At 61.7% G+C, this 50,996-nt stretch carries 48 protein-coding genes, 1 pseudogene and 1 riboswitch (1 of these 50 cut by a window edge); of the genes and pseudogenes, 19 read left to right on the top strand and 30 right to left on the bottom strand.

The features are described from left to right. From MTX36_RS10455 to MTX36_RS10435, 5 genes and pseudogenes are all read right to left on the bottom strand, one after another. Positions 1-382: pseudogene (locus MTX36_RS10455) on the bottom strand (HNH endonuclease); the annotation flags it as partial. Positions 383-559: 177 nt separating this feature from the next. Continuing rightward, positions 560-1,552, bottom strand: a complete 993-nt coding sequence (locus MTX36_RS10450) for an alpha/beta hydrolase family protein (RefSeq protein WP_243619675.1) — start codon at positions 1,550-1,552, stop codon at positions 560-562. A 154-nt stretch (positions 1,553-1,706) separates the two neighbouring features. After that, a complete protein-coding gene (locus tag MTX36_RS10445; RefSeq protein WP_243619695.1) occupies positions 1,707-2,045 on the bottom strand; it encodes a DUF3349 domain-containing protein in 339 nt (112 codons plus the stop codon). Between the two features lie 46 nt (positions 2,046-2,091). Next, a complete protein-coding gene (locus MTX36_RS10440; protein ID WP_243619674.1) occupies positions 2,092-2,367 on the bottom strand; it encodes a hypothetical protein in 276 nt (91 codons plus the stop codon). 13 nt (positions 2,368-2,380) lie between these two features. Beyond that, a complete protein-coding gene (locus MTX36_RS10435; RefSeq protein ID WP_243619673.1) occupies positions 2,381-3,568 on the bottom strand; it encodes an inorganic phosphate transporter in 1,188 nt (395 codons plus the stop codon). A gap of 105 nt (positions 3,569-3,673) precedes the next feature. Here MTX36_RS10435 and MTX36_RS10430 point away from each other — a divergent pair, with 105 nt between their 5' ends. The 3 genes from MTX36_RS10430 to katG all read left to right on the top strand — a co-directional run bounded on the left by MTX36_RS10430 (position 3,674) and on the right by katG (position 7,322). Further along, positions 3,674-4,069, top strand: a complete 396-nt coding sequence (locus MTX36_RS10430; RefSeq protein ID WP_243619672.1) for a PPOX class F420-dependent oxidoreductase — start codon at positions 3,674-3,676, stop codon at positions 4,067-4,069. Positions 4,070-4,183: 114 nt separating this feature from the next. Next, positions 4,184-4,642, top strand: coding sequence for a DUF5994 family protein (locus MTX36_RS10425; protein ID WP_243619671.1), 459 nt, complete (start codon positions 4,184-4,186; stop codon positions 4,640-4,642). 559 nt (positions 4,643-5,201) lie between these two features. Continuing rightward, on the top strand, positions 5,202-7,322 hold the full coding sequence (gene katG / locus MTX36_RS10420) for a catalase/peroxidase HPI (protein WP_279394465.1): 2,121 nt from the start codon (positions 5,202-5,204) through the stop codon (positions 7,320-7,322). A 74-nt stretch (positions 7,323-7,396) separates the two neighbouring features. On the opposite strand, the gene MTX36_RS10415 is transcribed toward katG, so the two are convergent. Next, a complete protein-coding gene (locus MTX36_RS10415; protein WP_243619669.1) occupies positions 7,397-8,890 on the bottom strand; it encodes a GMC family oxidoreductase in 1,494 nt (497 codons plus the stop codon). Positions 8,891-9,018: 128 nt separating this feature from the next. Then, positions 9,019-10,965, bottom strand: coding sequence for an acyl-CoA dehydrogenase family protein (locus MTX36_RS10410; RefSeq protein WP_243619668.1), 1,947 nt, complete (start codon positions 10,963-10,965; stop codon positions 9,019-9,021). A 473-nt stretch (positions 10,966-11,438) separates the two neighbouring features. On the opposite strand from MTX36_RS10410, the gene ubiG reads away from it, so the two are divergent. Next, complete coding sequence (gene ubiG, locus MTX36_RS10405) at positions 11,439-12,224, top strand: bifunctional 2-polyprenyl-6-hydroxyphenol methylase/3-demethylubiquinol 3-O-methyltransferase UbiG (RefSeq protein WP_243619667.1); 786 nt, start codon at positions 11,439-11,441, stop codon at positions 12,222-12,224. 31 nt (positions 12,225-12,255) lie between these two features. Here the strand turns inward: ubiG and MTX36_RS10400 are convergent, their stop codons facing one another. From MTX36_RS10400 to glnA, 5 genes are all read right to left on the bottom strand, one after another. Beyond that, positions 12,256-13,638 carry an FAD-binding oxidoreductase gene (locus tag MTX36_RS10400; protein ID WP_243619666.1) on the bottom strand — a complete coding sequence of 461 codons (1,383 nt, stop codon included), beginning with the start codon at positions 13,636-13,638 and terminating at the stop codon, positions 12,256-12,258. Then, complete coding sequence (locus tag MTX36_RS10395) at positions 13,635-15,131, bottom strand: APC family permease (protein WP_243619665.1); 1,497 nt, start codon at positions 15,129-15,131, stop codon at positions 13,635-13,637. The genes MTX36_RS10400 and MTX36_RS10395 overlap by 4 nt, the downstream gene beginning before the upstream one ends. Positions 15,132-15,266: 135 nt before the next feature. Continuing rightward, positions 15,267-16,010, bottom strand: a complete 744-nt coding sequence (locus tag MTX36_RS10390) for an Ltp family lipoprotein (RefSeq protein WP_243619664.1) — start codon at positions 16,008-16,010, stop codon at positions 15,267-15,269. A 280-nt stretch (positions 16,011-16,290) separates the two neighbouring features. After that, positions 16,291-17,130: a CPBP family intramembrane glutamic endopeptidase gene (locus MTX36_RS10385; RefSeq protein ID WP_243619663.1), complete on the bottom strand. Its 840-nt coding sequence runs from the start codon at positions 17,128-17,130 to the stop codon at positions 16,291-16,293. 170 nt (positions 17,131-17,300) lie between these two features. Then, a complete protein-coding gene (gene glnA, locus MTX36_RS10380) occupies positions 17,301-18,737 on the bottom strand; it encodes a type I glutamate--ammonia ligase (protein ID WP_243619662.1) in 1,437 nt (478 codons plus the stop codon). Positions 18,738-18,951: 214 nt separating this feature from the next. On the opposite strand from glnA, the gene MTX36_RS10375 reads away from it, so the two are divergent. Continuing rightward, a complete protein-coding gene (locus tag MTX36_RS10375) occupies positions 18,952-19,425 on the top strand; it encodes an RDD family protein (RefSeq protein ID WP_243619661.1) in 474 nt (157 codons plus the stop codon). A gap of 67 nt (positions 19,426-19,492) precedes the next feature. Here the strand turns inward: MTX36_RS10375 and MTX36_RS10370 are convergent, their stop codons facing one another. The 5 genes from MTX36_RS10370 to sucB all read right to left on the bottom strand — a co-directional run bounded on the left by MTX36_RS10370 (position 19,493) and on the right by sucB (position 24,984). After that, on the bottom strand, positions 19,493-20,263 hold the full coding sequence (locus tag MTX36_RS10370; RefSeq protein ID WP_094273741.1) for a DUF4191 domain-containing protein: 771 nt from the start codon (positions 20,261-20,263) through the stop codon (positions 19,493-19,495). Between the two features lie 76 nt (positions 20,264-20,339). After that, the gene (gene lipA, locus MTX36_RS10365) at positions 20,340-21,350 is read right to left on the bottom strand and encodes a lipoyl synthase (RefSeq protein ID WP_243619660.1); all 1,011 of its coding nucleotides are present in this window, start codon (positions 21,348-21,350) and stop codon (positions 20,340-20,342) included. Between the two features lie 51 nt (positions 21,351-21,401). Further along, complete coding sequence (gene lipB, locus MTX36_RS10360) at positions 21,402-22,163, bottom strand: lipoyl(octanoyl) transferase LipB (protein WP_243619659.1); 762 nt, start codon at positions 22,161-22,163, stop codon at positions 21,402-21,404. Between the two features lie 29 nt (positions 22,164-22,192). Beyond that, positions 22,193-23,080 carry a TIGR01777 family oxidoreductase gene (locus tag MTX36_RS10355; protein WP_243619658.1) on the bottom strand — a complete coding sequence of 296 codons (888 nt, stop codon included), beginning with the start codon at positions 23,078-23,080 and terminating at the stop codon, positions 22,193-22,195. Positions 23,081-23,226: 146 nt separating this feature from the next. Next, entirely contained in the window at positions 23,227-24,984 is a 1,758-nt protein-coding gene (gene sucB, locus MTX36_RS10350) for a 2-oxoglutarate dehydrogenase, E2 component, dihydrolipoamide succinyltransferase (RefSeq protein ID WP_243619657.1), read from the bottom strand. Positions 24,985-25,346: 362 nt separating this feature from the next. Here sucB and MTX36_RS10345 point away from each other — a divergent pair, with 362 nt between their 5' ends. Then, positions 25,347-25,697 (top strand): oxidoreductase, encoded by a 351-nt coding sequence (locus MTX36_RS10345; protein ID WP_243619656.1) that lies wholly within the window; start codon positions 25,347-25,349, stop codon positions 25,695-25,697. Between the two features lie 57 nt (positions 25,698-25,754). On the opposite strand, the gene MTX36_RS10340 is transcribed toward MTX36_RS10345, so the two are convergent. Further along, entirely contained in the window at positions 25,755-27,272 is a 1,518-nt protein-coding gene (locus MTX36_RS10340; RefSeq protein ID WP_243619655.1) for a leucyl aminopeptidase, read from the bottom strand. Positions 27,273-27,417: 145 nt separating this feature from the next. Here MTX36_RS10340 and gcvT point away from each other — a divergent pair, with 145 nt between their 5' ends. Then, a complete protein-coding gene (gene gcvT, locus MTX36_RS10335) occupies positions 27,418-28,518 on the top strand; it encodes a glycine cleavage system aminomethyltransferase GcvT (RefSeq protein ID WP_243619654.1) in 1,101 nt (366 codons plus the stop codon). 32 nt (positions 28,519-28,550) lie between these two features. After that, a complete protein-coding gene (locus tag MTX36_RS10330) occupies positions 28,551-29,654 on the top strand; it encodes a branched-chain amino acid aminotransferase (RefSeq protein WP_243619653.1) in 1,104 nt (367 codons plus the stop codon). 48 nt (positions 29,655-29,702) lie between these two features. Here MTX36_RS10330 and MTX36_RS10325 read toward each other — a convergent pair whose 3' ends face one another. The 4 genes from MTX36_RS10325 to MTX36_RS10310 all read right to left on the bottom strand — a co-directional run bounded on the left by MTX36_RS10325 (position 29,703) and on the right by MTX36_RS10310 (position 32,855). Then, positions 29,703-30,470, bottom strand: a complete 768-nt coding sequence (locus MTX36_RS10325) for an adenosylcobinamide-GDP ribazoletransferase (protein ID WP_243619652.1) — start codon at positions 30,468-30,470, stop codon at positions 29,703-29,705. A gap of 2 nt (positions 30,471-30,472) precedes the next feature. Next, on the bottom strand, positions 30,473-31,537 hold the full coding sequence (gene cobT / locus MTX36_RS10320) for a nicotinate-nucleotide--dimethylbenzimidazole phosphoribosyltransferase (protein WP_243619694.1): 1,065 nt from the start codon (positions 31,535-31,537) through the stop codon (positions 30,473-30,475). A gap of 92 nt (positions 31,538-31,629) precedes the next feature. Then, on the bottom strand, positions 31,630-32,199 hold the full coding sequence (gene cobU / locus MTX36_RS10315; RefSeq protein WP_243619651.1) for a bifunctional adenosylcobinamide kinase/adenosylcobinamide-phosphate guanylyltransferase: 570 nt from the start codon (positions 32,197-32,199) through the stop codon (positions 31,630-31,632). 2 nt (positions 32,200-32,201) lie between these two features. Next, entirely contained in the window at positions 32,202-32,855 is a 654-nt protein-coding gene (locus MTX36_RS10310) for a DUF3043 domain-containing protein (RefSeq protein WP_243619650.1), read from the bottom strand. A gap of 102 nt (positions 32,856-32,957) precedes the next feature. On the opposite strand from MTX36_RS10310, the gene MTX36_RS10305 reads away from it, so the two are divergent. From MTX36_RS10305 to MTX36_RS10295, 3 genes are all read left to right on the top strand, one after another. Continuing rightward, positions 32,958-34,019: a glycerate kinase gene (locus MTX36_RS10305; RefSeq protein ID WP_243619649.1), complete on the top strand. Its 1,062-nt coding sequence runs from the start codon at positions 32,958-32,960 to the stop codon at positions 34,017-34,019. A 141-nt stretch (positions 34,020-34,160) separates the two neighbouring features. Further along, entirely contained in the window at positions 34,161-34,511 is a 351-nt protein-coding gene (locus tag MTX36_RS10300; protein ID WP_094273728.1) for an iron-sulfur cluster assembly accessory protein, read from the top strand. Between the two features lie 143 nt (positions 34,512-34,654). Then, the gene (locus MTX36_RS10295) at positions 34,655-35,629 is read left to right on the top strand and encodes a carbohydrate kinase family protein (protein ID WP_243619648.1); all 975 of its coding nucleotides are present in this window, start codon (positions 34,655-34,657) and stop codon (positions 35,627-35,629) included. Between the two features lie 69 nt (positions 35,630-35,698). Here MTX36_RS10295 and asnB read toward each other — a convergent pair whose 3' ends face one another. Further along, positions 35,699-37,624 carry an asparagine synthase (glutamine-hydrolyzing) gene (gene asnB / locus MTX36_RS10290; RefSeq protein ID WP_243619647.1) on the bottom strand — a complete coding sequence of 642 codons (1,926 nt, stop codon included), beginning with the start codon at positions 37,622-37,624 and terminating at the stop codon, positions 35,699-35,701. 321 nt (positions 37,625-37,945) lie between these two features. On the opposite strand from asnB, the gene MTX36_RS10285 reads away from it, so the two are divergent. Beyond that, positions 37,946-39,010, top strand: coding sequence for a cytochrome c oxidase subunit II (locus MTX36_RS10285; protein WP_243619646.1), 1,065 nt, complete (start codon positions 37,946-37,948; stop codon positions 39,008-39,010). A gap of 39 nt (positions 39,011-39,049) precedes the next feature. Next, complete coding sequence (locus MTX36_RS10280) at positions 39,050-39,466, top strand: cytochrome c oxidase subunit 4 (protein ID WP_243619645.1); 417 nt, start codon at positions 39,050-39,052, stop codon at positions 39,464-39,466. Positions 39,467-39,597: 131 nt separating this feature from the next. Here the strand turns inward: MTX36_RS10280 and MTX36_RS10275 are convergent, their stop codons facing one another. After that, complete coding sequence (locus MTX36_RS10275; RefSeq protein ID WP_243619644.1) at positions 39,598-39,939, bottom strand: metalloregulator ArsR/SmtB family transcription factor; 342 nt, start codon at positions 39,937-39,939, stop codon at positions 39,598-39,600. A 130-nt stretch (positions 39,940-40,069) separates the two neighbouring features. Here MTX36_RS10275 and MTX36_RS10270 point away from each other — a divergent pair, with 130 nt between their 5' ends. After that, positions 40,070-40,366, top strand: coding sequence for an antibiotic biosynthesis monooxygenase (locus tag MTX36_RS10270; RefSeq protein WP_243619643.1), 297 nt, complete (start codon positions 40,070-40,072; stop codon positions 40,364-40,366). 145 nt (positions 40,367-40,511) lie between these two features. After that, complete coding sequence (locus MTX36_RS10265; RefSeq protein ID WP_243619642.1) at positions 40,512-40,880, top strand: hypothetical protein; 369 nt, start codon at positions 40,512-40,514, stop codon at positions 40,878-40,880. A 71-nt stretch (positions 40,881-40,951) separates the two neighbouring features. On the opposite strand, the gene MTX36_RS10260 is transcribed toward MTX36_RS10265, so the two are convergent. From MTX36_RS10260 to MTX36_RS10245, 4 genes are all read right to left on the bottom strand, one after another. Continuing rightward, positions 40,952-42,634 (bottom strand): cytochrome bc complex cytochrome b subunit, encoded by a 1,683-nt coding sequence (locus MTX36_RS10260; protein WP_279394425.1) that lies wholly within the window; start codon positions 42,632-42,634, stop codon positions 40,952-40,954. Continuing rightward, positions 42,616-43,758 carry a ubiquinol-cytochrome c reductase iron-sulfur subunit gene (locus tag MTX36_RS10255; RefSeq protein ID WP_243619641.1) on the bottom strand — a complete coding sequence of 381 codons (1,143 nt, stop codon included), beginning with the start codon at positions 43,756-43,758 and terminating at the stop codon, positions 42,616-42,618. Before MTX36_RS10255 ends, MTX36_RS10260 begins: the two co-directional genes overlap by 19 nt. Beyond that, positions 43,755-44,606, bottom strand: a complete 852-nt coding sequence (locus MTX36_RS10250) for a cytochrome c (protein WP_243619640.1) — start codon at positions 44,604-44,606, stop codon at positions 43,755-43,757. The genes MTX36_RS10255 and MTX36_RS10250 overlap by 4 nt, the downstream gene beginning before the upstream one ends. Positions 44,607-44,669: 63 nt before the next feature. Then, entirely contained in the window at positions 44,670-45,284 is a 615-nt protein-coding gene (locus MTX36_RS10245) for a heme-copper oxidase subunit III (RefSeq protein WP_243619639.1), read from the bottom strand. A 128-nt stretch (positions 45,285-45,412) separates the two neighbouring features. Between MTX36_RS10245 and MTX36_RS10240 the strand changes: the two genes are divergently transcribed. Both MTX36_RS10240 and trpD read left to right on the top strand, forming a co-directional pair. Further along, on the top strand, positions 45,413-45,868 hold the full coding sequence (locus tag MTX36_RS10240; RefSeq protein ID WP_243619638.1) for a hypothetical protein: 456 nt from the start codon (positions 45,413-45,415) through the stop codon (positions 45,866-45,868). 117 nt (positions 45,869-45,985) lie between these two features. Further along, the gene (gene trpD, locus MTX36_RS10235; protein WP_243619637.1) at positions 45,986-47,077 is read left to right on the top strand and encodes an anthranilate phosphoribosyltransferase; all 1,092 of its coding nucleotides are present in this window, start codon (positions 45,986-45,988) and stop codon (positions 47,075-47,077) included. A 20-nt stretch (positions 47,078-47,097) separates the two neighbouring features. On the opposite strand, the gene MTX36_RS10230 is transcribed toward trpD, so the two are convergent. After that, on the bottom strand, positions 47,098-47,373 hold the full coding sequence (locus MTX36_RS10230) for an Lrp/AsnC family transcriptional regulator (protein ID WP_094273717.1): 276 nt from the start codon (positions 47,371-47,373) through the stop codon (positions 47,098-47,100). Positions 47,374-47,464: 91 nt separating this feature from the next. Then, a complete protein-coding gene (locus MTX36_RS10225; RefSeq protein WP_243619692.1) occupies positions 47,465-49,177 on the bottom strand; it encodes a DEDD exonuclease domain-containing protein in 1,713 nt (570 codons plus the stop codon). A gap of 597 nt (positions 49,178-49,774) precedes the next feature. Next, positions 49,775-49,954, top strand: a riboswitch (cyclic di-AMP (ydaO/yuaA leader). A 15-nt stretch (positions 49,955-49,969) separates the two neighbouring features. Between MTX36_RS10225 and MTX36_RS10220 the strand changes: the two genes are divergently transcribed. Beyond that, positions 49,970-50,545, top strand: a complete 576-nt coding sequence (locus MTX36_RS10220; protein ID WP_243619636.1) for a C40 family peptidase — start codon at positions 49,970-49,972, stop codon at positions 50,543-50,545. A 309-nt stretch (positions 50,546-50,854) separates the two neighbouring features. After that, positions 50,855-50,996, top strand: partial view of a C40 family peptidase gene (locus MTX36_RS10215; RefSeq protein WP_243619635.1) — the 5' end (the start) only. The gene runs 911 nt beyond the window's last position; 142 of the gene's 1,053 nt are visible here — the first part of the coding sequence; its start codon is at positions 50,855-50,857; its stop codon lies beyond the right edge, outside the window.

The raw sequence follows: 50,996 nt of genomic DNA, 5'->3' as shown, positions 1-50,996 counted from the left end.
TCCCTTTGGGTGGAGACTCGCAGAATGCGGTGATCAGCGCGGCATGGTCGACGGTGAGGTCACTGGCATCGAACTGCGCCGCAATGGCGGGGAACGCTCGCAGGGCCACCCCGAGGGCAGCGATCTTGTTTCCGGCGGCATTCTGCAGCATCGTGTTCGCGGCCAGCCAGCGGCCGACGCCGCGGTAACACAGCACTTGCTCGTCCGGATGAAGGGCTAACGCATCGACCGCGGCAACCCGGATGGCTTCCAGCCGTAGGATTTCCGCTGATGCCGTGATGGCGACTTCCCGCACGTCGCACGGCCGCAGTTGCCACAGCATGCCACGCACATTAATTGCAGAACCAGCTACAACATCGGCAACTACGGTATCGACGCTCATCGGATCCCCCATCCTTGCCCCCAATTCTACTCGAACATCTATTCGAGTCAAGAGAAGGTTTGGGCGGAGATTCAGCTGTCCGGGGTGAAGATTGTTGCAGTACAAATGCATGTGCCGACGGCCGCGACAGTAACTGTCACGGCCGTCGGCATCGGATTCTGCAGATGTGGAAGCGGTCTACCAGGCGTTCAATGCCTCGAGGATTTGTCCCCGTGATTTCCCGAGTTCCGATCCCCAGTACGGCCACGAATGCGTTCCGTTTGACGGAAAGCTGTAGGTCGCCGGGATTCCGAGGGAGTTCAATCGAAACTGGAATGCGCGCGTATTCATCAGGGCTAGCGCTTCGAGACCGATGGCGCTGCCCGTGTTCACGAAGTCGACGGGTCGTCGAGGTTTGTCGAATTCTCCCGGCAAGCCACTTGCTGCGGAGACGTACAGAGAAAGCCCTCGCAGTTCAGGTGCAAAAACGAGAGGATCGTTGCGCAACCAAGCCGGGCTCCAGGGCGGTCCCCACATAGCGTCGACGTTGAATGATCCGGCGCTGATCATCGCGACACGGATTGCTTCACGCATTCCGGGTGCAGAGATGTTGAGGTATCCGGAGAACGATCCCGCGAACTTGAACTGATCACGGTGATAGGCGGCCAACGTCAATGCTGCGCTCCCGCCCATCGACAGGCCCAGGACACCGTTGTTGGTTCGGGAGACTCCGCGGGTCTCGAGATACGCGGGCAATTCTTCGGTGAGGAAGGTTTCCCACTTGTACGTAGTCGGTTGTCGGTTGAGGCTACTGGTGGAGTACCAATCGGAGTAGAAGCTCGATTGGCCACCGACGGGCATCACCAGGGTGATGTTGTTCTCGCGGAACAGATCGAAGGCGTTGGTCTCGAAACTCCAGGCGTTGCGATCGTCTCGGGCACGCAGGCCGTCGAGCAGATACAGTGCGGCATTACCGCCACGTGACGCCCATTGAATTTGCACCTTGATCGGACCCATCGTGGAGTCGACGAAAACCTCTTCATATCCGCCTGATGGAGCGGTTCGCAAAGGTGTTGCGGTGGCAATGGACGGGCCGACGAGACCGATGGCCAGGGGGAACGCCAAGGCGGCCACCGCTGTTCCGAACCATCGTCGCCTGGCAGGTCTACTTCCGTGTCGGACAAATCGCATATTCGTCACTCCGCCCCTTGGTGATCGATTGCAGAATTCCTGTCCGTGCCCCCCGAGGCGCGGAATTCTTCAAAACACTAAGTGGTGCGCAACCTCGCCGACCGATCCGTTACGGCTTCGTTACTGAAGGAGTGGGGCGGTGTTGGGTGAGGTATCAGGAAGCGGAACCTCGGGGGGAGTCGAAATCAGCGAGCGGCCATCCAGCCGCAGTCAGTACTGCGGCGACACGTGCGATGTCACTGTCCGAGGCGCTCTCGCTCGTCACATCGGCGATCTGAGCACTGATTTCTTCAGTCGAGATAACTTGATCGCTGGTCTCGTCACTCAGTTCTGCCAGCGCTGCGCCGATCGCGATTTCACGTACCTGTGCCTCGGTAAGTTTTCTGCGAAGTAATGCGACCAGAGGGATTCGATCTTTTGGGGGGATTCCCTCGGGGTAGCCCGCTTGCAGCCATTCGAGGATCGACTGGGCCAACGACGTCGATGGTGCCATCACTGTTTGTGGTTCCTTTCTTTGTGGGAAGGGCGGATACGGCCGCTCAGAAGAGTTCGATACCGAACGTGTGGCTCAAGAATCCCTGCATGATGAAAAGAATTCCGGTGACGATCGCGATGACGACCACGGCAAAGCAGGTAACAGCAGCCGCGATGGCGAGGTGACTGCGGGCCTCGACAGTCGAACCGTCCGCGCTGTGAGATCTCGAATCAAGGGCCCTGAGTCCGAAGGCGAAGATCGCCGGAAGTCCGGCGCCGAGCAGCAGGCCGACAAGCACGATCTGCCAGAGCGAGTCGGCTGTGTTCTTCAGAATATCCATGCGGATTCCTCTTTCAGGCTTTGGTGTCGGTGGTGATACGAGCGTCAGGTCCGGGAACCTCCGTGGGGACCAAGCTGCCGTCCCAATCGGCGTTGACGTTGCCTGGATCGACGGGATCCTTGCGCGAACGCAGATACATCCCGATGGACAGGGCGATGAGGACAGCGAAGACCACCAGCACGCCCGGCAGTCCGCCGACGATGTTCGCCAGACCCCAGCACGAGGCGCCGACGAGTGCGGCCGACGGCAGTGTGATCAGCCAGGCGAGTGCCATGCGCCGGGCGACGCTCCAACGAACGGCGGCACCCTTACGTCCGAGGCCGCTACCCATGATGGAACCCGTCGCCACCTGGGTGGTGGAGAGAGGGAGTCCGAGGTGGCTGGAGGTGAGAATTATTGCGGCTGAGGATGCTTCGGCTGCCATTCCTTGTGGTGAGGCAATTTCGACGAGCCCCTTTCCGAGTGTGCGGATGACGCGCCAACCGCCCAGATAAGTACCGGCTGCGATGGCCAGAGCGCAGGCCAGCTTGACCCAGAACGGCATGTCGGCATCCGGTGAAATCGTGCCGTGGGCGACGAGGGCCAAGAAGATGACGCCCATTGTCTTCTGGGCGTCGTTGGTGCCGTGTGCGAGGGAAACGAGTGACGCAGAGCCGATCTGGCCGAAGCGGAAGCCTTTTTCCTTGGTTTCTTCGTGAATATTCGAGGTGATGCGATAGATCAACCAGGTTCCGGCCGTCGCAACAAAGCCGGCGACGATGGGGGCGAGTAGCGCGGGGATGACGACCTTGCTGAGGACTCCGCTCCAGACGACGCCGCTCATGCCCAAAGATGCGATGGCGGCGCCGATCAGGCCGCCGAACAAGGCATGCGAGGAGCTTGACGGTATGCCCAGCAACCACGTTGCCAGATTCCAGATGATTCCGCCGACCAGGCCGGCAAAGACGATGGTGAGCAGTGCTTGACCGCCCACGTTTCCAAGATTTACGACGCCTTTGGCCACAGTGGCGGCCACTTCGACAGATAGGAATGCTCCGACCAGATTCAAAGAAGCGGACAGTGCTACCGCGACTTTGGGGCGCAGTGCACCTGTCGCAATCGATGTGGCCATGGCGTTACCGGTGTCATGGAAACCGTTGGTGAAGTCGAATCCGAGTGCGGTTACGACGACGACGAGTAGAACGATCAGTTCCGCATTCACGATTACTGACTGTCCCTCATGGACGGCCGGTAAACCGAGCTCAAGCAGGCTTGTTTCGAGAACATTGGCGTCGCCACTTCGGGTGTGAAGGAATACGCTCAGTCCATGTCCCTCGGCGAAGAGAAAACCATCTCGGTCAGCACCTTCCGGAAGAGCGGTGACGGCGTCGCGACACCCACCTGGGTCGTGCCGTTGTCCGACGGCCGCATCGGATTCTGGACCTCGTCGAGGTCCGGCAAGACCAAGCGGTTGCGGAACGATCCTCGCGTGACGATTGCCGCGTGCAACAACCGCGGAAAAGTGGTTCCCGGCGCACCGACCGTCACCGGCACCGCGCAATTGGTTGCCGCGGGCCCGGAATTCGACGAGATTCAGAGAAAGGTCAAAGCGAAATATGGCGTGATGGTCCCGATCTCGAGATTCTTCAACACGCTGGGGCACATCGGCAAAGGTTCATTTCCCTACGGCGACACCGGAGTGGTCGTCACGGTTGAATCCTGAGCCGCAGGGATCGCATCCGGGCGGACCATAACGGCGTAGCGTTGACGTATGGGTCTCACGATCCGGCGTATTTGCCTGACGGTCCCACGAACACTTCACTGAGGAACGTCTGTCATGGCGCACGCAATCACACTCGACTTCGCGAGGGAGACGCCGCCACCGCACGTGGGGCAACCCTTCCCATCTCCCACCAGAACCCCACGGTTCCTTCTTCGTGGTCAGGGCGCGGTGCCATCACCGGTTGACGGTGCCTGGTTTCCGTGGACTTCCAATGTCACGTCGGAGCTACACGATTTGATATCCGCGCTCTCGTTGCGGCTAGGGCCGATAGCACGCGTTGCATTCGACTGGAACACGATCAGCAGCGAGCAACGGCGTATCGATGAGGGCGACGGGCTCGAAGTTCGGGGACCATACCCTGGCCAACCGTCGGATTTGATGATCTTCGAAGATGTCCTCGGTTGCCGACTTGCCTTGAAGATGGTTCCGCCCACCACCGATCCGGACCACGCCTACACAATGATGCGCAGTCTGGTTGATCCTGCGCGTAGCGACACTTATCGGGCGGAGTGACGGAAGGGGTCCCTGTGGATCCCGACGGTTCCCTCGATACCTGCCTCGTCGAGCCGGGTCAGGTGTACTTCGTTCCCCGGGCGTACCGCACCACTTCAAGGTTCTCGGCGACGACGACATCAACTTTCTGATCTTCTTCGAACAACCGACTACCGGCGATATCGGCTGCTGGGCAACAGCTTCCGCGTTTTCGCGGGGGGTGCTCGCGGCGGCGTTCGGCGTTCGGGAACAGGAATTGCCGCGATTTCCCTTGACGCCGATCGATCCGCTGATCGTCTCGCGGAACAATCCGGTCGACCCGACAGGATAGAGCAGGCAAGAGCTTCTTTTGCAAGGGTCTTGGATCAGTGCGGAAAAGTGAGTAATAGTAGAGAAGCACCCTGCCCTACGCTGCGCGAGGTGCGCCGGCTTTCAGTCGCAATCGGAGCCGGCGCCGCTTTCTTCTGGAAGGAATGCCGTGTCCGATAACAGACCGCCCGTGCCAGAGGAAGAGTCTCGGGCCGGCGGCGACAGTGAAAACCCGGCGATCCCGTCTCCGACGCCTACGGCGCATCGCCCGATGACAAACCGCGACTGGTGGCCGAACCAGCCGGATCTGTCGGTCCTGCATGGTAATTCAGCCAAATCCAATCCGATGGGCGCGAACTTCGACTACGCAGAAGAGTTTGCGAAACTCGATGTCGAGGCGCTCAAGCATGATGTCTTCGAGTTGATGACAACCTCTCAGGATTGGTGGCCAGCCGATTACGGCCATTACGGTGGCCTGTTCATCCGGATGAGTTGGCACGCTGCCGGGACCTACCGAATTGGTGACGGTCGGGGTGGTGGTGGCCAAGGCGCTCAGCGTTTCGCGCCGATCAACAGTTGGCCTGACAATGCGAGCCTCGACAAAGCCCGGCGACTGTTGTGGCCCGTCAAGCAGAAGTACGGCAGGAAGATTTCCTGGGCAGACCTCATTATCTTCGCGGGTAACTGCGCGTTGGAATCGATGGGGTTCAAGACCTTTGGTTTCGGCTTCGGGCGTGAGGACATCTGGGAACCTGACGAGATTTTCTGGGGTCCGGAAGACGCGTGGCTCGGCGACGAGCGTTACAGCGGCGAACGTCAACTGGAAGGTTCACTCGGTGCCGTGCAAATGGGTTTGATCTACGTGAACCCGGAGGGCCCCAATGGTCAGCCGGACCCGGTAGCCGCTGCCATCGACATTCGCGAGACTTTTGCTCGGATGGCGATGAACGACGTCGAGACAGCTGCGCTGATCGCCGGTGGCCACACCTTCGGCAAGACTCACGGTGCCGGCCCCGCCGACCTCGTCGGGCCGGAGCCGGAAGCTGCTCCGATCGAACAGCAAGGGTTGGGCTGGAAGAGTTCCTTCGGCACAGGTAAGGGCAAGGACGCGATCACCAGCGGCATCGAGGTTGTCTGGACGCCGACTCCGACGTCGTGGGACAACAGCTTCCTGGAAATCCTCTACGGCTACGACTGGGAGCTGACCAAGAGCCCCGCCGGTGCCTGGCAATGGGTGGCGAAAGACGGCGGTGGGGCGGGCACGATTCCCGATCCGTTCGACGCGTCGGCGCACCGCGCGCCGACGATGCTGACCACGGACCTCTCGTTGCGGCTGGACCCGATCTATGAACCGATCACGAGGCGCTGGCTCGATCACCCGGATGAACTCGCCGAGGCGTTCTCCAAGGCCTGGTACAAATTGCTGCACCGCGACATGGGTCCCGTCACGCGGTATCTCGGCCCCTGGGTTCCTCAGCCCCAGCTCTGGCAGGACCCCGTCCCGAAAGTGGAACCCCCGTTGATCGGAGACGAGGAGATCGCTGCCCTCAAACGCATGATTCTCGAATCCGGTCTGTCCATAGCGCAATTGGTATCCACAGCGTGGGCGTCGGCGGCCAGTTTCCGTGGCACCGACAAGCGCGGTGGCGCCAACGGGGCACGGATCCGGCTCGAACCTCAGAAGGACTGGGAGGTCAACAACCCCGCAGTTCTGTCGGTAGTGCTGGCGACTCTCGCGGAGATTCAGAAGCAGTTCAATTCCGCTGGTGGAGCGAAGGTTTCACTGGCTGATCTGATCGTCCTGGCCGGAACTGCGGCTGTCGAGCAGGCAGCAAAGCGAGGCGGTCTCGAAGTCTCGGTCAGGTTCACGCCGGGGCGGACGGACGCGTCGCAGGAGCAGACGGACGTGGATTCGTTTGCCGTGCTTGAACCTCGGGCTGACGGGTTCCGCAACTATCTGCGACCAGGGGAGAAGGTGCCGGCGGAAAATTTGCTGGTCGACCGGGCCTACATGCTGACGTTGACAGCTCCCGAAATGACTGTCCTGGTTGGTGGTTTGCGCGCCCTGAACGTCAACTTCGGAAACACGGATCACGGAGTCTTCACCGATCGACCGGAAACGTTGACCAACGATTTCTTTGTCAATCTCCTGGACATGCGTACGGAGTGGAAGCCGTCGGCATCGTCGGAGAACCTCTACGAGGGACGCGATCGCGTCACGGGTGATGCCAAGTACACCGCTACGGCTGTCGACCTCGTCTTCGGATCGAACTCGCAACTGCGTGCTCTCGCAGAGGTTTACGGCAGTGAGGATGCACAGCAGAAATTTGTCGAGGACTTCGCCGCCGCCTGGACGAAGGTGATGAATCTCGATCGGTTCGATATCGCCTGAGCGTCTGCAATTCTGCCTAGAAGTTGTACACATTCCGATCACGGAGTGCGTACTGCAAGTAGCAGCCACCCGCCTCAGATCAGTTTCGCGGCGCGTTCTGCCATCATCACGCAGCCGAGGTAGGTGTTTCCCGCCGGCAACACCGGCATCGCGGAGGCGTCCACGACCCTCAGACCTTCGACCCCGCGTACCCGGCAGCGCTCGTCCAGGACGGCATTCGGGTCGCCATCTGAGCCCATTGCGCAGGTGCCACCCAAGTGCGCGTAGCTGATCTGGCCGCTGTTGATCAATCCGGTAGCGGCACCTTCGGAGGTCAGGTCCGTTGTGGGTTGGATTCTGGTGGCGCCGAGTTGGGCGAACGGGCCTGTTGATTCGAAAGCGGCGATGCGGCCTAGGACCCAGTCGAGGCGTTCGACGTCTCGCGGCGTCAGTTCAGGCATCGACACATCAGGTTCGGCGTCGGGTTCGGTCGAGGAGATTCGGACGTGTCCGCGCCCGCCGACATCGAAGAGGAACGGGACGATCGAGAAATGCGCGCCGTCGGCCGTCGGTTCTCCGATCGGCAGGTTCAGGACATGGAAGTCGATAGTGTCTGATTGCGGGGAACGGCCGACCCACACCGGTTGGACGGGGCCACCGCGCAGCGGACTGCCGCCCGGATGGTGATAAACCAAGGGGACGCCGAGGTGGTCCTGAAGGTTCGCCCCGACCCCGGGGATGTCGGCGACGACCGGGATGTCGAGGCTATCCAGCAGGTCCTTCGGGCCGATTCCCGACCTCTGCAGCAGCGCTGGTGAACCGGTGGCTCCACAGCTGACGATGATCTCGCGGGCGGAGAGCCTCCGGCCGTCGGCGGTGATGACGTGCGTCGCCCGTCCGTCCTCGACGACCACCCGGTTCACCGTGACACCGGTCTCGACGGTGAGGTTCGGGCGCGACCGAACCTCTTCGGTCAGGTACGCCCGACTCACCGTCAGCCGCTCCGCGCCGTCCGCGGACACCGTTAACGGGAAGATTCCGACGCCCGGGAGCTGCTCAGGGTCATTGACGTCGTCAACCCAGGGCACGTCGATTTCGCGTAGTCCGGAGAGGAAGGCCCGCTGGGATTCGGTCTGTTGGTCGGCAGTGGAGCGTCGTACGACGAGCGGACCCTCCGAGCCGTGCAGGTCCGACGCGCCGCAGTCCAAGTCATTCTCCATCGCTCGGAATGTCGCGAGGATGTCCGTCCAGCTCCAACCGTCGAGTCCACTGGCGGCCCACGCGTCGTAGTCGGCAGGCTGGCCGCGCATCGTTGCGAGATAGTTCACGGCTGAAGTCCCGCCCAAGACGCGCCCGCGCACCATGGGGACTGTCGCTTCGCCCTTCGCCCGCATCGGGAACCCTCGAGTGAAAGGGGTTCCGGCCCAGACGTTTCCTGCCGCAGACGGTTGTAGGACGGTGCCGTCGTAATATGCGTCGTCCGGGCCCTGCTCGAGTAGCAGTACACGTCGACCCGGGTCTTCAGAGAGTCGTGCGGCCAATACTGCGCCGCTTGTACCGCCGCCAACGACGATCACATCCATCTGCATTGCCACTCCTGTTCGACCCCGCGAGTATCAGCTGCCTTTGCTTGACGAGGTAACAGTACGAAGCGAATCGGTCGCGCGGGTCAGTTTGAGGTGATGCCGTCATCGGACACAGTTCCCGGACCCCGCCGTCACATGACACGTCTGGTGGAGGGCAAGAATGGCTTCGATACGTTTTCTTCGGTCGACGCACCGGGTTGCCATTGTGCGATCCAGGGTCCGGTGTTCTCACTCTGGTCGAGTACTCCGCCCTCCATCCAGGTGTACTTCCCGTCGAGCAGGCCGGCAGCGATCCTGCCGTCGGTATCGTCGGTGTTGCGCCACAGTGCGGCGAACAGTTTTTCCACTCGCAGCGTTGCTTGCTCGCAGAAGGCCTCGGCCAGCTGGTAGGCCGCCTCACCGTTGACGGCGTCCTCGGCGCGCTGACTTTCAGCGCGAACGATCACCGCGGACATGGCGAACAACTCGGCGCCGACGTCCACGATTCGGCCGAGGAATCCTTGCCGGTATTCCAGCTTGGCCTGCCAGCGGGCCATCCCGTACAGCATCGAGCGGGCCAGTTTGCGGGAACTGCGCTCGATGAAGCGCAGATGTGTTGCCAGCGAACCGAACTCGTTGTACGACGTCGGCAACTGTCCCTTGCCTGCGACGAGTTGCGGCATCCACTTGGCGTAGAAGCCGCTGGCCTTGACCGCAGCCTTGGCCTTCGCGCTCGGCGCAGCCTTGGGGTTCACCAGATCGCCGGCCGCGACGACGTGCGCGTCGGACGCCTCACGCGCGACCAGCAGTCGCATGATTTCACTCGATCCTTCGAAAATGCGGTTGATCCGCATATCGCGCAGCAGTTGTTCTGCGGGGACAGCCCGCTCGCCGCGGGCTTTGAGCGAGTCGGCCGTCTCATAACCACGTCCGCCACGGATCTGAACCAACTCGTCGACGACGAGCCACGACATCTCGCTGGCCCACAGCTTCGCGAGCGCCGCTTCGATTCGGATGTCGTTGCGACCCTCGTCGGCCATCTGCCCCGACAGGTCGAGGACAGCTTCGAGTGCGTAGTTGGTCGCCGCAATGAACGAAAGTTTGCTCGCCACAGCGGCGTGTTCACCGACGGGCCGGCCCCACTGGACACGCTCTGCTGACCACTGCCGTGCGATCTTCTGGCTCCACTTTCCGGCACCCGAGCACATCGCAGGAATCGCCAGCCGCCCGGCGTTCAGCGTGGTCAGGGCGATCTTGAGGCCGTCACCCTCACGCCCGATCAAGTTTTCCCTCGGCACCCGGACCTTGTGCATTCGGGTGACACCGTTTTCGATGCCGCGCAATCCCATGAATCTGTTTCGCCGTTCGACGGTGATTCCCAGTGAATCCGCTTCGACGACAAACGCTGAGATTCCGCCGCGATGACCGTCGATCTGTGGCACTCGCGCCATCACTACCAACAACTCCGCGACGACACCGTTGGTAGTCCACAACTTCACACCGTCGAGTTCGTAGGCTTCGCCGTTCTCGATCGGGACTGCGCAACTCGCCATTCGGGCGGGATCGGATCCGACGTCTGGTTCTGTGAGGAGGAAAGCGGAAATGGCACCCCTCGCGCAGCGAGGCAGGAACCGTGCCTTCTGCTCCGGCGTACCGGCAAGTTTGAGCGGCTCGGGCACACCGATCGACTGATGGGCGGACAGGAGGGCGCCGAGGGAGGCGTGCACCGAGCTGACGAGCATCAGTGCCTGGTTGTAGGCGACCTGCGTAAGACCGACTCCGCCGAACTCTTCGGAGATTTTCAGACCGAAGCACCCCAGTTCCGCGAAACCTTTGACGAATTCATCGGGAATGCGTTCTTCGCGCTCAATTACCGAGCCGTCCAGCGTGGCGCAGTACGCGGCCAGCTTTTCCAGAAAGTGGTCGACGTTCGCTGAGCCTTCGGGCGCCGGTTTCGGATAAGGGTGGACCAGATCGAGACGAAACCTTCCGAGGAACAACTCCTGGCAGAATGAAGGTTTGTCCCATCCTTCGGCTCTTGATTCTTCGATGAGAGCTCTCGACTGTTCCGCGGTCGCTTCCAACTTCTGAGTGGCCATCGTTTCGACTCCTCCCGGGCGATCAGCGATGTACTTCCAGTCTTCTCCTTCGACGGGGCTGTGGACTACTCCGGCGGCTGTCTATCCGTCGGCAGAGGCGTGATCACAGGTCATCCCACCGCATCCAGTGGGGACGCTGGGAACCAAGAATCGCGCTCGATGCCCGGCGAGCACGGCGTCGGTTTCGCACTGAATCTGGCGTTGGTGACGAGCGATGCCAGATCTGATGGCGGAGCTGCGTTGATCTACTCGAGTAGCGTGGGCGGCTGCCGACGGGTCATCGAGTATGGCGGCCACGATTCGGTCGCACTCGATTCCCGTATGCAGTCCTATATCCGGTCAATGTGCCAGAGGACCTGATCCGGAACATCTTTCAGGGCTTGTCGGACAGAGATCGGGGCGTCATAGTCAAGATTGGGCTCGGAACTCGGCGCACATGTCAGACGTTGGCGTGTGCACTCGACGGTGGAGAGGTGATTCGATTGGTTATCGACAACGACGTCTACAATCGCGCGGGAGAGTCGTGGTGGGAAGAGGATAACCCGCTCAATCTGCTGCACGGGAGTCTCACGCCTGGACGATTCGCCTATTTTCGTCGGGTACTAGCCGAGCATCGCGGCTCCGACTACCGCGGACTGCGCGCCCTCGACATCGGTTCGGGCGGTGGGTTTCTCGCGGAGGAGTTCACCCGCATCGGGTTCGGGGTAGTGGGAGTCGATCCGTCCACCGTGTCGGTCGATACCGCGCGCCGTCATGCTGCCGTCGGGGATCTCGACATCGACTATCGAATTGGGGTGGGAGAACGATTGCCTGTCTCCGATGCCTCGTTCGATGTCGCGTATTGCTGCGATGTCCTCGAGCATGTGACCGACCTCGACGGAGTGATCGCCGAGACTGCTCGGGTGTTGAAGCCGGGCGGTCTCTATCTGTTCGACACCATCAATCGCACCTTCGTCAGCAAGCTTGTCGCGATCAAGATCATGCAGGAATGGCGGATGACCAGGATGTTCGACACTCCCATCCACGACTGGTCGATGTGCGTCCGACCGGAGGAGCTGGACTTAGTGATGCAGCGGCACGGTCTGCGACTTGGCGAGTTTGTCGGGCTCGGGCCGAGATCGAAGAATCCGCTTCGCTTGCTGGATCTGGTGAGAGCCGGGGGAGGCAGGTTGAATTACGGAGAGTTAAGCCGCCGCTTGGACTTCGGGCAGATTCGGACTACTGCCATCTCGTATATGGGGTATGCGGTCAAGCAGTGATGGTCGCGCGGGTGAGTTCGGAGTGATGCCGTCATCGAGACGGTGTCGGTGGAATGCTCTGCTCGAAGTGAAATACGTTGTCGTGGTCGTACTTCGCCTTGATCGGGCGTAGTCGGTCGACGTTGGACCCCCAGTAGGCGGTCTGCCAGTCAGCCATGTCGGCATTGGGCACGTTGGTGTAGGCGCCATCGGCGTAGGGCGCCAGCGCTTGGCTGAATTCGGCAATCCAAGCCTGGCACTTCGCGGTGAGTGGATCTTCCGGTGCCAGTGTCCCACCCCGGGTGCCCCAGCCCGCTCCCGGTTCGGCGTAGAACAGTGCGTTGCGATGGGCAAAAGCTGAGCCGCCGGAAGGCTCACTGCCGATGACGGCTCCGCCGAGCGCATTGGTGAAGTAGTTGCAATCCGGCGAGGGGGCCGTCGACATGAACCCGCAGATCAGATTGATCGCTTCAACGGGGAATTGGCGGGAGACGAACTGCGAGAAGAACTTCCAATTCGCAGGTTCGTCGGGGGTCGGAATCTGGAATCCCGCGTAGGTGTCAGCCCAACTCGCGTTGGTCGTCGAGACATCGGGATTTCCGATTGACAGGATCGGCTCCAGCATCCGGATCGCCTCGGCTTCCGCCCCGGATGCGAGGACACCGACCAGCAGGATCTCGTCGTGGTGTATCTCGAGTTGGCTGGTCAGGCGGTTGTCGGCGAAGGGGGCGCAGTGCTGCCAAGCGTCGAAGACCCACGGGAGGTTGCCCAGACCTGGCCACCTTGCCGTCACGTAGACGGTCTGAGTCAGGGGGTGAATCGTATAGGTCAACGAAGTGACGATTCCGAAGTTGCCGTTGCCGGCCCCGCGAAGCGCCCAGAGCAGGTCTGAGTGGTTCTCCTCATCGACGACGATTGTCTTGGCCCCGTCGGTGTTCGACGTGACGACGACCTCGGCCGCCACCAAATTGTCACAGGCCATGCCGAAGTTGCGGGTGAGGAGTCCGAAGCCGCCGCCCAGTGTCGCGCCACCCAAGCTGACGGTTCCTTCGGTGCCGGTCGGCGCGGCGAAGCCGACGTTGCCGAGCAGGGCCACGGCTTCCGATTGGTTGAGTCCTGCGCCGACGGTAGCGGTATTCGATTCCATGTCGATGGTTGCCGACTTCATTTCGCTGACGTCGATCACGATCCCGTCATCGACAGACGACCAGCCCTCGAGGCAATGGCCACCGCTGCGTACCCGAATCTGGATCTGATTCTGCCGCGCCCAGCTCACCGCGTTGACCACGTCCTGGGTTTCCTGCGCGAACACGATCACCCTCGGAGCGTGATTGAAGAGCAGATTCCAGCAGTTGCGTGCATCGGGGTAGTCGGGATCGCCCGGACGGACGACGCGGCCGGTCAACTCGGCCGGTCTGTCAGTGGGAGAGCTCATTCCGTCTTCTCGGGAATCGCCGGTGCAGCCGCGAATTCATCGACATCACCCGGTTCAGTGTCAAGCACCTTGCGATTGAAGATCATCATGTACGCGAAATAGATTCCGCCGGCGAGGATCAGACCGACGACGATCAAGACAGGTACGGACGCGTCCCCGGGTGTCACAAGCACAAACATTACGAACGCCACCCACATCAATGCGGCAACGGCGACCGGCAGTTCGAAGCGGCCCAGGCTGAAGCCACCCTCTTTGTGTTCCAATCGTTTTCGTACCGCCAAGTAGAGGATCACTATCGCCCCGTAGATGAGTGCCGGCAAGATCGTTGAGCCGATGATCAATTGCAGCAGCGCTGAACCGGGTAGTGCGATCATCAGGACAACCCCGACGGCGAGGATCAGGATCGTCGCCGGAACTGGGGTCTGTGTCTTGGGATTAACTCGTCGCATCAACCGGTGCGCGGGAAATCTCTCGTCACGCGCCATTGCGAAGACCTGCCGCGAGCACGCCGCCATCACCACCATCCCGGCGCCGAACATCGCGAATGCCAGGCCCGCCAACAGGATTCGTTCTACCGCCGGCCCGAGCTGGCTGCGGATGATCGCGGCTACTGGTGAGCCGCTGTTGCTCACTGCTGGGACATCTTTGATCGCGATAGTAAGCGCGATCAAGAAAATCAGCCCCAAAACTCCGGCCGCGACGACCGAGGCCACAATCGCACGGGGGACGCTGCGAAATGGATCCTTGGCTTCCTCTGCTAGATTCGCCGCAGAGTCGAAGCCCACCAGCGTTGTGAGGCCCATGATCATGCCGGCCATCAACCCGCCGCCGATGGCAAAATAGTTCGGGGAATCGACGGTGATCCCGCGCGAAGTGAGGTTGCCGAGATCGCCGCTGCCCGTGAACACCATGACAACGGCCAATGCAATGACCAGCACCACCACGATGGCCAACTCGATACCCACTGCGCTGGAGGTGATCAGGCCGAGTAGTCGCGTCGAGGCGATCACCAGCACTGCCTGAACAATGAGAATGACCACCGTAATCAGTCGAGCGGTGCTCTCATTTTCCTGCATCCCCACCAGCGGCATGAATGCCTGGCTGGCCAACGCGTTATCCAACGCGACGACCGCGATTGCCAGATACCAGAAGGTCAGCCAGCCGAACAGCCAGCCGATCTTCGGGCTCGCCAGCCGCGACGCCCATTGGTACGAGGACCCGCTGAGCGCGATGCGGGCTGCGAACTGAGCGACCACCAGCGCCACCAGTGCCTGACCGACCGCCGCCAGCATCCAGAGCCAGATGCCCACGGGGCCGGCACTGGTCAGCACATCGTCATACGTGGCGAAGATGCCGACCGCCACGGAGATGAATGCAAAAGAAACTGCGAACACCTGGAAAGAACCAAGTGTTCGCTTCAGTTCCGGTTCGTAGCCACAGTCCACGCACTCTTCATCGGCAGAATCGGTGTCCGGCACGTTCTCAGCGGTCATGTCCGACCTTCCGTGGCTGGGCTATACCTTGAACACTTGCGGATGCAGGAACGAGAGTGAACGTGCGACACCGACATTGGTGACCAACGCTCTGGGAATAGCCATTTCGAATGGGCCCGAAACAGACGCGGGACGCTAGATGCCGGTCTGTTCGACTCCGTACTGCGCCTGTGCGGTGGTGTAGCCCTCGTAGATCAGCTGGTCAATCAGGCCCTGTCGTGAGAAGGCGGAGTAGTCGAGGTAGGTTGCGGCAGCCTTTGCCGCCTGCTCATTCCAATCAGGCGCAACGGAGTCCACAGCGAAAGTTGCGTCCGCAGTCGAGTAGTCCTCGTACTCCAGCTGCTCAATCAGGCCCTGTCGTGAGAAGGCGGAATAGTCGAGATAGCTTTTCGCCGCTCGTACAGCGTTCTTTTGCCCACCCGTCATTCCGGGCTCCGGCCTGGCCGGTGCGGTGGTCGTCGTAGTGGGTGCCAGCGTCACTGTTTCGACGGGTGCCACGGGCACCTTTGAGGGCGGCGGGGCCTGAGCTGAGGTTGTCGACTTCGTTGTGACCGGAGCCTTCTCGATCGCAGTGGACTGTGTCGTGGTCGGCTGGCCGCTCGATGCAACATCAGACGATTTATTGGTAGAAGTAGCCACACCGATAATGACAAGGAGCACTACGACGGCGCCGGCGATCCACGGCCACTTTTTGCGTGCGGGTTTACCGGACTCCGGGTCAGCCTGCGGGTCTGACACATGTTCGTACGGTATCTGGCTGGTCGGGCTCGTCGGGCTCGTCGGGGGCGGCTGAAGTGACGCCGTCCACTGTTGTCCGTCCCACCACCGCAGTTGTCCGGAGCCTTCGGGGTCGGGGTGCCATCCAGCCGGTGTTGTCATGGATTTCCTTACGTCGAGTGATTGACCGTGAACTCTTGCGTCGATCGATCACGGGTTGGCGTGTTACGGCTCCGCCATTGTGTGGCGGTTGTCCGTTTCGTGTCGTAAGTACTACCAGGTTGGTCGGACAGGAAATACCGGGCGGTCCGAAACTGTCGTCCGAATGTGACCCACCTTGCTCGGGAGTTCTCGCGAGTATTAGGAAAATTGGAGCCGTCGGCACCGTTTGGTGCTGACGGCCCGAATTGTGTTCGGAAACCTATTGATCTGGAGGTGTCAGTCAAGCTGTGGCTGTCGCCGGCTGATCCGTGCTGGTTCGGTCTCGGATGAGGAAGATTGCGCCGACGCCGAAGAGGACCAACAAGACGGTGACGAGGGTGGCGATGGTGGTGGCTCCACTGGCGGTCTCCGTCACGGAAGTGTCGAGTCCGCCGGTCGAGAGGATCGTCGTGGGGTCGGTGAGGCCGTGCAACACGATTGCGGCCCAGATTGTGCCCGTCACTCGCATGGTCAGGTACATGCACATTCCGAATCCGAATGTGTAAACGACGGTGAAGAGGACGGTTGATGCTTCCATTCCGGAGAGGAGATTGGTCGTGTGCATGAGTGCAAAGAGCAGTGACGACACGACTGCGACAAATCGTTCGGTATGGCGGGCGTCACGCAGCATTTTCACTGCTACACCGCGGGTCATCAGTTCCTCTGCGAGGCCGACGCACGCACCGAGTGCGAGTAGCGAGAGGATCTCGCCAGCAGACCACGAGCTCCAGTCGGTTCCGCTCAGATGCGCGACGATGGCGGCGACGACGAGAATCGGGCCGATCCACATCCAGCGCTTTCCCCCAATAGGTTGAGGGCCGAAGACACTACGCAACCACCCCATTTTGGCCGTGAAAATCAGTAGCGCGATACCGCCGATCGCGATGGGCAATGCGAGGCCGAATATGACGCTGGAGGCGCTCCCGACTACGTTGTCCGTGTCGATCTGATCGCCGAAAACACGCGAGACCACCTGCCCGACAGCAAGATAGAAGGCGAGGTAGGCGAGGATCAGCAGGAGCAGTTTCCACACGGTGGGTCTACCCCAGAAATTGGACTTTTCGGGAATTTCGTTGTTCACGGTCAGATCGTAAAGGACTCGTAAGAAGTCGCGCGACCGCAGCGGAATTCACGCCCCGAAGGTCGAGACCTACGGGCATATGCGGCGGGGCAGAGACGAGTCCACCCGCCCCGCAGATGCGGAACGGGTGGACTTGGAGGCGCTATGTCTGACTTACGTCAGGCTGCGGATCACACGTCGTAGTAGAGCTCGAACTCGTACGGGTGCGGACGCAGGTTCACGGGAGCGATTTCCTGCTCACGCTTGATGGCGATCCAGGTCTCGATCAGGTCGGAGGTGAAGACGCCACCCTCGGTGAGGTACTCGTGATCGCGCTCGAGGTTGTTGATGACGGTCTCGAGGTTGGTCGGAGCCTGCGGGATGTTGCGAGCCTCCTCCGGCGGAAGCTCGTAGAGGTCCTTGTCGACCGGAGCCATCGGCTCGATCTTGTTCTTGATGCCGTCCAAGCCGGCCATCATCTGTGCAGCGAAGTTCAGGTACGGGTTACCGGAAGCATCGGGTGCGCGGAACTCGATGCGCTTGGCCTTCGGGTTGTTGCCCGTGATCGGGATACGGACAGCTGCCGAGCGGTTGCGCTGGCTGTACACGAGGTTGATGGGAGCTTCGTAGCCCGGCACCAAACGGTGGTACGAGTTGACGGTCGGGTTGGTGAAGGCCAACAGCGACGGGGCGTGGTGCAGAATGCCGCCGATGTAGTGACGCGCCATGTCCGAGAGGCCTGCGTAGCCGGACTCGTCATGGAAGAGGGGCTTACCGTCTTTCCACAGGGACTGGTGGACGTGCATGCCCGAACCGTTGTCACCGAAGAGCGGCTTCGGCATGAAGGTGGCGGACTTGCCATGCTGCCAGCAGGTGTTCTTGACGATGTACTTGAACAACTGCAGGTCGTCGGCTGCTGCGAGCAGGGTGTTGAACTTGTAGTTGATCTCCTGCTGACCGCCGGTGCCGACCTCATGGTGGCCGCGCTCGAGCTCGAAGCCCGCGTTAGTCAGGTTGGTGGAGATTTCGTCGCGCAGGTCCACGTAGTGGTCGTACGGAGCGACGGGGAAGTAGCCGCCCTTGGCGCGAACCTTGTAACCGAGGTTGGGGGAGCCGTCGGCGTTGGTCTCGGCGCCGGTGTTCCAGGAACCGGAGACAGAGTCCAGCTCGTAGAAAGCGGAGTTCATGCCGGAGTCGTAACGAACCGAGTCGAAGATGTAGAACTCGGCCTCGGCGCCGAAGAATGCGGTGTCCGCGATGCCGGTGCTGAGCAAGTACTCCTCGGCCTTGCGGGCAACGTTGCGCGGGTCGCGGCTGTAGGACTCACGGGTGAACGGATCGTGGACGAAGAAGTTGATGTTGAGTGTCTTCGCCTTGCGGAAAGGATCGAGCTGAGCCGTGGTGACGTCAGGAAGCAACATCATGTCGGACTCGTGGATCGACTGGAAGCCGCGGACGGATGAACCGTCGAACGCAAGGCCGTCCTCGAATACGTCCTGGTTGAAAGCAAACGCAGGGATGGAGAAGTGCTGCTGCACGCCCGGCAAATCGCTGAAGCGAATGTCGACGTACTCGATGTTCTCGTCCGCGATGTACTTGATGACCTCTTCGGCCGTGGTAAATGCCACGCTCGTGCTCCTTAAGTCGCTTCAACCAAGTGTATGAAAATGTGAATCCGTCGAGCCAGACGGTAGGGAGCTGGTGTTGCCCGCTCGTCAACCCTTTGTTTCGCCAGTGTTACGCGCCGTAATGTCCTGGGGTTTTCCGAAAGTGATGTGACCAGCTACACAGCAAAAACCCGGCAATCTGGACTACGTTGCTACGACGCCTATCCTGGACAGCATGGCACGTATCACCGGATCTTGGCTCTCTGGGCCCGAAGCAGCTTTGCCGAAGAACTCTGACGGTCGCGAGCAGGTCTACCGCGGCGAGTTGCTCGGCTTTCCGCAAGAGGGGCCGGGATCGCTGGTCGGCTCGGGGCGACGCTTGGCTGCACTCATGATCGATTGGCTGATGGCCGTCGGCGTTGCCACTCTGATTACCGGCGACTTCTTCGACGGCAAGACGTCGACCATCACGCTGATGGTGTGGTTCGCGGTAGGCGTCGTCACGGTCGGCCTCTTCAACTTCACGCCGGGCCAGTTCGTAGTTGGCCTTCAGGTGGCGCGAATCGAAGGGCCCATCCGAGTTGGGCTTGTGCGCGCCCTCGCCCGCCAGGCTCTGCTCGTGTTCGTGATTCCGGCGACCATCACGGACATCGACGGACGTGGAATGCAGGATCGTGCGACGGGTACTTTGCTGGTCCGCTCTCGCTGACCTCTACAACTACAGAGAAAGACCCGGGTCCGATGCGGACCCGGGTCTTTCTTACGTGCACGGTATGTCAGCGTCGACGGATCGTGCGCTGCATGCCCTTCATCTTTGCGCCGCCGGGCATCGGGCCCTTCGGCATCGCTGCACCGCCGCCACGCGCGCTCAAAGCTGCGAGGCGACCTTCGATGTTGTCCATGCGCTTGGTGTCGATGTTGCGCGGAAGCTTGGTCATGTAGCGCTGAAGCTGGGACAGCGGAACCTGACCTTCGTCGTTGCCGACGATGATGTCGTAGATCGGGGTGTCGCCGATGAGGCGTGCCGTCTTCTTCTTCTCCTGCGCGAGGAGGGCCTTGACGCGCTGGGGAGAACCCTCGGCAACCAGAATGACGCCTGGACGTCCGACGACGCGGTGAACAGCATCCAACTGGGTGGTTCCGGCGACAGCGTTGGTCACACGCCACGCGCCCTGCATGTTGTCGAGAGCCCACGCAGCAGCACCGGCCTGACCTTCGGCCTTCTTGTACACGGACTTCTGGACGCGTCGACCGAAGATGATGAAAGCGCCGAGAATTCCGAGCACGATGCCGATCGGCAGCAAGAACCACTGAAGACCCCAGATGAGGCCGACCAGGAAGAACACCAGACCAGCGCCCACGAGGGCACCGATCATCAGCGGCAGAAGGAGCTTGTCGTCCTTGCGCTGCATCTGGAATGCCTGCCAGAGCTGGGTCCTGCGTTCCTTGGAAGCCTGCTTGCGAGCAGCCTTCGCTGCAGCCTTTGCTTCTTTGGTGGGTTTGCCCTTGCCTGATTTACTGCTGCCGGATTTGCTGCCGTTCGCCATGTAACCAGGATACGTCCATCACTGTGCGCCTTTACTAACCGCCCGCGGTTAATAAAGGCGCACAGCAAAATGGAGATCAGCGATTCAGGCGTGCCATCAGTGAGCTGGCTTCCTGCGAAGCCTCGCCGCCCTCGGTGAGGTGACGCTGGGCTTCGGGCAATTCGCGTCCGTGATGAGCCATGGCCTGCGCGTACAGACGACCAGCCCGGTACGACGAACGAACCAACGGACCAGCCATGACGCCGGCAAAGCCCATTTCCTCGGCAGCCTTGGAGTGCTCGACAAATTCTTCCGGCTTGACCCACCGCTCGACGGGATGGTGCCGCGGCGAGGGGCGCAGGTACTGGGTGATGGTGAGGATGTCACAGCCCGCGGCGTGCAGGTCAGCCATCGCCTCGGTGACCTCTTCGGGTGTCTCACCCATGCCGAGGATCAGGTTGGACTTGGTGACCAGGCCGTATTCACGGGCGGCGGTGATGACGTCGAGGCTGCGCTGGTACCGGAATGCGGGACGGATGCGCTTGAAGATGCGGGGGACGGTCTCGAGATTGTGGGCGAGAACCTCGGGGCGGGAGGCGAAGACCTCGTCGAGAAGTTCAGGCTTGCCGTTGAAGTCCGGGACCAGGTTCTCGACGCCGGTGCCGGGGTTGAGTTCGTGGATCTTGCGAACTGTCTCCGCGTAGAGCCAGGCGCCGCCGTCGGGGAGGTCGTCGCGCGCGACACCGGTGATGGTGGAGTACCGAAGTCCCATTGCCTGAACGCTTTCCGCGACGCGACGGGGTTCGTCACGGTCGAGGGGGTCGGGCTTGCCGGTGTCGATCTGGCAGAAGTCGCAGCGGCGGGTGCACTGTTCGCCACCGATCAAGAAGGTGGCTTCGCGGTCTTCCCAGCATTCGTAGATGTTGGGGCAGCCCGCCTCCTCACAGACGGTGTGCAAACCTTCACGCTTGACCAGGCTCTTGAGCTCCGAATATTCGGGGCCCATCTTTGCTCGGGTCTTGATCCAGTTCGGTTTGCGTTCGATGGGCGTTTCCGCGTTTCGGATCTCGAGGCGGAGCAGCTTACGTCCTTCTGGGGCGATAGTCACGAGGGTGATCCTACGCCGAGTGATTGCTGCAACAGGGTTCGGGGAAGGCCCTCAGCTGTACTGAACGGTAGTAAATGTCGGCGTAACCGGGGCAGTTTCGAACGTGACGCGCTCGATGTCCCGCTGGCTGACGGGCAGGCTTCCGTCCAATGCGGCGATAACGGCTTCGGTGACGGCCGGAGTGACCTCGTCGACGGTGACGTCTCGCCCGAGTTCCTGGGACAGCGTCGTCACCCCGGCGTCGCGGATACCGCACGGAATGATGTTGTCGAAGCCGGTCAGGACCGAATTGCAGTTCAAGGCGAAACCGTGCAGAGCGACGCCCTGTTGGACACGGACACCGATTGCGGAGACCTTGCGTTCCGGCTTCCACTGCCCACCCGACAACTCTGCCGGCAGCCAGACACCCGAGCGGCCGTCGATTCGTCCACACGTCAGTCCCAGGTCGGTACAGACCACGATCAATGCTTCCTCGAGGCGGCGGACGTAGCGCACGACGTCGATGGGTTCGGCGAGTTTCACGATCGGGTAGCCGACCAGCTGGCCGGGGCCGTGCCACGTGATTTTTCCGCCGCGGTCGACGTCGATGACCGGGGTGCCGTCGACGGGGCGGTCTTCGGGTTCGGTGCGCCGACCGGCCGTGTACACCGGGGGGTGTTCGAGCAGCAGCAGAGTGTCCTGGCCGATGTTGCCGGCACGTGCTGTGGCCAGCTCACGTTGGCGGTCCCACGCGACGGTGTAGTCGATCAATCCGAGACGTTCGACGGTGATCGGGAGTTGCGACAATCGGGCGGAGACGGCAGCGCTGCTCATGGCACTAGAGATTACGCCCGAACGTTATCTCAATGGATCGCGGCCGCTAGTGCTTCGCCGATTGTGTTGTGGTGGAAGGTGAATCCTGCATTTTCGAGCGCCGACGGTATTGCCCGCTGGCCGCCGAGAATGCCATTTTTCGCGAATTCGCCGATCAATGCCTCGAGCGCGAATCCTGGCACGATCCACGGCGCGGGACGGTGCATGATCCGTGACATCGCGCCGTTGAACTGCGCATTCGTCACCGGTGCCGGCCCGGTCAGATTGACCGGACCCGAGAGGGTCGGATGAGCGAGGGCGAACTTGATTGCATCGCATTCGTCTTCGAGGGAGATCCACGGCATGTACTGACGACCGTTGCCCAGTCTGCCGCCGAGGCCCAGTGAGTAGATTCGGCGCAGGCGGCTGAGCATCCCGCCGTGCGGCGACATCACGACGCCCGAGCGTAGATTGACGACCCGCGTTCCGCTCTTGCGGGCAGGTTCCGTGGCGAGTTCCCAATCGCGGCACGTCGTTGCCAGAAAATCGGTACCTGCGGGCGATTCCTCGTCGACAATGCGGTCGCCGGTGTCGCCGTAGTAGCCGACTGCGCTCGCATTGGCGAGCACCGGTACGTGCGCACCCGCGACGGCCTCAGCCAGGAAGTCCGTCGTGCTGATGCGACTGTCGCGGATTTCCTGCTTGTACGAACCGGACCACCGCTTGTCGCCGATCCCGACTCCACACAGATTGACGACGGCATCAGCGCCACGTAGGACGGACGTATCCAGGCGGTCTCGATTCGGATCCCAGCGGGATTCGTCGGGGCCTGTTGTCGGCCGACGCACCAGACGCACCACGTCGTGGTTGTCGGAGCGCAAAGATGACACCAATGCCGTCCCGATCAGACCGGACGAACCGGCGATGACTACTCGCATTCCGCGGTGCCTCCTTCGATGAGGTTGTCTCACGGACAACAACTTCGGACAACAACTTCGGACAACAACTTCGGACAACAACTCGAGAAAACAACAGGGGCGCCGCCTCCGGGTGGAGATGGCGCCCCTGCTGGGAAACTGTGTGGTTACAGGCCCAGATCGGCTTCGAACGAAGCCTCTTCCAGTCGCTGCTTCACAGTGGTGAGGAAGCGACCGGCGTCCGCGCCGTCCACCAAACGGTGATCGTAGGTGAGCGGCAAGTAGATCATGGACCGCACGCCGATCGACTCGTTGCCGTTTTCGTCGGTGACGACCATCGGACGCTTGACGATCGCTCCGGTTCCGAGCATAGCCGCCTGCGGCGGTACGAGGATCGGAGTGTCGAAGAGTGCGCCCTGGCTGCCGATGTTGGTGATCGTGAACGTTCCACCCGACAACTCGTCAGGCTTCAGGCCACCGGAACGTGCGCGCTTGGCGATATCCGCGATTGCGCGTGCGATACCGGCAAGGCCGAGGTCACCCGCATTGTGGATGACCGGGGACAGCAATCCCTGATCGGTGTCGACTGCGATGCCCAGGTGCTCGGCGTCGTAGTACGTGATCTGCTTCGCGGCCTCGTCGTAGCTGGCGTTGATGTTGGGATGCGACTTCAGCGCCTCGACAACTGCCTTGGCAAAGAACGGGAGGAACGTCAGGTTGACGCCTTCACGCTCGATGAAGCCGGCCTTCGCGCGGGCACGCAGTGCGACGATCTTGGTGACATCCACCTCGAAGGTCTGCGTGAGTTGCGCTGTGGTCTGCAGCGATTCACGAGTCTTGGTGGCCGTGATCTGACGGATCCGGTTGGCCTTCTGCGTGGTTCCGCGCAGGTGAGCCAGTTCGGGGCGGACGCCGGCAGATGTGGCGGCCGCGGGTGCAGATGCTGCTGCGACAGGAGCTGCTGCGGCAACCGGAGCCTTCTTGGCCTCCGCTGCAGCGAGAACATCCTGCTTGCGGATGCGTCCACCGACGCCGGTACCGGTGACAGTCGCGAGATCGACGTCGTTGTCCTTGGCCAGCTTGCGGACAAGCGGAGTGACGTACGGGCTGTTGTCACCGGTAGCTACGGGAGCTGCCGGGGCGGCGGCGGGAGCTGCCGGGGCGGCGGCGGGAGCAGCAGGCTTGGGAGCCGGTGCTGCGGGTGCTGCCGGTGCGGGCTTCGGGGCTGCTGCGGGAGCCGGAGCTGCTGCTGCGGGAGCCGGTGCTGCTGCTGCGGGAGCCGGTGCTGCCGGAGCGGGTGCCGGAGCTGCTGCTGCGGGAGCGCCGGATCCGATGACAGCCAACTGGCCACCGATCTCGACGGTGTCGTCTTCGGCAGCGCTGATCTCGAGAAGGAAACCGGCGACGGGCGACGGGATCTCGGTGTCGACCTTGTCGGTGGAGACCTCGAGCAGCGGTTCGTCGACAGCAACTTCGTCGCCGACGGCCTTGAGCCACCGTGTGACCGTTCCTTCGGTGACGGATTCGCCGAGGGCGGGCATCGTCACGGAGGTGCCTTCGGCAGAACCGCTGGGTGCTGCGGGTGCTGCCGGTGCGGGAGCTGCTGCCACGGGTGCTGGCGTTTCCGCCGGTGCTGCTGCGGCCGGAGCTTCTTCTGCGGCGGGAGCCGGAGCTGCGGGAGCATCGCCGGCTTCACCGATTACGGCGAGTTCGCCACCGATATCCACGGTGTCGTCTTCCTGCGCGACGATCTTGGTCAGGACGCCGGCGACTGGAGACGGAATCTCGGTGTCGACCTTGTCCGTGGAGACTTCGAGCAAGGGTTCGTCAACTTCGACTGTGTCTCCTTCCTGCTTGAGCCACCGTGTGACAGTTCCCTCGGTGACGCTCTCACCTAGGGCTGGCATCTGGACGGAGAAGGCCATGTCTTTTGACTCCTCGACAGTTGTGTTCGGGTTGTTTAATTTGTCGACTTGTGGTCGTAATGCATTGTGCTCGAGTTGCGCGCAACATGCGGCTACTTGTCGCTATTTTGCCGATGTCGACGCGCAGGCGCGGCGTCATCGTCGTTCATCTTTCCATTGATACGCCGGGCGCGTCCGCTGAGGGGGATGCCGTCCGTTTTCGGTGTGTCGCTACCGACGAGTAGGTATGCGTGTAACGGCTGAATGTAACGCCCGAATGGGACCAAACGGTATGTCGTTTGTCGGAATGGTTGTTCTGTCCTGGCAAACTTGACATATGGCCGGGGTCACTCCGCGGTCTCGGTACCGAGGAGGGTCCGCGCGTGGGATTGTTCGATCGATTCAAACGGCAGCCGAGTGCGGGGCAACTTGCTGCACGGGGTGACGCAGAACATCTGGCCAACTGGGCGCACTCGCACGAAGGCGTCGAAGCTTTCGTGGAACCGGAAACTGCCGTGACCGAGGTGACTGTTGTTCTCGTCGACAAGTACGGCGAATGGACACGTCGACGCGTGGGCGGTGAACGTGGTGCCCGCAAACTGGGTGAGGATTTGAAGATCCCCGTCTACGACGTCCGCAAGACTAGATATCCGCAGCGTATGCGCGATTACGACGAGCGCATGCGTATTCAGCGCAAGCGCGCTCGCGAGCAGGAATTGCGGGACGGAAGCTGATGTGTTGTGCGCCTTTATTAACCGCGGGCGGTTAATAAAGGCGCACAACACAAGGGATTAGCCGTTGACCGAAATGTCCTCGAGCACCGAGATCATGGTGCGGACCGGAACTCCGGTGCCGCCCTTGCCGGTGTAACCCCAGGGGCCTGAGGTGTTGTACGCCGGGCCGGCGACGTCGATGTGAGCCCACTGCACGCCCTCAGGGACAAATTCTTTGAGGTAGTGCGCTGCCGCGAGCATGCCGCCCCAACGGTGCGGGGTGACGTTGGCCATGTCGGCGACCTTGGAATCGAGATCGGCGCGCAGTTCCTCGGGCAGCGGCATCGCCCATCCGTTCTCGCCGACGCTCTGCGAAATGGTGGCGACGCGATCACGGAACTCGTCCGTGCCCATGACGCCTGGTGTGCGGTTGCCCAGGGCAACCATCTGTGCACCGGTCAGGGTTGCGGTGTCGATCATGTAATCGGGGTTGTCTTCGCCGGCGCGGACCATGGCGTCGGCGAGGACCAAGCGGCCCTCGGCGTCGGTGTTGATGACCTCGATGGTGATTCCGCCGTACTGGGTGAGAACGTCGCCCGGGCGCTGCGCGGTCGAGGACGGCATGTTCTCGGCCATCGGAATGTAGGCAACGACGTTGACGGGAAGGCCGAGCTTGGCGGCGAGCACGACGGTCGCGATGACGGCTGCAGCGCCGCCCATGTCGGAAGTCATGTTCTCCATGCCGGCCGCCGGCTTGATGGAAATTCCGCCGGTGTCGAAGGTGATGCCCTTACCGACCAGGGCGACCTTGCGTGCCCCGCGCTTCTTCGACGCGTATTCCATCCGGACCAGGCGCGGCTGACGCGACGAGCCCTTGCCGACGCCGAGGATTCCGCCGTAGCCGCCCTTGGCGAGTGCCTTCTCGTCGAGAATCTGGACCGTCAGGCCGGCGTCGATGCCGAGTGCCTTGGCGCGGTCCGCGAACTCGGCGGGGTACAGGTGGCTGGGGGGAGTGTTGACGAATTCCCGGGCGGTGGCGACGGCTTCGGCGATGGCAGCCGAACGTGCCAGCGTTGCTTTGGTTTCCTTGGCACGCGGAGCCGGAACAAGAAGTTCGACGCGGGCGAGGGGCTGAGCGTCGGGTCCGGGTGCTGTCTTCGAGGATTTGAATTCGGTGAAGGTGTACGCGCCGAGGGCAAACCCTTCGACTGCAGCGCCGAGATCGAGAACCGACAGCGTTGTGGCTGCGGTGTCGATGCCGGACAGTGAACGCGCTGCGGCGCCGGCCGACTTGCGGATCTGCTCACTACTGAGCTTGTCTGCGGAACCCAGGCCGACGGCGAGGACGCTGACGACGGGCAGGTCGCTCGGTGCGGGGATGCGCGTGAGTTGCTCGGACTTGCCGGTGGCACCGACAGCGATGAGGCTGTCGAGCACCTCGGCGAGAACGTCCTCGTCGACGATGCCTTCGCTGAGTGCGAGTTCGGGACCGTCGGGACCCGATGTGAGACCGACCACCAATACGTCGGCACGCTTGCCGAGTTTTGCGGCGAGAACTAGGTCGGGTCCCAGGGATCGGGCTGTGCGAGTGCTCAAGATATCTCCTGCAGGGGTGAGTGTTCGATGCGTCCGGTACGGGCGGACGCCTTAGTTGATGTTAGGCCCAGCGGGGTTTGTCGGCCGGTTCTGTGCCTCGGTTGCGAGCATGTTTCGGGCCTCGAAGTCCGATAGATTGTGGACTATGACCGACGAACTCCTGTTGCAGGGCCCGATCCACGCCGTCCATGTCGAACTGGGTGCGACATTCGCATCGTTCGGCGGTTGGCAGATGCCGGTGTCGTACGCCGGCGTCGTTGCCGAACACACTTCTGTCCGTGAGAATGTCGGACTCTTCGACGTCAGTCACCTCGGCAAGGCCGTCGTGCGTGGGGTTGGTGCAGCGGAGTTCGTAAACTCGGCGCTGACCAACGATTTGGGCAAGATCGGTCCGGGTAAGGCTCAATACACGTTGTGCTGCAACGAGTCCGGTGGTGTCATCGATGACCTGATCGTCTACTACGTCAGCGATGAGGAAATCTTCCTCGTGCCGAATGCGGCAAACACAGCCGACGTCGTTGCTGCTTTGGTTGCCGTTGCGCCGGAGGGGATCACTGTCGAGGATCAGCACCGTGAATACGGCGTAATGGCGGTACAGGGACCCAAGTCCGCCGACGTCCTCACCGCGCTCGGCTTGCCCACCGAGATCGAGTACATGGCATTCGAGGATGCGGAGTGGAACGGCGTTCCCGTTCGTGTGTGCCGCAGTGGTTACACCGGCGAGGTCGGATACGAACTTCTGCCGCGTTGGGCTGACAGTGAGCCGCTCTTCCGCGCGCTGCTCGAGGTAGTTCAAGCGCAGGGCGGTCAGGCTGCCGGTCTGGGTGCTCGCGACACGCTGCGCACCGAGATGGGTTACCCGCTCCACGGACACGAGCTGTCGCTCGAAATCTCGCCGCTCGAAGCGCGGACTGGTTGGGCTATCGGCTGGAAGAAGCCCACCTTCTGGGGCAAGGAATCGTTGACCGACGAGAAGGCTGCCGGTCCGGCTCGCAAATTGTGGGGACTCAAGGCAGTTGATCGTGGTGTGCTCCGCGCGGGGCTGAGCGTTCTGCGTGACGGCGAGGCTGTCGGCGAGACCACGTCGGGCACGTTCTCGCCGACGTTGAAGGTCGGAATTGCGTTGGCGCTCCTCGATTCCGGCGTCGGCATCGCTGCGGGTGACGAGATCGCAGTCGACGTCCGCGGGCGCGCTTTGCGTTGCGTTGTCGTGTCGCCTCCATTCGTCGAGACCAGCACTAAGTAACTGCACTGGGTGCGTTCGATAGGATTGCGGCCATGACAGGTGCCGCCGATTTCGTTCGTGTCCAGAGCTCGTCCCCGAAGTCCGACGCCGAGCGCCGCGACATTTTGGCGGCGCCCGGCTTCGGGCGGCACTTCACCGATCACATGGTCTCGATCGACTATGTGGCCGGAAAGGGATGGCACAACGCTCAGGTGTTGCCATACGGAAACATCACCCTTGATCCCGCCGCGATGGTTTTGCACTACGGCCAGGCCATTTTCGAAGGACTCAAGGCGTACCGCCAGCCGAGCGGCGAGATCAGCTCGTTCCGCGTCGAAGCCAACGCCGAGCGCTTCGCGGCTTCGGCTCGTCGACTGGCGATGCCGGAGTTGCCAACACAGATGTTCGTGGACTCCATCACCGAGTTGATCGACGTCGACCTCGACTGGGTTCCGGCTGCCGGCGGAGAAGACGCTCTGTACTTGCGTCCGTTCATGTTTTCCACCGAGGCGGGACTGGGAGTTCGTCCCGCCGACGAGTACCGCTACCTTCTGATCGCTTCGCCCGCCGGGGCGTATTTCCCGCGTGGCGTCAAGCCGGTCAGCGTGTGGCTGTCCACCGAGTACGTGCGCGCCGCACCGGGTGGCACGGGCGCGGCGAAGTTCGCCGGCAACTACGCCGCCTCACTCCTCGCTCAGGCTCAGGCCGCCGACGAAGGTTGCGACCAGGTGGTGTGGCTCGACGCCATCGAGCGCACCTACGTCGAGGAGATGGGTGGCATGAACCTGTTCTTCGTCTTCGGTTCCGGCCCCGACGCCCGCCTTGTCACGCCTTCGCTGTCAGGTTCGTTGTTGCCCGGCATCACCCGCAACTCGCTGCTGACACTTGCTGCCGATTCCGGCTTTGCCGTCGAAGAGCGCAAGATCAGCACCGACGAGTGGCGCACCAAGTGCAAGAGCGGTGAGATTACCGAGGTGTTCGCTTGTGGCACTGCGGCAGTCATCACGCCGGTCGGCCGGGTCAAGTCTGCCGAAGGTGAATTCACTATCGCCGACGGCGAACCCGGTGAGGTCACCATGGCGCTGCGCGACACCCTCACAGGTATCCAGCGTGGAACCTTCGCAGATACCCATGGATGGATGACGAAGCTTCACTGAAACTCTTCGACCGGAGAAGGCCTCGCCGTCTGGCGGGGCCTTCTTTGCTCAGATGCCGAGTGTCAGGCCGACGGCAGTGATCGTCACGCTCAGTTCCAGGGCAAAGCCGAGTACGTCGCCGTTGAGCCCACCGAATCTGCGGACGCAATGACGCACGCAGACAATGCTGATCAGCAGTGTCAGCGTCGTGACTATCGGCCCGAGCCACCAGCGATCCGCTGCGAAAGCCGACGCCGCAATCAGCGGGGCCGACCAGACGATGCCAACCCACAGCGGCTGTGAATCGGCAACCAGCGCACCGAATCCGGTGGAACTCGATGCGGGAATCCCTCGGCGACAAGCAAAGACGACGGCCACACGTCCCGCCGCAACGGCAACGGCTACCGCCGCCCAATGGGCGGGGGAGTGTGCGGCGGCAAAGGTTCCGAACGAAAGTGCTTGTAGGCCGAGCGCAATGAACAACGCGGCAACTCCGAAGGGTCCGGCGCCACCGCTGTGCATGACCTCGCGTGCGCGGTCAGGCGGACCGTAGCAACCGAGTCCGTCGACGGTGTCGCAGAGGCCGTCGACGTGCATGCCGCGGGTTCCCAGCGCCAGTGCACCCACTGCCAGTAAACCGGCCAGGTAGGGGTTGAGGCCGATACTCGTGGTGCCCCACAGAACGGCGACGGCAAGTGCGCCGAGTGCGATGCCGGTGAGCGGTGCCGCTGCGATAGCGCGTCGGCCGGCAGTGCGGTCGATATCCGACGGACCACGTACCGGAAGTACTGTCAGCCACGAAAATGCCAGCGGCACACCGGAAAGCGCGCCGGCCACGGTCAGTCTTCCGTGTCTGTCTCGGCAGGCTTGCTACCTTCGGTGCTGACGCCGGCTTCGCTGAACGTTGCCATCTTCGCGAGAATTGCCACTGCGCCCTGGAGGATCGGAAGCGCAGTGACTGCGCCCGAGCCTTCGCCGAGGCGCATGTCGAATTCGACGATCGGCGTCATCCCCATACGGGTCAGAGCGATCGTATGCGCGGGTTCGGTGGAACGATGCCCGGCAACCCACCATTCGCGGGCGCCGAACGCCAACTCGTCGGCCACCATCGCGGCCGCGGTGACAACAACGCCGTCGAGGATGACCGGAGTGCGACGAGAAGCGGCCTGAGCCAGGAAGCCCGCCATCGCAGCGAGGTCCGCGCCGGATGCGGTGCGAAGCAGCGCGACGGTGTCGCGGACATGGGGGCGCGCGCGCCGCAGTGCGTCACGGATCGCCGCCGTCTTCCGGATCCATGCGGCGTCGTCAATGCCCGTGCCTCGTCCGACGACTGCGACGGGTTCGCTGTCGGTCAATGCTGCGATCAGGACGGTGGCCGGCGTTGTGTTGCCGATGCCCATGTCGCCGGCGATGAGAAGGTCAGCGCCGCCGTCGATTTCCTCATCTGCGATTGCGCGGCCGGCAGCGATGGCCTGCAGAGTTTCCTCGTGCGTCAGGGCGTCTTCGCGGTCGATCGAACCGGAAGAGCGGCGCACCTTGTGGTTGGAGACGGCCGGGTCGGTATCAACTTCCACGGCGATGTCGACGACGCGAACAGTGGCTCCCGCGATCTCGGCAAGGACGTTGACCGCTGCGCCGCCGCCGAGGAAGTTGGCGACCATCTGGGCGGTCACCTCCGGGGGATAGGCGGATACACCGTTGCGGGCAATTCCGTGATCACCGGCAAAAACAACCACGCGGGGGCGCGCGAAAGCATGTGGGGGACAGACGCCCTGGCATGCAGCCGCCCAACCGGCCAACGTCTCCAAGCGTCCGAGGGAACCGGCCGGCTTGGTGAGGTCGAGCTGGCGAGCGTCGGCCTGAGCGCGTACGTCACGGTCGGGGGGAGTCACCGGCTCGAACACGGCCGCGTCGGCCTCGGTGTTACCGGCCGCGTCGGCCTCGGTGTTGCCGGCCGCGTCGGCCTCGGTGTTTTCAGAGGGGTTGGCTTCGGTGCTCACTTCGTGCCTTCCGTTTGTGCAGCAGTATCTTTCAAGACAAGCGGTAGGCCGGCGACAACCAGTACGACGCGATCGCAAATTGCTGCGAGGCGCGCATTGAGTGTGCCGATCTCGTCGCGGAACAGCCGTCCGGAGCGGGTTTCCGGAATGACGGCCAGGCCGACTTCCGGGCTGACCAGGACCAGGGATCCGCAGTAGTTCTGGACGCTGTCGATCAGTGCATCCACGGCTGGGGTGATGGTGCCTCGCGGCGATTCCCAGGCGTTGTGTCGATCGAACTCGCCGGTGAGCCAGGTACCAAGATCGTCAACGAGCGTAGCTGCCGAATTCTCGCGTTCGAGTTGAATCGCGAGGTCGCCGGACGCATCGGTTTCGACGGTCGACCACTGTGACGGCCGACGGACTCGGTGCTGATCGATACGGCTTTCCCAGTCGATGTCGGTGCTGTCGCGCCGAGCTGTGGCGACGTAGCGAACCGGCGCTCCGGGAGAAAACAAAGCCTCGGCGTGCGCGGATTTTCCTGACCGCGCGCCGCCGAGGACGAGTGTTCTGTGAGGGTTCGACACGCTCAGATTGCGTCGCCGGGTCCCACACGGGGCTTCGGGGCGCGAAGCTTACGAATCTGAGTTGCGCGGACAAACGCGTACCAACCGAGCTTGAATCCGCCGTCGGTGCTGTCGGGGAATCGCTCGGCGACTCGATTGTTGATCATGCGTCCGAGCCAGACACCTTCACCGACCATGAACAGCATCATGACGAACATCGCGAGTGTGACGATGGTGCTGAGCCCGGGGAGGGCGAATGTGACCATGATCAGTATCAACGCCATCGGCATGAAGAGTCCGAGCAGGTTGCGGCGGGCATCGATGAAATCGCGGACGTAGGCGCGAACGGGTCCCTTGTCGCGGGGGAGAAGGTACTTGTCCTCACCGGCGAGCATGCGGGCGCGGCGATCGGCTGAGGACGCACGACGCTCGGCAGCTTCGATTTTGCGATCTGCCTTGGATCCGCGCGTAGCTTTTCGGCGTGCGCGTGCTTCCTTGGCCGTCAGAGGCGCGGGCGCGACAGGTCCACGCTTCTTGGCTTCGGCGTCGCGACGCTTAGGTGTGGGGCGACCCTTGCCCACCTGCTCGGGTGTCTCTTCGGAGGCGGAGGATGCCTCAGTGACCTCGACGTCACGTTTGTCGGAGTTGTCTGAGTCACCGCGGCGTAGCAATTTCACACCTCCAGGCTATTGGATAAGTGCCTGCTCTGGGAAACCGACCTCGGTATTTCCGCAGATCGTGAAACATCGATGACATTCTGGGCTCCTAGACTTCCGCATATGCGGGTAATCGTTGCTCCTGACTCCTTCGGTGACACCCTGACTGCAGTTCAGGCCACACTGGCCATTGTCGACGGTTGGCGACGTGCGCGACCGGAGGACGAGGTAATCGCGACCCCACAGTCGGATGGTGGACCCGGGTTTGTGGACGTGCTCTCTGCAACCGGTGGGGAAGTCCGAAACGTACGAGTCTCCGGCCCGCTCATACGCAGCGTCGACGCACGGTGGCTCCTCGAAACTGAGGCCGCGTACATCGAATCCGCGCAGGCGTGTGGACTGAGTCTGCTCGACGGACCGCCGACGCGGGAGAGTTCACTTCTCGCACACAGTCAGGGAGTCGGTGAACTCATTGCTGCAGCACTCGAAGCGGGCGCAACCACCATCGTCGTCGGCCTCGGGGGGAGTTGTTGCACCGATGGTGGTCGTGGCCTCGTCGACGCCTTGGGTGGATTGGCCAGTGCGTGGGACGCACTTCGCGACGTCGAACTGGTAGCTGCCACCGACGTGGAGCACGTACTGCTCGGACCCCACGGTGCTGCGGCCATTTTCGGGCCACAGAAAGGCGCTGACAGTAGTGCCGTCGAGATACTCGAACAACGGAACGCTCAATGGTCGTCCGAGCTCGAGGAAGCCATCGGGATGAAAGTCTCGACTTTGCCGGGCGCGGGCGCAGCGGGTGGAATCGGCGCTGCTCTCTTTGCCCTGGGCGCAGTGCGACGATCGGGTGCCGACGTAGTCGCGGAACGTACGGGCCAAGCGGAACTCCTGAAGTCCGCGGACCTCGTCGTCACCGGTGAAGGCAAGTTCGACCACCAGTCGTTGCACGGAAAGCTGGTCACCTCCGTGGCAGCTGCGGGTGCGTCGTACGGCGTCCCGACGCTCGTGCTCGCCGGCCAGGTCGAAGTGGCTGTCACTGATTACACGTCGTTCGGGATAGTTCACGCCGCATCCGTCGCAGCGTTCGCCGGATCGATCGAGGAAGCCATGACACATGCCAGGGAGAACCTGTGTGGACTTGCTGAACGGACTGCGCAGGACTGGAACATCGGGCGCACCACGTGAGCAAGTCGACGTGTCGTTGCCGACCGAGGAGGAACAGCTAGGATGAAGGCGAATCGCACACGGTAAGAACTGGCGGGAATAAGTCGGCAGCGGCGTACCGTTGAAGCGTTCACGGGTTGGTACGAATATTAGGGAGAGCCCATGACTGTGCAGAACGAGACCGCCACCCATGGCGTCAAGATGACCGAGACCGCATCCGCCAAGGCGAAGGCACTCTTCGATCAGGAAGGTCGCGACGACCTCGCGCTGCGTATCGCAGTGCAGCCGGGCGGCTGTGCCGGACTGAAGTACCAGCTGTTCTTCGACGACCGCACTCTTGACGGTGACCTCACCGTCAACTTCGACGGCGTCAACCTGGTTGTCGACCGGATGAGCGCACCTTACGTCGAAGGTGCATCCATCGACTTCCTCGACACCATCGAGCAGCAGGGCTTCTCGATCGACAACCCCAACGCAACGGGCTCCTGTGCCTGCGGCGACTCGTTCAACTGAGTTAAGTCGATCACAACTTAAGACGTACACAACTGACGCGGAACCGGTAATCGGTTCCGCGTCAGTCGTCTGTGCCGATACGCGTACCGAGCGCGGTACCGTGAATCCTTTCCCACCCACATTTCGCTGAAAGGCCTCGATCCGTGACTATTGCGGTAACCGGTTCCATCGCCACCGACCATTTGATGCGCTTCCCCGGGCGCTTCGCCGATCAGCTTCTCGCCGATCAGCTCGCGAACATCTCGCTCAGCTTCCTGGTCGACGACCTCGTGATCCGTCGCGGTGGCGTCGGCGGAAATATTGCTTACGCAATGGGCGTTCTCGGCGGATCTCCGCTGCTCGTCGGTGCAGTGGGAGCGGACTTCGCGGAATACCGTACGTGGCTCGAGGACAACGGCGTTGACTGCAGTGCCGTCCTGATTTCCGACAAGGCCCACACCGCTCGGTTCGTCTGCACGACCGATGAGGACATGGCGCAGATCGCGTCGTTCTACCCCGGGGCGATGAGCGAAGCACGTGACATCGAACTCGCCGCGGTGGCGAAGGCCGCCGGTTCGGTCGAATTGGTTCTGATCGGTGCCAACGACCCCGAAGCCATGGTCCGTCACACCGACGAGTGCCGCGAACTCGGAATTCCCTTTGCCGCGGATCCGTCGCAGCAACTTGCGCGCCTGTCCGGCGAAGAGGCCAAGGCGCTCATCCACGGTGCCAAGTACCTGTTCACCAACGAGTACGAGTGGGGCCTGCTCCAGCAGAAGACAGGCCTGAGTGAGGAAGAGATCCGCGCGCAGGTCGGAATCCGCGTTACCACTCTCGGCTCCAAGGGCGTCGAAATCGTTGACGCCGAAGGCAATCAGGTGCACGTCGACGTGGTTCCCGAGAACGGCAAAGTTGATCCGACGGGCGTCGGCGACGCCTTCCGCGCGGGATTCCTTCTCGCGCACCGGACGGGGTTGAGTCTCGAGCGCTCGGCACAGTTGGGTTCGTTTGTTGCAGTCCTGGTTATCGAGACCGTCGGCACGCAGGAGTGGACGTTCAACCGGGACGAGGCACTCAAGCGTCTCACCGAGGCCTACGGCAGCACGGCCGCAGACGAGATCGCGAAAATCCTGCCCTGATCAGCACTCATCGGTACGAACAAGCCCGGCTCACACAGGTGAGCCGGGCTTGTTCGTTACGCGAGGTCTCTAGATGTTGACCGGATACACCGGTTCCTGGATCTGCGGAACAATGCGCTTCTCCACGAAGATTCCGTGCCAGACCATGAAGGTCAGCACAGTCCACAATCGGCGACTGTGATCGGAGACGCCGGCGCGGTGGTCATTGAGCATCTTTGCGACCGCGGCCTTGTCGAAGATGTGGTCGGTGCCCGATTCTTCGATTTGCAGGTGCGCCCAGTCGAAGAGTTCCGTTCCACGCAGCCAGTGGCGAAGCGGCACCGGGAACCCGAGCTTGGCCCGATGCAGAACATGATGCGGGACAATGCCTTCGAGCGCCTGACGTAGCGCGTACTTCGTGGTGTCCTTGGTGATCTTCTGGTCCAGCGGTACCCGCGACGCGACGTCGAAGACCTCGGAATCGAGGAACGGGACACGCAACTCGAGAGAGTTTGCCATGGTCATCTTGTCGGCCTTGACGAGGATGTCTCCGCGCAGCCACGTGAACAGGTCCAGGTGCTGCATACGCGCTACCGGATCCCAATCGCGAGACTGAGCGTAGATCGGCGCTGTCACGTCCTGATGCGTCCACTCGGGGCGGAAATCGCGCAGAACGGCACGCAGTTGAGCGTCGTTGAAGCTGCGGGCGTTGCCGTAGTACCGCTCTTCCAACGTCAACGATCCACGGTTGAGCAAGCTCTTGCCGCGAGTTCCGTCGGGGATGCGCTCGGACAGCTTCCCGGCCGCTCGACGTAATCCTTGCGGAAGGTACTCGAAAGGCTTGAGGGACAACGGTTCACGATAGATCGTGTAGCCGCCGAACAGTTCATCCGCGCCTTCGCCGGACAGGACGACCTTGACGTGCTTGCGGGCTTCCTTCGCGATGAACCACAGCGGGATCAATGCCGGATCCGCGACCGGATCGTCGAGGTACCAGACGATCTCGGGGATGGCGGCGGCAAACTCGGCGGGGGAGACCACCTTGACCACATGCCGGGCGCCGATAGCCTCGGCCGACTCGGCTGCGACGTCGATCTCGGAGTAACCGTCGCGCTCGAAACCCGTCGTGAAAGTGATCAGGTTGGGATTGTGGCGGATTGCGAGCGCGGCGATAGCCGTCGAGTCGATGCCACCGGAGAGGAATGATCCGACGGTGACGTCGGCGCGCATGTGCTTGGCGACGGAGTCTTCGAGGGCGTCGGCAATTTCCTTGTACCGAGCCTTCTCCGTACCCGGAGCGAACGGCTTGGCCGGGAACTTGGGTGTGAAGTACCGCGTGATCTGGAGCTTCTCGCCGGGACGGACCCGCGCGAAACAGCCGGATTCGAGACGACGGATCTCCTTGTGAAGCGTCTCCGGTTCCGGAACGTACTGCAGGACCGTGTAGTGCTCGATCGCACGCGGATCCAATTCGGTGTCGATTCCGATCAAGTCCGTCAACTCGAGGAGGCTCTTCTTCTCGCTACCGAACGCAGTGCCGCCGGGTCCGGTCGCGATGAACAACGGCTTGATGCCGAACTGATCTCGCGCGATGAACAGTTCACGCGTCTCGGTGTCCCAGATTGCGAATGCGAACATGCCGCGCAGTCGTTGGACTGCGGCTTCGCCCCAATAGTGGAACGCCGCGACGATGGACTCGGAGTCGCCCTCGGTGAAGAACTTGGCGTCGTGTTCCTTGGCGAGCTCGGCCCGGATCTCCAGGTAATTGTAGATCTCGCCGTTGAACGTCAGCGCATAGCGCTCAGGATTTTCCGGCGGCCCCCACCGCAACGGCTGATGCGAGTGTTCGATGTCGATGATCGACAGGCGATTGAAACCGAAGACGAGGTGGTCGTCATGCCATGTCCCATGTTCGTCGGGTCCACGGTGACGCAGGCAGTGCATCGCCTGGTCGACCTGAGCGACGGCGTCGTCGCTGGTTCCGCCAGATGTCAGTAGCCCGAGCAGTCCACACACAGTGTCCGGTTCCTCGATTCAGAATTTTTTATTGCAGAAGGCTCCCGGACAACACGCGTCCGGGAGAGGTCAACGAACTCTTCCCGAAAGTATGCCGCAGATCCGAGGCTGTGCCGATCGTGACCGATCGAATTGCAGTGATGTAGGTCGCTTGCGACGGCTGACCAGTTCCTGAGCTGCGCCTGAGAGATTTGTGTGACGTCCGACGCGACACGGCTGAGGACCCGGGGATGGATACCGCCCACCTTTGGTCTACGCTGCGTAGTAATTGGGCCTTCCCTTCGAGGTGCCCTAGTTGAATTTTGTGGCGATCAGGAAGGCGTGAACGTGGCGCAAGGTCGGATCCTTCGGCGAGCGGGGCTGGCAGTAACTTTGGGCATTGCTGCCTTGCTGCTGTCGGGTTGCTCCATCGACAATGAAGTGCTCCGTTTCGGGTGGCCCTCGGGCATTACTCCTGAGGCGAAGAGCATGCGAGAGCTGTGGACGTGGTCGGTAGTTGCCGCCCTCGTCATGGGTGTTCTGGTGTGGGGATTGGTCTTCTGGGCCGTCATCTTCCACCGCAAGAAGAAGGACTCGCCTGAGTTCCCGCGTCAGACGGCATACAACGTGCCCCTCGAACTCGGTTACACGGCAGTTCCCTTCGTCATCATCGCGGTTCTCTTCTACTTCACCATCATCGTCCAGAACAAGGTTCTGGAGAGGACGGAAAACCCTGACGTCGTCGTCGACGTCACGGCATTCCAGTGGAACTGGAAGTTCGGCTACCGCTCAATCGAGCTGGGCGACGGAACTGCCAAGTACAACGGCATCGACGCTGAAGCCGAAGAAGCTGCAAAGCTCGATGGTTCAACTATCGACGAACACGGCAAGGTTATTCCCGGGCCGATTCACGGCGACAGTGTCCAGGATCTGAGTTACCTGCATTACGACAAGATCGAGACCGTCGGATCCAGTTCCGAAATCCCGATCCTCGTTCTGCCGACAGGCAAGCGCATTCAGTTCGAACTTGCATCCTCCGACGTGATTCACGCGTTCTGGGTTCCCGAGTTCCTGTTCAAGCGTGACGTTATGCCGAACCCGAAGCAGAACCACTCCGACAACATCTTCCAGATCAGTGAGATCGAGAAGGAAGGCGCATTTGTCGGGCGTTGTGCCGAAATGTGTGGCACCTTCCACGCCATGATGAACTTCGAGGTCCGTGCGGTATCGCCGGCAGACTTCGCCAAGTACATCGAACTGCGTAAGGGTGACGCCGAGGGCAATGGCGGTCTGAGCACCGCTGAGGCATTGTCGGCAATCGGTCAGTCGCCGGTGGCAACGTCGACCACGCCGTTCAACACCGACCGCGAGTACCGTCAGGCAACCGTCGCTACTGCAGGCAACTGAGCCGGCCAGCCTCTTCACTGAACAAGGACAAGTGCTGATATGAAGATCGAAGCCAAGCTCTTCGAGATCCTGACGGTTTTCTTCATTCTCGTCGCGATCATCTATGGAGTGTTCACCGCGCTCTCTCGTACAGGAATCGAATGGGCCGGACTCACGGCCATCGTCCTGTCCGCAGGACTGACACTCATCGTGGGAACCTATTTCCGCTTTGTCGCTCGTCGACTGGACACACGTCCGGAAGACTATGACGACGCTGAAATCTCGGATGGTTCGGGAGAGCTGGGCTTCTTCAGCCCCGGTAGCTTCTGGCCTGTCCTGCTGGCTGCTGCTGCCGCCATCGCAGCCGTCTCGCTTGCGTTCTTCCAGCCCTGGATGATCGCGGTTGGAGTCATCTGCATCATCGCAGCGTCTGCAGGCCTCGTGTTCGAGTACCACGTTGGACCAGAAAAGCACTAGCTCAGTCAGCTCTCGAAAGAGGCGCCGAACCCGTAAGGGCTCGGCGCCTCTTTTGTGCGTTGCCATGTAGAAGTGCAGCTAGCCCCGAGGAGTACCGCGCTCGACATTTCCGAGCCCGTTGAATCCATCAGTTACTCCTCCTGCCTTTCCTGTTTGAGTTCTTGCACGTATGCGTCCAGCCGATCGAAACTCTCGCTCCAGAACTGCTCGAACCCGCCGGTCCACTCATGAACCGCTCGCAGCCCATGGGCGTCAAGGCCGTACAGGCGCTGCTTGCCCGCCCTGTGATCGCGCACCAGCCCGACCTCGCGCAGTACTCGCAGGTGCTTGGACGCACCCGGTTGCGTCATCCCCAGCTCCTCGGCAACCTCGGTCACCGGCCGCTCGCCCGCTCGTAGCAGGACAAGGATCTCCCGACGCCGGGGTTCGGCGATTGCGTTGAAGACGTCCGACGTGGTTGCTGCTCGTGCCATGACAACAAACATATGCCGATATCGGCAAGTGTTTTGGAGTTGCATGTGAGTATTGGTTCGAAGGGTCTTGTTCGGTGCCTTGGATGTCGCAGCTAGGGGAGTGTGCGCCGCCGTGTGTCACACTTCAGGAATGATCCTTGAACATGCGCTCCTGCAGGTTGATCCGAAACTTTCCGCGGAGTTCGAGGCTGCTTTCGACACGGCCAAGGGGATCATTGCGGCGGTACCGGGGTTCATTCGACTTCGCCTCTCGCATTGCCTGGAGTCGCCGGAGCGGTACCTGTTGCTCGTGGAGTGGGAGAGCCTCGAGGCGCATACAGAGGGATTCAGACAGTCTGAGGGCTACGAACGTTGGCGAGAGCTCCTCCACAGGTTCTACAGTCCATTCCCGACCGTAGAGCACTATGAGACGGTGTTCGCGATCTGAGGTTGGTGCGGAAAACGACTCGGTTCCCCGAACTGTGACTCGGTTCCCGAAGCGGTCCAGGCGACTGTGGACGTGCGTTGTTGTTGCCGGTGTTGTTGTGGGTGCGCCAGCTCTCGGGTTTGGAGGCCCGCCGCTCTACCGTTGGATGGACGCACGGTCAGCCGAGAAGGCCGCAGAGTCGCTGGCAACCGACCTCGGCTTACATCTGACAAACGCCGACACGCTCTTGTACACCAAGCACTACAGTTCCTTCCCCGACTCGAGCGCGTACCTGGTTATCGAGTCGAGTTCACGTGCGCGAGTCGAGGAACTTCGCGCCGACGCTGGTTTGACGTCCTGCGGGCCCGCGGTGGCCCATGATTTTGGTCAGATACCGCCGGAATATCGTCCGGTACCGTCGTCGAACTTGATGTCGGGCGAGTCTCCGATGACGGGTCAGGGTTTTTTGCGAGGTGTGTGGAACCCAGCAGTGGACCAGGGGAGACGTGTCTACATATGGGCAATCCAGATGTGACGGAGGAGGACAACGCAATGAGGCCCCGCACCGAAATCGGTGCGGGGCCTCATTGCTTTGTTGCTCAAGTTCTAGTGGAGTTCTCCACTGGAACCGTCTGTCTTGCCGTGTGTGCGGTTCTGGTAGTCGAGCAGAGTCTGAAGCTGCTCATGCTCGGCCGCATGCTCTGCGGCTTCGAGAGCTTCGCTCTCTTCCACCGGGTCAGCCTTGGTCAAGCTACCGGAGCCGGGCTTGCCGGCCAGGCCGAGCTTGTTCATCTTCTTCGGAACAGCTGCACCCTGGTACTCGAGGGGGATCGGGTGTCCGTGATCGTCGACGGGTCCGAGCGGCTGGTGGATTTCGATGTACTGGCCGTTCGGCATCCGCTTGATGATGCCGGTCTCGATGCCGTGCTCGAGGACTGCACGGTCACTGCGCTGCAGGCCGATGCAGAACCGGTACGTCACGAAGTACGCGATGGGCGGAAGGATGACCATGCCGATACGGCCCATCCACGTCATTGCGTTCAACGAGATATGCAGGTGGTACGCGATGATGTCGTTGATACAGGACACTGTCAGGACAACGTAGAACATGATTGCCATTGCGCCGATAGCGGTACGCACCGGTACGTCGCGGGGACGCTGCAGGATGTTGTGGTGCGCATCGTCGCCGGTAAGGCGCTTCTCGATCCACGGGTACGCGAACAGCAGACCGAAGACGAGACCCATGATGAGGGCAACGGCAAACACTGCGGGGATTGTGTAGCGGTCGAACAGGTAGATCTCCCACGCAGGCCACAGTCGAGCGAGGCCGTCCGTCCACATCATGTAGATATCGGGCTGGGAACCAGCCGAGACCTGAGATGGATTGTACGGGCCGATATTCCACACCGGGTTGATCTGGAACAGACCACCCAGCAGCGCGAGAATACCGAAGGTGATGGCGAAGAACGCGCCACCCTTCATTGCGAAGACCGGGAGAATGCGAACGCCGACGACGTTCTCTTCCGTGCGTCCGGGGCCGGGGAACTGCGTGTGCTTCTGGTACCAGACCAACGCGAGGTGGCCGGCGATCAAAGCCAAGATGATGCCCGGGAACAGCAGCACGTGTGCAACGTAGAGGCGCGGGATGATGAGATCGCCGGGGAAATCGCCGTCGAAGATCATCCAGTGCATCCAGGTGCCCACGACCGGAATACTCATCGTGATGCCACCGAATGCGGCGCGGAGGCCGGTACCGGAAAGAAGGTCATCGGGGATGGTGTAGCCGAAGAAGCCTTCGAACATCGCCAGGACCAGCAGCAAGCAGCCGATGACCCAGTTCGCTTCACGCGGACGACGGAATGCGCCGGTGAAGAAGATGCGAGCGAGGTGCACGACGATCGAGGCAGCGAACATCAATGCTGCCCAGTGGTGAATCTGGCGAACGAAGAGACCGCCGCGAACCTCGAACGAGATGTTCAGGGTGGTCTCGTAAGCGCGTGACATGGTCACGCCGCGAAGCGGCTGGTATGCGCCCTGGTAAACGACGTGTGCCATCGACGGATCGAAGAACAGCGTCAGGAACACACCGGAGATCAGCAGGATCACGAAGCTGTAGAGCGCGATCTCGCCGAGCATGAAGGACCAGTGCGTCGGGAAGACCTTGTTGATCTGCCGGCGCATGCCTGCTGCAAGGTGGTAGCGGGAATCCACTGCCTCTGCTTGACCAGCTGCGGCTGCCGCAATCTTGGATGGTTTTGTGGTGGTTGTGGTCACGGTCGACGCTCCCAAAATGCCGGGCCGAGTGCTTCGATGAAGTCACCATCGGCGACCAGGAAGCCCTCTTCGTTCACTGTAATAGGCAACTGCGGAAGTGCGCGAGCAGCGGGACCGAAGATCGGCTTGCCGTACTGCAGTGCATCGAACTGCGACTGGTGGCAGGGGCACAGAATACGGTTGCTCTGCTGTTCGTAGAGCGAGGTGGGGCAACCCAGGTGGGTGCAGATCTTCGAGTACGCGAAGTAGTCGCCGTAGTTGAAGCTTTCCTGACCCTTGCGCTTGGTGACACGTTCGGTGTCTTCCGTGCGCAGGCGGATCAGCATGACCGAGTTGCGGATACCGCGAAGTGCTGCGAGTAGCGCATGGTCGTCGCCGCGATCGGATTCACGGAACGGGAAGACCGTTTCCATGGATCCGGCGTCGAGATCCTCCGGACGCACGAGAACGATGTCCTCGGGGCGACCGGTGTCACGACGGAGGTAGATGGTCTCGCCCTTGAAGTTGGGGGTCCATCCGGACACCCACAGTGGCGAGTCGTCGCCCTTGGCCCACGGATTCTTGATGAGTCCACCGAGAGGCATGATCATCATGACACCGAGCGCACCGCCACCGAACATCAAGCTGCGCTTGATGGCCTTGCGACGGGGAATGGTCGACGATTCCAATGACTCGCCGAGCTGAGCGACAAGAGTACGGCGGTCGACCTCGGAGGATCCACCGTCGTGGCGGTCCTGAATGGACACCTCTTCGGGGATGAACTTCTTGGTGAACTGCACCGCGCCGATACCGACACCGAGGATCGCGAGACCCATGGTGAGTCCGATCAACGGGGTGTACAGGCTGTACTTGCCGTAGTCCGCGTCTCCGGCACCGGCGTACTGCCAGGGCCAGAACAGGTAAATTCCGATGAACGCGATAGCTGAAACACCGGCGAGGCCGAACCAGAACGCAACGTTCCGCTCGGCGCGCTTCTCAGCCTTGGTGCCTTCGACCGACCAACGGTTACGGCGGAAGGCGATGTCTACGCCGTCGAGATTGGTACCCAGGGTGACCAACTCGTCGCGAGACATCGCGTCGAGCTCCTCATCCGTGTACTTCTTTGGCGTATCGCCGCCCTGCTGGCCAGCGTCGCTCATGACCTTGCTCCGATCCACAATGCTGCACCAACGACAGCGACGATTCCGGCAGCCCACATGAAGAGACCTTCAGAGGCCGGACCGACGCCGCCGAGACCGTAACCGCCGGGGTTCTTGGCCTCACCGGAGGACTTCACGTACGCGATGATGTCTTTCTTTTCTTCGAGCGTCAGCTGACGATCGGAGAACTTCGGCATGTTCTGGGGGCCGGTGACCATAGCGGCATAAATCTGCTGCTCGTTCGCCGGATCCAGGACCGGTGCGTACTTGCCCGAGGACAGTGCGCCACCGCGACCGGTGAAGTTATGGCAGGACGCGCAGTTGAGCCGGAAGAGCTCGCTGCCTCGGCCGATGTCGCCACCACGCAGCGAGGACTGAGCGATTTCGCCGTTCTCGTCACGAATGAGCGTCGGGCCGCCACCGTTTGCCTGGATGAATGCACCCAGAGCGTCGGTCTGTGAAGCGTCGAACTTGGGGTCCTTACGCGAAGCCTGGGCTTCGTTGCGGGCTGCAGGCATACGACCGGTCGAAACCTGGAAGTACACGGCTGCCTCGCCGACGCCGATCAGGCTGGGACCGCGGTCCTCGACACCCTGAAGGTTGGCGCCGTGGCAAGTGATGCACGACGTGTCGTACAACTGCTTGCCCTCTCGAATGAGAGCGGCAGTGTCGTCGCTGGCGGTAGCAACCTGCGGAGCGGGTGTCAGGGCGGAGGCAAGGAAGCCGGCGCTGATCAATCCCATCATCAGTACGAGCGCTCCGGTGACGCGTCGGCGGATTTTCCGCTGGCGACGCGTCTTCGCGGCATTCGCTGTGGTATCGGATGTGGGAGGGGGGGATGAACTCATCTGTATCCCTTTGGTATGTCGGGACGGACTGGACGTCAGGGGCTGCCTGTGGCGTTCAGCTGATTAACGGATGAAATAAATCGTGGCGAACAGCGCGATCCACACGATGTCCACGAAATGCCAGTAATACGAAACAACGATCGCTGCTGTTGCCTGAGCCGGCGTAAATTTGCTGACCCGGGTACGTGCGATCAAGAAAACGAAGGCGATGAGACCGCCGATGACGTGCATGCCGTGGAAGCCGGTGGTCATGTAGAACACCGAGCCGTAAACGCTGCTCGAGATGGTGGTTCCGTGTTCGACCAGCGTTATGTACTCGTAGCCCTGGCCGAGGACGAAGAACGTTCCCATTGCCAAGGTGATCGTGTACCACCTGCGGAGGCCGAATACATCGCCGCGTTCAGCGGCGAAGACACCCATCTGGCATGTAAAGGAGGAAGCGATCAGCACGAGTGTGATCGGAACCGCCAACCAGAGGTTCAAATGGGTGGGGACCGGTGGCCATTGGCCTTCCGGTGCCTGCGCCCGTGCCACGAAGTACATGGCGAAGAGCCCTGCGAAAAACATGAGCTCACTGGACAACCACACGATGGTGCCAACGCTGACCATATTTGGCCGGTTCAGCGAGTGCACGCGTTGGGTGATTGCCGATCCTGAAGTCCCTACTGCGCTCGTCACAGACAGAAGTATGACGCTTCGTCGTAAGAGACGGCCACTCGGGTCCACCATCGGCGCGTCGTTAGGTCCGAGATCACGGATTCGGGTTGCGTAGGTGCTGGTGGAGCGTCTGTGAATATGCTGGCGCAATGGCAGCTACGCACCAGAGTAGACCTTGGTTCCTGAGAATATTCAGCAGAAAAGTTTCGGCACCACTCGATCCGTCACGGCCCGATCTGGAGATCGTCGCCGCGGGTTTCGACGACGTCGAAGCATGCTCGACTGTTTTGGCGCGGGCGAGCGCTGAGGAACCGCGATGGCAGTCCGAGCGGGAAGCCGTACTTCGGCACCATCTGGACCTGCCGGAGGCGGCAGTGGCGGAGGCCGAAACGTTTGTCATGCGGGACGGCTACCGGCGTGGCGTTCCGAGGGAGTTCGACGTTCAGCCGCCTGGCGTCGGGCTGGTGCGAGTTCTCTTCGAACGAACCCAGCTACTCGATGCACTTCACTGTTCTCAAGAGCGATCGAGGATGGCTGCATTGGCTCAGAGACTGGGCGGTTCCGTCGCGGGTTGGGATGCGCTTCAGCCGGCCGCCGTCAGGTAACCGAGTTTCGGGGCAGGTGGCGTGTTTCTGTGACCGGGCCAACTTCAAGGACCTGGCACAGCACTGACTAGGCTGCGATGGTCAGATCCAGCACGACTCACAAGGGGACCGAAGTACATGGCCGGCACCGACGCATCCAACGCTGTGAACGCCGATTCGAGCGCAGTGGTGCGGTCCTGGCCGATGATTCTCGGGATACTCACCGACGGACACGATCTCTCGTTGGACGACTCTCGTTGGGCGATGCGCGAGATCATGTCCGACAACGCAAGTTCCGCGCAGATCGCCGCGTTCGGTGTGGGTCTGAAGATGAAGGGCGAGACGCCGGCCGAGTTGCAGGGCCTCGCCGACGCCATGCTCGAACATTCCAAAGCTGTTCCCGTGGATTCCGACGTCGTCGACATCGTGGGGACGGGAGGCGACCGCTCCAACACGGTCAACATCTCGACAATGGCCTCAATTGTGGTGGCAGCATCGGGAATTCGCGTCGTCAAGCACGGTAACCGTGCGGCGTCGTCCAAGAGTGGTGGTGCCGACGTGCTCGAGGCGCTGGGCGTGCGAATCAACTTGGGCCCGGAGCAGGTGGCGCGTTGTGTCGACGAGGTAGGCATCGGATTCTGCTTCGCACCCGTATTCCATCCGGCTCTGCGATTTGCCGCGGCTCCGCGTAAGGAAATCGGAATCCCGACGGCGTTCAATGTGCTGGGTCCGCTGACCAACCCGGCACGTCCGCGCGCGGGATTGATCGGGTGTGCGTTTCCGAAGCTGATTTCAGTGGTTGCGGGAGTGCTTGCGCAGCGCGGTAATTCGGCATTGGTGGTGCGCGGAGACGACGGATTGGACGAGTTGACTACGTCGACTACGTCGACGGTCTACGTTGTCGCCGACGGCAAGGTCAGAATCGCTACGTTGGACCCGCGCGACCTCGGCATCGCGCGCGTTCCCTTGGATCAGTTGCGGGGCGGTGACGCAGATGTGAATGCAGCCGCGGCGAGAACGCTGCTGTCGGGTGAGGCCGGTCCGGTCCGAGACGCAGTGCTACTCAACGCCGGTGCCGCCATCGCAGCCTTCAACGGGGTCGGTGACGACCTGGAAGGTGCGATTGCGGCCGGTATGGCATCGGCCTCCACCGCAATCGACAGTGGCGCGGCGGCGGAGTTGTTGCGCCGGTGGGCGTCGCTCACGGTGGCGTTGGCCGAAGGCGCCTGACGATCAGCCGGGCTTGACGGTCATTCGCCGAGGGAGAAACCGGCCTCGACGTCAGCGCTGGAGAAGGACTGGAACGCAATGTGGGTGGCGGTCTTCGTCACTCCGTGAACCTTGTTGATGCCACCGGTGACTACGTCTGCGATCTGAGCGTGGTCCCGCACTTTGACCACCGCAATCAGGTCGATATCACCTGCACAGGAGTACACCTCGCTGACGCCGGGGATATCGGCGACAGCCTGTGCTGTCTCCGGGATCCGTGCGGATTCGGCGTGAATCATGACGATGGCGTTGATCATGTCTCTCCTCTGATTGAACTCCGGTACAGCGTGAACTCCGGTAAAGCTGGATCGAGCTTATGTCCTCACGATCAGTTGCCGGACCGGCGGATCACAGTGGCTCTCGGCGTGGCTCGGATTGGGCTCCGGCCTTGGCGAGTTGGCACCACTCCGCCCAGCGACCGGCACCCATCGCAGGCTCCGCATATCCCGATGTGGCCGAGACGATTCGGACGCCGTCGGAGCCGAGCCAACGGACGATCAAAGCGAGTTCTTCCGGGGGAGCGCCGCGGAGGGGAGCGTCGTCGGGAAACACAGTTTCTGCTGCAGCGACGATGGCGTCGACTACCGGCATGGGATGGGTGCCTCGTCGAGCTAGCCCCGCTGAGGCCAGTCGACCTGCTCGTATCACTGCCAATTCCCAGCCTCCCTCGGAAGCGGGGTGGGCCAGAACCAATTGATCTATTTCGGCGACTGCGGCGAGTCGCTGGGTCCGTTGCAGTGCGACGGCAACTGCGGCAGTTCGATCTCGAAGTCGGGCCGCAGTCTCGAAGTGGGCGTCGGCAGACAATCCTTCGATTCGGTCCTTCATCCGTTGCAAGGGACGGTCGTGGTGGCCCAGCAGAAATGTGCGAACCTCGGCTGCGGTGGACGCGTATTGCTCTTCCGTGATGTCGGAGGCGGCCGTGCTTCCGGCTGGGGGAGTTGCCGGACAGGAACCTACTTCGCGTGCGGGGCAGGCAGGGCCGTGGACGGCACCATGGGCTAACCGTTTGGTGCAGGTGCGCAAGCCCGTGAACTCGGCGACGGTCTCGGCCACGTCGAGCGCGGTGGCACGCGAGCTGAACGGCCCCACGCAATGGGGCGTCGGGGTGCGGGCCACGGACAGCCTCGGAAAGGCCTCGTCGGTGAGGGTGATCCACCAACCACGTTTGGGGAACTTCGAGCGACGGTTGTACGGGGGAGCATGTGCAGCGAGGAGTCGAAGCTCGCGTACGCCGGCCTCGAGGGCGTGGGAACACTCGACGTGGTCGACGCGGGTGGCCAGGGCCACCATCTCCTTCATGCGGCCGCGGGTTTCGGAGCCTGTGAAGTAGGTGCGGACCCGACGACGCAGATCTACCGCCGTCCCGATGTACAGAGCTTCGTCGGAAGGGCCGCGAAAGAGATACACACCCGGACTTCGGGGGAGGTCGGTCGCGAAGGATCGTTTTGCCCGCTGGTGTGACGAGATATTGGGCAGATAGTCGATCAGTTCGCTGTAACTGTGGACGCCTTGGTTGCCGACGCGGTCGATTAATCCGTGGAGGACGTCGACGGTTGCTCGGGCGTCGTCGAGGGCTCGGTGCGTCGGCTGGGTGCTGACTTGGAAGAGGTGCGCGAGCGCGGAGAGCTTCACCGAGGGTGCTTCGTCGCGGGTGAGGACCCGCCGGGCGAGTTTGACCGTGCAGAGCACCCGGAAGGCCGGCCAGGGGCGGCTGGTGCGGGACGCTGCGGCCTTGAGGAATCCGATGTCGAACGGGGCGTTGTGAGCCACGAGGACGGCGCCTTCGGCGAATTCGAGAAATGCTGGCAGTACTCGATCGATACGGGGAGCATTGATCAGCATTGCGTCGGTGATTCCGGTCAGCTCGACGATGTACGGCGGGATCGATCGTCCGGGATCTACCAGCGTTGCCATCTCGCCGAGTACTCGGCCGCCACGAATCTTGACGGCGCCGATTTCGGTGATCGAATCTTGATCCGCACTGCCGCCTGTTGTTTCGAGGTCGACGATGACGAACGTGGTCTCACTGAGAGGTGTGTCCAGTTCGTCGAACGACAACTGACGCCCGTTGTGCGGGCTGAGTTCAGAGGCGGCAGGAAAAGCTTCGGCGGAGGCAGGACTCACAGAGGAGACAGTAGAGGGAGAGTCCGACAGGTTTTGTCGGGCCGGAGAAGGACCTTCGACTTGGATTTCGGGACGTTCGGAGGCTGGGTAAATCGCGTTGAGGCACCAGTCATTTCGCGATGAATAACGCAAGAGAGACGAGCGTCACAGTTTGCCTGAATTTTGGATCGGCCATCGAGGTGCTGATCCGATTCGGCACGCTCTGTGGTGTCCAAGTAGGCGCCTCGATGTCGGTTCGTGATCTTGCAAAACCGGAAAGGTCCTACCGGTACGTAAGTACTTCTGATCTGGGGCGGGGCGCCCGCCGCGGCCTTTGGTTGTGGTTCGCCTACAACGGAAACGTGTCGGCTACGGTCTGCAAACCAGACTAATCGTTATCTCGCTGTGATCGTATTGGCGTAACGAGCGCGAGAAGACAGAGAATCGGACGAATCGCGCATCAAATGCGCGATGCGGTCGACATCGCCGCGATCATTTCGTAACCTTCCTGAGACCTAACGAAGTCTTGCCGGACCAAAGACGGACCGGCATCGTCAGGAACCGCCTAATCGGGATCTCCGCGAGGAACCCGAACCGGGAACCCAAGTTTCCACTGGGGTGAATCCCGCCTGGGGTGCAGCATGCTTGATCGCTGCAGACCACGCGGGTAGGGCTGACTCTTCCCAGCCCGAACCCGTCAGCTAACTCGGTCGGCGGACGAATGGAAGAAATGGAGCACCTCTTAAAGTGGCGTCACATAGTTTCAAGCGTTCGGCGACTTTGGTAGTCGCAGGCGCACTGGCAGCCGGAGCATTCGCTACTACCGCTGCACCTGCCTCGGCAGACCCCATCAACATCCCCGGCGTCGGAACGTTTGACATTCCGGGCGTCTCGCTTCCCACACTTCCGGTTATTCCCGGCGTCACTGACACGGGTTCACTTGCGCCCCTCGCGCAGGCTGCACCGGCCGCTCCCATCTCCACCATTGGTGAGCAGGCTGTTCGCGCCGCAGAGAGCAAGCTGGGCTCCCCGTACGTGTACGGCGCAGCGGGCCCGGACGCATTCGATTGCTCCGGCCTCATCCAGTGGGCATACAAGCAGGCCGGTCTCAACATCCCGCGTACGAGCTACGACCAGGCCGCGGCCGGTGTCGCAGTTGCTCAGTCCGATCTTCGCGTCGGCGACGTGATTTCGTTCTACGGCGGATCGCACTCGGGCATCTACGCCGGCAACGGCAATGTCATCCATGCATCGACCGCAGGTCAGCCCGTGAAGGTGGCTCCCGTGTCGTCGATGCCGTACGACGGCGCTCGCCGCTTCTGATCCGTGTGACTGATCGACGGCTTCTCGCGGAGTCCGGTTCGATCCGCCACCGACTGGGGTAGCTCCACAGCTTTGCCGAATGTGGGCCTCGAATCTCGTGATTCGAGGCCCACATTTGTTTTTTCAGGTCATTTCACCCAGTACTTCATGGCGATATACCTACTGGTGAGTAGGCGTAAACCTATGCCGTTCCGTAACCTGATCGTGACATTAGGTGCTGTCTACCGGTAGTGTGAGTAGTTGACATCCAGCTAACAGATCCGGCCAACTCTGGTGGGATCGTAAGAGTGAGACGGAGAGTTGCGTTCCGTGGTTTCATCGAAGAAGTTCAGTCGAGTCCGTACTGCGCTGACGGTAAGTGCGTTGGCTATCGGTCTCGTCGCGTTGCCGGCGTTGCCGGCGACTGCCGATCCGGTGATCAGCAACCCCACCGAGGCGCTCGAGAAACTTG

The organism is Rhodococcus sp. ARC_M6, from assembly GCF_022810305.1.
In the GTDB taxonomy this organism is placed as follows: domain Bacteria; phylum Actinomycetota; class Actinomycetes; order Mycobacteriales; family Mycobacteriaceae; genus Rhodococcus_F.
Note: the sequence above shows the minus strand (reverse complement) of the source record. Positions and strands in the feature narration are given on the sequence as shown.

Excerpts from the sequence above, each read along its gene's own strand:
- MTX36_RS10265 (WP_243619642.1), top strand. The coding sequence starts at position 40,512 with ATGGACGCACGGTCAGCCGAGAAGGCCGCAGAGTCGCTGGCAACCGAC.
- MTX36_RS10425 (WP_243619671.1), top strand. The coding sequence starts at position 4,184 with ATGGCGCACGCAATCACACTCGACTTCGCGAGGGAGACGCCGCCACCG.
- trpD (WP_243619637.1), top strand. The coding sequence starts at position 45,986 with ATGGCCGGCACCGACGCATCCAACGCTGTGAACGCCGATTCGAGCGCA.
- MTX36_RS10300 (WP_094273728.1), top strand. The coding sequence starts at position 34,161 with ATGACTGTGCAGAACGAGACCGCCACCCATGGCGTCAAGATGACCGAG.
- MTX36_RS10275 (WP_243619644.1), bottom strand. The coding sequence starts at position 39,939 with ATGGCACGAGCAGCAACCACGTCGGACGTCTTCAACGCAATCGCCGAA.
- MTX36_RS10410 (WP_243619668.1), bottom strand. The coding sequence starts at position 10,965 with ATGGCCACTCAGAAGTTGGAAGCGACCGCGGAACAGTCGAGAGCTCTC.
- MTX36_RS10390 (WP_243619664.1), bottom strand. The coding sequence starts at position 16,010 with ATGACAACACCGGCTGGATGGCACCCCGACCCCGAAGGCTCCGGACAA.
- MTX36_RS10395 (WP_243619665.1), bottom strand. The coding sequence starts at position 15,131 with ATGACCGCTGAGAACGTGCCGGACACCGATTCTGCCGATGAAGAGTGC.
- lipB (WP_243619659.1), bottom strand. The coding sequence starts at position 22,163 with ATGAGCAGCGCTGCCGTCTCCGCCCGATTGTCGCAACTCCCGATCACC.
- katG (WP_279394465.1), top strand. The coding sequence starts at position 5,202 with ATGACAAACCGCGACTGGTGGCCGAACCAGCCGGATCTGTCGGTCCTG.
- MTX36_RS10375 (WP_243619661.1), top strand. The coding sequence starts at position 18,952 with ATGGCACGTATCACCGGATCTTGGCTCTCTGGGCCCGAAGCAGCTTTG.
- MTX36_RS10400 (WP_243619666.1), bottom strand. The coding sequence starts at position 13,638 with ATGAGCTCTCCCACTGACAGACCGGCCGAGTTGACCGGCCGCGTCGTC.
- MTX36_RS10445 (WP_243619695.1), bottom strand. The coding sequence starts at position 2,045 with ATGGCACCATCGACGTCGTTGGCCCAGTCGATCCTCGAATGGCTGCAA.
- MTX36_RS10240 (WP_243619638.1), top strand. The coding sequence starts at position 45,413 with ATGGCAGCTACGCACCAGAGTAGACCTTGGTTCCTGAGAATATTCAGC.
- MTX36_RS10440 (WP_243619674.1), bottom strand. The coding sequence starts at position 2,367 with ATGGATATTCTGAAGAACACAGCCGACTCGCTCTGGCAGATCGTGCTT.
- MTX36_RS10230 (WP_094273717.1), bottom strand. The coding sequence starts at position 47,373 with ATGATCAACGCCATCGTCATGATTCACGCCGAATCCGCACGGATCCCG.
- MTX36_RS10270 (WP_243619643.1), top strand. The coding sequence starts at position 40,070 with ATGATCCTTGAACATGCGCTCCTGCAGGTTGATCCGAAACTTTCCGCG.
- MTX36_RS10370 (WP_094273741.1), bottom strand. The coding sequence starts at position 20,263 with ATGGCGAACGGCAGCAAATCCGGCAGCAGTAAATCAGGCAAGGGCAAA.
- MTX36_RS10255 (WP_243619641.1), bottom strand. The coding sequence starts at position 43,758 with ATGAGCGACGCTGGCCAGCAGGGCGGCGATACGCCAAAGAAGTACACG.
- MTX36_RS10415 (WP_243619669.1), bottom strand. The coding sequence starts at position 8,890 with ATGCAGATGGATGTGATCGTCGTTGGCGGCGGTACAAGCGGCGCAGTA.
- gcvT (WP_243619654.1), top strand. The coding sequence starts at position 27,418 with ATGACCGACGAACTCCTGTTGCAGGGCCCGATCCACGCCGTCCATGTC.
- MTX36_RS10430 (WP_243619672.1), top strand. The coding sequence starts at position 3,674 with ATGTCCCTCGGCGAAGAGAAAACCATCTCGGTCAGCACCTTCCGGAAG.
- MTX36_RS10355 (WP_243619658.1), bottom strand. The coding sequence starts at position 23,080 with ATGCGAGTAGTCATCGCCGGTTCGTCCGGTCTGATCGGGACGGCATTG.
- sucB (WP_243619657.1), bottom strand. The coding sequence starts at position 24,984 with ATGGCCTTCTCCGTCCAGATGCCAGCCCTAGGTGAGAGCGTCACCGAG.
- MTX36_RS10305 (WP_243619649.1), top strand. The coding sequence starts at position 32,958 with ATGCGGGTAATCGTTGCTCCTGACTCCTTCGGTGACACCCTGACTGCA.
- MTX36_RS10250 (WP_243619640.1), bottom strand. The coding sequence starts at position 44,606 with ATGAGTTCATCCCCCCCTCCCACATCCGATACCACAGCGAATGCCGCG.
- MTX36_RS10330 (WP_243619653.1), top strand. The coding sequence starts at position 28,551 with ATGACAGGTGCCGCCGATTTCGTTCGTGTCCAGAGCTCGTCCCCGAAG.
- MTX36_RS10280 (WP_243619645.1), top strand. The coding sequence starts at position 39,050 with ATGAAGATCGAAGCCAAGCTCTTCGAGATCCTGACGGTTTTCTTCATT.
- MTX36_RS10450 (WP_243619675.1), bottom strand. The coding sequence starts at position 1,552 with ATGCGATTTGTCCGACACGGAAGTAGACCTGCCAGGCGACGATGGTTC.